This window comes from Pirellulales bacterium, assembly GCA_035939775.1.
Taxonomy (GTDB): Bacteria; Planctomycetota; Planctomycetia; order Pirellulales; family DATAWG01; genus DASZFO01.
The window spans coordinates 1-57,671 of sequence record DASZFO010000083.1; the positions used below are offsets into that span (position 1 = coordinate 1).

Genomic DNA, 57,671 nt, shown 5'->3' on the forward strand with positions numbered 1-57,671 from the left:
GGCTTGGCCATGAACGGTGGGGTGCCTGGAGTGAACTTGGTTACGACGAACGCCACGAACAATCTCTACACCAATAATGGCGCATCGAATAACACGGCCGCCCAGCAGCTATTCGTTCCGGTCGCGTTCCTCGGGGCCAACACTGACCCGATGAACGTGACCCTCACTTACGCGCCGCCGAGCGCCGGCAATCTGAGCGGCACTCTGTCAGAAAAGATTGTCGACGCGAATAATGCGGCCAACACTTATACGACAGCCTATAACATCAATTTGGCGAACGTGCTGGGAAACGGCGCCGCGTATCTCGGATTCACCGGCTCGACCGGAGCTTCGAATGCGACCCAGACGATCGGCAATTTCTCGTACGCGGCCGGCGGCGGCTACGCGAACAACGTGAATCTCGCTGGAGGCGTCGCCACGACAATCGACATCGCCGGCGTTACCTCGAACAATCCAACAGTCGCAATGGGCCAACTGACCGTCGGCAGCGGGTCTTCGCAGCTTAATGTTACCGCCACCACGGTCAATGCCGCCGGTCTGGCCTACGGCCTGGCCTTTGGAAATACAACACTTTCGGGCGCGGTGACCTTTAACCTCGCTAATAGCGCGGGGGGCGGGAAGGCCACGCTGACGCTGGCCAACACCTCCGATGGCACGAGCCCCGGAAGCATTAACCTTTCGGGAACTGGCTCGCTCTTTTTAAGCGGCTACAACAGTTATAGCGGTGGGACCATGGCCGGCTCTGGGACCACGATTTCCGTCGCGAACAACGCCGCTCTCGGAACCGGCAGCGTTACGCTCTCGGGAGGCAGACTTCAGGCAGTGGGCGTGTCACCCGGCTCCGTTCCGATTGCCGGGACCGGCTGGAACCAAGATGTGATTTGGGCCCTTGGACAAACCGCGCCGACCGCCGCCAATGGGGCCGCGGCTCCGGCTTGGGGTCAACAGACTGCGGGCGGGCTGGACGGCAACAATTTCTTCTTCTATGCGGCCGCCACGCCCGGTTCCGTTGCCGGTAGTGGATTGGCCGCCGGCGGAACGATCGTGAGCGTCGCCAGCCAAATCAACCAGACGGGGTCTCCCAGCACCGTCTTTCCGAGCCTGAACACGACATTTCAGCTCCAACCCTTTGGGTCGACTACAGCCGGGGCACTCAATGTCTTGCAACTAGGCAACGGCACTTTCAATAACTTTATCGGCGCTTCGATCAATGAGACCAGCGGCGCGCTCGCGTTAACGAACCCGGCCGCGTTTAAGACGATCAGCGTGCTTTCAACGGTAGGAAGCGGGGCCGCCGGCATCGGCACCTACACGATGACGCTGAACTTCAACAACGGAACGAGCCTGGTTGTCAATAGCTCGATGGCCCAACCCGGAACCACCGTGAACGCATCCAATCAGATCACCACATACGATTGGTTTGCTAACGCCGGAAGCGCTGGCTTTCCCACGACGGGCACCGGCTGGGCAATCGCCGGACTGGGACGGTACAACGGCGCGTTCAGTGGCACGAACTCCAATCCAAAGATGTTCGAACAAGACTTCGCCGTACCGGTCGCCGACCAGAACGTGCCGATCAGCTCCATTACATTCGGCTACGGAGGTTCGGGGGCCAGAGTCAATATTTTTGGCGTGAGCGGTGCAATCTCCTCGCCCGCGTACAACAACAACCTCAGCGTCACGGCCAGTTCTGGAATCGACGTGACGGGGCCGTCGGCCACGACGCTCTCCGGCGCGGTAAGCATCGGCAACACCGGCAGCACGGCACCGGTCACGCTCTCGATCACCGGCGGCAGCACGGGCGCCAATGCCGCATACAATCTATATTTGGGCACCTATCCCGGCGCGCCGCCGAGCGGCGCCGGCGTTGTCCTATCCAGCGGCGTCGCGTTGACCGGCGGCGGAACGGGCACCAACCAATACACTTTCGACGTGGCCAACAACGGCAGCGGCGTTGGCGCCCTCTACCTTGGTCCGCTCAACGATAACGGCAATGCCAGCACAGTCACGTTTCGAAATGCCGGAACCGTCGTGCTGAGTTATGCCGGCTCGATGGTCGCCGGTTCGGCGATCAACGTGGGTCCGGCGTCGGGCGGCCCGAATGGCGGCACGCTCCGCGTCGGCAATTCCAGCGGCTCGGCCACGGGCAACGCTGCGGTGAATGTCAATAGCGGCGGCACTCTCGCCGAGAGCGCGGGCGCTTCGCAGGGCATTGTCGCCGGTGCGGCCACGATCAAAAGCGGCGGCACGATTCTCGGCGCAAGCGGCACGCAACTCTTCACCGGCGGCGGGCTGACACTTCAGGGCGGATCCATTTCCAACTTCACGCTCGGCGCTTCGCCGAACGGAACAAACAGCGCCATGATTGCCACGAGCAGCGTGAGCGGAACCAGCCTTAGCATCACCGGCGCTCATACGATCAATCTCAGCGGCGCAAGCGTCCTGCCCACAATCGGAGGGACCTACGATCTATTCAGCTACACCGGCGCCGCGTTGACGACGACCGCCCCATCCGGGACGATGCTGAACTTCACTAACGGCGGTGGCGGCAGTATGACGCTCGGGGCGAGCCTGCCCCAGCCGGGGACGTACGTGTATTCACTTGCCAATAATTCGGCGCAAAAGCAGATTGATCTCATCGTGTCGATCTTGCAATTGACCTGGACCGGCCGGCTCAATGGCAACGGAGCGCCGGCCAACACTTGGGACACCGCGACGAACAACTGGTCCAACCAAGTTCCCGCGGCGGTCAACTTCACGACCGCTAGTGCGGTGAGGTTCCAGGACAAGAATCCGATCACCAACGCGCTTGTACCCAACACGAGCGGCAATGCCACCGTCAATGTTCAATCCGGCGGCATTCAACCCGCGAGCATCGAGTTCGATAATACGGGCGCGGCCAACGGCGGCGTGGATTATTTGATCACGGGCGGACCAATTGCCGACAGTTCCAGCCCGACCCCGCTGCTACTGGCCGGCAACGGAAGCGTCGGGGGCTCTGTGTTCTTGACCAGTTCTAACACCTTTAGCGGACCAATCAGCGTCACGCTCGGAACTTTGGCTTTGGAAAACGCCACGGCGTTGGGGAACAGCTCCGGCGCGACGGTCCTCGGGACCGGCGGCGCCATCCTGTTGCAACAAGCCGCCAGCGGCAGCCCTCTCACTTTCGGCGGCAAGCAGAACGGCGGCGGCACGATCGGCTTGACGCTCAGCGGCGCGGGGACGGCCGCCTATCCCGGCGCGCTCGCGAGCGGCACTGGAAACAACACGTATAGCGGCCCGATTTCTCTCGGCGCCGCCGCGACGATTGCCGCGATTTCGACTGCCGCCGGCGACGGCTTGACGCTCATCGGCGGAATCAACCTCGGCAGCGCTACATTGACCTTTGCCGGGGCCGGCAACACGACCGTGAGCACTAATCCAATCGCGGACGCCGGCAGCTCGGGGTCGATCGTCAAGGCGGGTGGCGGCACGTTGACTTTTACCACCGCGAATTCATTTTTCGGGGCAACGTCGATCAATTCTGGTAGCCTCGTTCTGCAAAACGTCAACGGCTTGGGCAACTCTTCGGGTGCGACCGTCGCATCCGGCGCGGCCTTGGTGTTGCCCACTGTCAGCGGCGTCGCGGCAACGTATGGCAACTTCACCAACGGGCTGGGCACAGTTCCCCTGACCCTCAACGGCTCCGGGGTGGCAAGTAACCCCATTGGCGCCTTGAGCAGCCTCGCCGGTATGAACACATATTCCGGCGCGATCGGCGTCGGCGCCAGCGGCGCCGCCACGATCTTCTCCGGCTCGACCGCCAATGGCGACCAGTTGACGCTCAATGGCGGCATCAATATCCCAGGCGGCGCGACGCTGACGGTTGCGGGCCCCGGCAATTCGAATATCGCTCCAAATCCTTCCAGCGGCACAGGCGCTATCGGCGGCAACGGCACACTGGCGATGAGCGGCACGGGAACCTTGAACATCTCCACGCTCAACAGCTCGTTCGGCGGCAATGCCGTGTTCAATAATGGAACGACTGTGTTCAGTTCGCTGAGCGCGCTCGGAACCGGGACCGTCATCATGAATTCGGGACGCCTGCGGCTCACTCCGTCGGCGTATGCAGTGGTGGGCTTTGGCGGCAACGGCGCCGGCTGGACGGTTAACAGCGCCGGAATCGCCAGCGCGCCGTTCCCCTCGGCCGATGTCCTTCAGTTGACCGACAACGGCGGCGGTGAAGCGCGGTCGGTTTTTTTTAATACGCCTCAGCCGATGGCGATCGGATCGACGGGTTTCACCGCCAGTTTCACCTACACCCCCTCGGGAACCATTGGGGCCGACGGTGTGGCTTTCATTCTTCAGAACGATTCGCGCGGCCCCTCGGCACTCGGCGGAGCCGGCGGATCGCTCGGATATAACGGGATCACGCCCGCGGCGGCGCAGGAAATAAATATCTACAATGGCCATGTCATCGGCACCAACTTCGTCACGGACGGAACGACCGGCACCTATAACTCGACCGCCCCGGTGAACGTCGGGAGCGGCGATCCCATCCATGTCGTTCTGTCCTATAATCCGACGACCAACGTGATCGCAGAAACCGACACCGACGTCGCGACAAATGCCACTTTCAGCACCACCTATCCCGGCGTCAATCTGGCGACCGTCCTTGGCGGCAACTCGGCCTATATCGGGTTCAGCGGGGCGACCGGAGGCGCTGTCTCCATCCAACAGATCAGCAACTTTGTCTATTCGATTCCCACTGGTGCGACCGCGTCGTACGGCAACAACGTCGTGCTTTCGGCCGGCTCAAATTCGACAATCGACCTCGCTGCCACCGCTACGACTTCCAACTTCAGCATGGGAACGTTGACGGTCAATGGAGGCGCCGCTTCCACGCTCAACGTCACCGCCGCTACCGCGCCCGCCGGACAAGCCTTTGGATTGACGCTCGGCGCGACCACGCTCAATTCAAACGTCACTTTCAACGTCGCAAACAACGGCGCCGGCCTTGGCAGTTTGACGTTAGGGGCCGTCAGCGGCGGCTTCGGCATCACGAACTCCGGCGCGGGAACGGTTGTCTTGGCCGCCGCCAACAGCTACACCGGCAACACAACCGTCAGCGGCGGCACGTTGAGGCTGGCCGATGGCAGCACCAATAATATCCCCAGCTCGCCGCTCATTGCCGTGGGCAGCAGCGGGCGTCTGGATGTCACCGGATTGGCCAATGGGAGTCTGGTTCTCGGCGCGGGCGCGATCGCTCAAACGCTCACCGGCGCCGGAACGGTTGCGGGCGACCTAACTGTTAGCGCCGGCAGCGCCATCGCCGGCGGAAGCGGTACGACCTTGACCGTTACCAACGGCATGACGCTGCAGGGCGGTTCGCTCGCGAACTTCGCTCTTGGTGCGCCGAACGGCTCGGGCAGCGCGGCAGCCGCCTTCGTCAACATCATCGGGGGCGGACTGACCGTCAACGGTGCCCACACCGTCGATCTTTCCGGCACGGCCCAAGTGGGCACCTACGACCTGTATGCGTTCACCAGCGGCGCGCCCACCGCCAACCAGTTCGGCATCGGCACGAACACGGCCGGCAATTTCAAATACACGATTAACGTCATCGCTAATCAGGAGGTCGATCTCGTCGTCGCCCGGATCGTCAGCTCCGCCGTCTGGAACTTCAACGGCAATGGCAACTACAACGACAACACGAAGTGGAGCCCTGCCTTATTGCCCAACGGCGTCGCCCTGACCGCCACGTTTGGAAACGGCATGTCGAACGTCGTCAACGCCCCGAACGTCACCGTGACGGCAGATGGAGCGGATGTCGCGGGGGCGCTTGTGTTTGCTAATACCAATGGAACCGGCTACATCCTGGGCAATGACGGTATCGCAGGACACGGCATCACGCTCAACAACAGCGGCGCCGGCGCCACCGTGAGCGTGGCCGCGGGCGTGACGGCGCCGCAGACGATCTTTGCAAACCTCACACTCGCGGAGAATACATCGTTCAATACGGCGACGAACACGTCGCTGTTGGTGAGCGTTGGCAGCATTGGCGAGAGCGGCGGCAGCCATAGCCTGACCAAGACCGGCGCTGGCCTGCTGACGATTGACACGCCCAGCAGCTACTCCGGCGGCACGATCGTCTCCCAGGGCACGCTGACGGTCACCGGCACCGGAAGCATTGGAACCGGATTGCTCGAAGTGGATGGTCTGGCTGGCAATGTTTCGGTCGTCAACCTTCAGAATAGTCAGACGGTGACCGCACTTTCTGGGAGCGTCTCCGGCGCCGGCGGGGCCGCGACTGTAAACGTCATTGCCGGCCAGACGCTCACTGCAAATCAGGCTTCCGGCAGCGCGACCTTCGCCGGCAGCGTGGCGCTGGCGGCTGGCGGCTCGCCTGCATCCGGCGCGGCGCTGGTGAAGTCGGGCGGCGGAACGGAGATCCTTACCGCCGCCCCTCAGCTCGGCAATAACACCGCCCTGAACGTCAGCGGTGGTACGCTCAGAATCAATGTTGCCTCCGGCTCGGCAAGCGTCGGCAGCGGAGTCACTTCGGCAGTCTCGGGCGCTGGCGTCTTGGAACTTGCCGGCGCCGTCTCGGCGCTCGGCACGGCGATCGTTGGCCATCGCGTCGATATCACAAACACCAGCACAGCGGCGGCAGGCGTGCTGGTCTCGGGCGGCAATCAGCAAGTTGGCGGCATAGACGGCTCGGGCAAAGTGCAAGTCAACGCCGGCGCGAGCCTCACGGCCAATCACATTACGGCCGGCGCCCTGGTGATCGGCGGAACGGCGGGCTCTCCAGCCACCGTCGTGATCGACGCCTCGGACGCGAGCGGCAATCCAACGGCCGAGACGAGCAGCTTGGCGTTGGCAGGCTCGCTTGCGCCGACGGCCCCCTTTGCCACTGGCACGCCGAACTCATCGAGTTTGTTTGTGTCCGCCGGCTCACCGGCACGCGGATCGAGCCTCGCCGGACTGGCACGGGACGCCGTTAACCCAGTCACCAGTCTGTCTTCCGTGCCCGAACCTTCCACGTGGCTGCTGCTGGCGATTGGGATGATAGCCTTTCTGTTGCCAACCTTGCTTCGGCATCTATGCCGACTGTGAGTCAGCGTACTTCTCACGCTGCTGAGCTTGTTTGCCGAATGGCAAAGTCGCTTCCCTCCACGCCAAGTTTCGTGGCATCCTGCGTAGGATTCGCGCGAACCTAGTCCCGCGGAAATGAAACCGTTATGATGGGCCGTTTCACGTTGCGACGTTTCCTCAGCTTGCTACTCGACTTATGAAAACCGACGAATTGCGCGAAAAGTACCTCTCGTTCTTCGAGAGCAAAGGGAGCCGCCGCCGGCCGAGCGACGTGCTCGTGCCCCGCTGGGACCCCTCGGTGCTCTTCACCCCGGCCGGGATGAACCAGTTCAAGGACCATTTTCTCGGCAAAGTCAAGCTGGAATTCACTCGCGCCACCACCTGCCAGAAATGCTTGCGGACCGGCGATATCGACAACGTCGGCAGGACGGCATACCACCACACGTTCTTCGAAATGCTGGGCAATTTCAGCTTCGGCGACTATTTCAAGCGCGAGGCGATCCATTGGGCCTGGGAATTCGTCACCGATCGCAAATGGCTCGGCATCCCAGCCGATCGGCTCACGGTGTCGGTCTATCTCGACGACGACGAGGCCTACAACATCTGGTACAAGGAAATCAAGCTCACGCCCGATTGCATCCAGCGGTTCGGCGAGAACGATAACTTCTGGCCGGCCAATTCTCCGAGCCAGGGCCCCGACGGTGTCTGCGGGCCGTGCAGCGAAATCTTCTACCATCCGCCGACGGGGGGCGAAGTCGAAATCTGGAACCTCGTGTTCACGCAGTTCAATCGTGTCGGCGATCCGCCCGATAACCTTCGCCCGCTGCCAAGCAAGAATATCGACACGGGCATGGGCCTGGAGCGCACGGCGTCGATGCTGCAAGGAGTCGATACCAACTACCACATCGATATTCTGCGGCCAATCGTCGAGGCGGCCGGCGAAGTCTGCGGAATGAAATACGACCCGCAGAGCGAAAACGGCCGCCGCTTGCGGCGGATCACGGACCACGTGCGGGCTTGCACCTTCGCCGTGCATGAAGAGGTTTATCCCGGCAGCGAGAAGCAGAAATACGTCGTCCGCCGGCTATTGCGGCGAGCCGTGCTCGATGGGCATCAGATGGGCGTTCACAAGCCGTTCCTGCATCAGCTCGTGCCGGTCGTCGCTCGGATGATGAAGCAGCCGTATCCAGAGTTGACCGACACAGTCGATCGCGTCGCGAGGGTCATCAAGACTGAAGAGCAGAATTTCCTCTCGACGATCGACGGCGGACTGGACAGGATCAAACGGCTTTTTGACGCCACGCGGCAGAGTGGCCGGGCGATGGTCTCCGGCCACGAGGCAGCCGAGCTATATACGACGCACGGCTTCCCGCCCGAGCTGCTCGAGACGCTCGCGGCAGAGCACAACTTCACCTTCGATTGGACGGGGTTTCAGAGCGAGATGGATGAGCACGGCAAGAAATCCGGCGGCGGCGCTCGCAAAGAGCTATTCAAGACCGGGCCGCTCGATCCGCTCAAGAAAGCGATGAGCGGCACGCAGTTCCTGGGCTATGAAACGGTCGAGGCCGAGGGAAAGGTCGTCGGCATCCTGGCGCAAGACCATCTCGTGGAAACGATCGGCGAAGATGGCCACGAGCGGCCGATCAAAATCGTGCTTGACCGCACGCCGTTTTATGGCGAAAGCGGCGGCCAAGTCGGCGACACGGGCGAGTTGGACGGTCCCGGAGTTCGCTTCGAGGTGCTCGACACGCAAAAGGAGGACGGCTTCATCTTGCACGTCGGCCATCTCCGCAAGGGGCGCTTGCAACTCGGCGCCGCCGTGACCGCGCGCGTGAATGTCGCCCGGCGGACTGGCATTCGCCGCGCGCATTCCGCCACGCACGTCCTGCACTACGCGCTGCAAAAATACCTCGGCGGCCATGCCCAGCAACAAGGATCGAAAGTGGATAACGATTGGCTGCGGTTCGATTTCGCCAATCCGTCGTCGGTGGCGACGGAGACGCTCGCGCGCATCGAGGCGGAAGTGAACGAACGCGTCGTCGCGGCCGATCCGGTGGGTTGGACGAACTTGCCGATTGCCGAAGCCCGCAAGGCCGGTGCCATGATGCTCTTCGGCGAAAAATATCCGGACGTCGTGCGAATGGTCTCGATGGGCGGGTTCAGCAAGGAACTCTGCGGCGGCACGCACGTGGACAACACCGGGCAGATCGGCCTGTTTCATATCGTCGGCGAGGAAAGCGTTTCTGCCGGCACGCGACGGATCACGGCCGTAACGGGCCAGGGAGCGCTCGAGCGGCTCCGGCAGGCGGAAGAGGCGCTCGCGGAAACGGCCGCGGCCCTGCGCGTGCCGGTCGGCGAGGTGCCCGCCCGCGCGGCCGCGCTGGTGAAAGAAGTGCGCGAGTTGAAGAAGCAGCTTTCCGCCGGCCCGCGAGCCGCGGAATTCTCCGCCGAAAAGCTATTGGCCGACGCGGGCCGAATCGGCGACGTGCCGATCGTCGTCGCCGAAACTCCCGGCGCCGATGCTCAAGGTATGCGGCAGTTGATCGATCAATTGCGAAAAAAGACCAGCCCGATCGCTGTCATGCTGGCCAGCCACGATGACGAAAAAGTGACGATCGTTGCCGGAATCACCCACGACCTGGAAGAGCGCGGCTTGAACTCGGGGCAATGGATCCGTTCGGCCGCCGAGGTCGTCGGCGGCAAAGGTGGCGGCCGCGCCGACATGGCCCAAGCCGGCGGCCGTCATCCCGAAAAGCTCGCCGAAGCGCTGGCCGCCGCGCGAGTCGAGATCGGAAAGCTCCTTCAACCGGCGTGACGCCGCAATCCCATACCAGAGTTTAGTCCACCGTCACAACAGCTTCTTCAGCGCCGCTAGTGCCGCATCATAGTTCGGCTCAGTGGTCACTTCTTTGACCAATTCCGAATACGCCACCTTGCCGTCCTTGTCGAGGACGAACACGCCGCGAGCCAAGAGCTTCAATTCGTCGATGAGCATCCCCCAATTCTTGCCGAAGTTGCGGTCCTGATAATCGCTGCCGACGCGCATCGACTTGATCGCTTCCGCCCCGCAGAACCGATTCTGGGCGAACGGTAGGTCGAGGCTCACGGTCAAGGCATTCACGCGGTCGCCCAGCGCCGTCAATTCTTGGTTGAATTTCTTCGTCTGAGTTGCGCACACGCCCGTGTCGAGCGACGGGACGACGCTGATGAACGACGGCTTCCCCTTGAGGTCGCTCAGCTTGATCGGTTTCAGGCCCCCTTCGAAATAGAAGACGGTGAAATCGGGGGCGGGTTGGCCGACCTTGACGGCCTCTCCCACCAGCGTCATCGGCGCTCCCTTAAATGTAACGGCACCCGAGCGTGACATAATTGGACCTCGTATGGTTACAGGGTTTCCGCAATGGAATGACATGACGACGAAGTGACAAGATGACATTTTGACCTCGCGTTGTCACCCCCTCGTCTTGTCACCATGTCATTTTGACCGGTCTGAAGGCGTTCAGCCGGGAAAACGGGGGTTGTCCCGGAACAAAAAAACCTCACAGTTTGCAGTATTCCGGGTCTTGGCAATGGTTTAAACTCGACGAGTCGTAACGCTTGTATCAAAAAGCGTTGCATTGCCATCTGAATTGCTTATGATAACGGGTTAAGGGGAGCACCTCTCACGGCCAGAGGGAAAAGGAGCGATCGGCCATGTTGGATACCTCATCGGGTCTGAAATTGGACGTCGAACGGGGTCCGGACTGGATATTTATTCGGGTGAATCCGCCGGACGGAATGTGGGACGATGCCCCGCCGTTGGCCGAGGCCATCTGGGCCATCTTGGAGCAGAGCTTTGTCTATCGAGTCGTGCTGGAACTCGATCAGATTCGGCTGCTCCGCAGTTGCGTCATCGGGCAATTGGTGATGTTGGCCAAACGGGTCCACGCCCACGACGGATTGCTTCGCGTTTGCGGTCTTTCGCCGCACAACCACGAAGTGCTGTTGGCCAGCCGCTTGAACGCGGTCTTGCCGAACTATCGCGACCGCGAAGAAGCGGTCATGGCCTCGCGACCGCATCCGCGGTGATTCGCGGAGCGGCGCGTGGTGAGCGGCAAGAAAGTCGGGGCGTTTGGATCGAAACGCCGGCGTATGGGCTACGCCCAGCTCACTTCAAGACGGTTTTCGATCTCTTCGACTCCCGCCAGGTTGCGCAGTGACTCCTGCGCCATCTGTTTGTGATAATACGACCGCACCGTGCCGCGCAATGTCACGCGCCCCTGGCTCGTTTCGAATCGCAGTTTGTGGGCGGAGAAAAAGGAGTTCTGCTCAAGTGCGTTTTGGATTTGAAAATCGATCGGAGACATGCGCCTTTCCCTGTCTAGCGGAACCGTTACGGCTAAGACGTGAGATCGGCGGTGAAAGAGGCGTGCGTTGAGATTAACTCTTACAAAGAATGGGCAATTCTATAAAATGCGAACGAATGTGACGGTCGTGCCATCGATTCGGCCGCGGGGCGTCCGCGATGTGCTAAGTGCCTATCCGAATACCGCCTGCGGAGAGGGGGACAGTCCCCGGCGGAATTCGGATAGGCTCTAAGCCCGATCGCCCGCGACGGACGCCCCTCGGTTAGTGCCGTCAACTCGCCAATTGCCACTTGTCCCTTCGCCACCTGCCCGATGCGTTCTCTTGGTCGCGTCCTACAAATGTTCGGGCTGGTCATCCTGCCTCTGGCGAGCCTGATGCAGCTAAGCGGCTCAATCTCGGTGGGAAGAATGCTTCAAATGCTCGCCGCCGGCGTTTGTGCCTTTGGAATTGGCTGGATTCTGACTACCTACCGTTGACCGTTTTGTTTTGACTTTGCTTCGGCGGTTGAAATCTCAGATCATTCATAGAACAATGCTTCCAGAGTTGCCCCAGTTCAAAACAGCCTCCGCGCCGAGTCCCCTCCGCATGAATCTAATCGAGCAAGAAGACCCTCAAGTCTGGGTCGCCATCGAAGATGAGATCGATCGTCAGCAGGACGGCCTCGAGATGATCGCCAGCGAGAATTACACCAGCCCCGCTATCATGCAGGCCGCCGGCAGCGTGCTGACCAATAAATATGCCGAGGGCTATCCGGGGCGGAGGTATTACGGGGGCTGCGAGCATGTCGATGTCGTCGAGAATCTGGCCCGCGATCGCGCGAAGCAGCTCTTCGGCGCCGAGCACGTCAACGTGCAGCCCCATTCCGGCAGCCAGGCCAACATGGCCGTTTACATGACGGCCGTACAGCCGGGCGATACGGTGCTGGGCCTCGACTTGGCCCACGGTGGCCATCTCACGCACGGGATGAAGCTCAATGTTTCCGGCATCCTTTACCATTTTGTCAGCTATGGTGTGACCCGCGACACCCACCGGATCGATTTCGATCAGGTCGCCCGACTAGCGCGCGAGCACAAGCCGAAGCTGATCGTCGCCGGGGCGAGCGCTTATCCGCGCGAGATTCCGCACGGCCGGTTCGCCGAGATTGCCCGCGAGATTGGTGCGAAACTGTTCGTCGATATGGCCCATTACGCCGGACTCGTGGCGGCCGGGCTGCACGACAATCCCGTGCCGGTCGCCGACTTCGTGACCACCACGACTCATAAGACGCTCCGCGGCCCGCGGGGCGGGATGGCGATGTGCAAGACCGATTCCGCGAAGGACCTCGATCGCAGCGTTTTCCCCGGCATTCAAGGCGGGCCGCTAATGCACATCGTGGCCGCCAAGGCGATCTGTTTCGGCGAGGCGCTCAAGCCGGAGTTTCGCGAATACGCTCGCCGCGTAATCGACAATGCGCGCGTGCTGGCTGAGACGCTTGCGTCGGGCGGGCTGCGCCTGATGAGCGGCGGGACCGACAACCATCTGATGCTCGTCGATGTGACCCCGCTGGGGATTGCCGGCAAACTGGCCGAGGAAACGCTTGGCCATTGCGGGATCACCGTCAACAAGAACATGATCCCCTATGACGAGCGCAAGCCGCTCGACCCTTCCGGCATCCGTATCGGCACCCCAGCCCTGACGACACGCGGCATGGGCGCCGGTGAAATGCGCACGATCGGCGGTTGGATCCTCAAAGCCCTGAAGTCGCCGAGCGACAAGCATCTGCATGAGCAACTCCGCAGCGACGTTTTCGACCTTTGCGAGCAATTCCCCGTTCCGGCGGCGCGGCTCGCCGACGCGTAAAGAGCAGTTTGGGCCGCGGCGCTCGCCAAGCGGCGCGGCAGGCGGTATAAGGAAAGTGGGGGCAAAACGTCGCCGGGAAAAGAGGCTCTTATGTCGCGCAACTGTCTCGCGGTGTCAGCGCTGATCGTGTCGCTCTTTGCCAACGCCGCTGCCGCAAGGGACATCAAGGGCAAAGTCACCGCCATCGATCCCGACAAGCGAACCATTTCCATCAAAACTGACGACGCCGAGCAAATCTTCGACATCAGCAAGGACGCCAAGGTCTACCGGCACGTCGGCAGCGGGAGGAAGGCCGGGTTCGACGAAGCCCCTGGCGGACTCAAAGCGATCGCGATCGGCGATGATGTAACCGCGACCACCGACTTTATCGACGGCGAGGAGCGCGCGATACGCATCAAGATCGAATCGCCGGCGAAGAAAAGGAAGCAACTCGGCCGCGTCGTCTTGGGCAAGGTCGCCGCGCTCGACGTCGAAAAGCTAACCATCGCGCTCACGATCGATGACAAACAGCAGAAATTCGATTTGGCAAAAGATTGCAATGTCTTCAAGCTCTTCGGCAATGGACCACGGGCGCACTTCGACCTGGCCCCCGGCGGCTTGAGCGACGTGGCCGTCGGCATGGAGGTAACACTCAACCTCGACACCCGCGACGGCAAAGAGCAGGTGGCGTACATTCAAGTCGGGTCGCGGTCGAAGAAGAAATAGCAAGCGAGACCGTCGAGCGGTCGTCGAAGCCCGACGATGGGGGAACGCTTTAATCTCAGGCGGAAGAGCGTCCCGCGCGCAGCTTCGCTCGAATCGTTTCCAATCGCTTCGCTAATTCCTGCTCGAATCCGCGCGCCACCGGCCGGTAGTATTCGCGTTCGACGCCGAGATAATCTTGCGCGGCGACGGCGTCTTCGGCGTTGTGGGCGTATTCGTAGCCGGTGCCGTGTCCTAGGCGCTTTGCCCCCGAATAGCTCTTGTCACGGAGGTGAACGGGCACCGGCAAGAGCCGCCCCTCGCGAACGTCGGTCAGGGCCTCGCCGATACCGATCGTGGCCGCATTGCTCTTGGGCGCGCAAGCGAGATAAGTGACCGCCTGGGCGAGCGTTAACTGGCATTCCGGCAAACCGACGAACTCGCAGGCCTGCATCGCCGCTACCGCCAACGGAAGCGCCTGCGGATCGGCGTTTCCCACGTCTTCGCTCGCCAGGATCACGATCCGCCGGGCGAGAAACCGCACGTCCTCGCCGCCTTCGAGCATTCGCGCAAGCCAATACAGGGCGGCGTCCGGATCGCTGCCGCGGATGCTCTTGATCAGGGCGCTGGCCGAGTCGTAATGGGCGTCGCCCAGCTTGTCGTACTCGACCGCCTTGCGCTGCACCGATTCCTCGGCCAGCGCCCGCGTGAAATCGAGCGGCCGCTCGGAACTTGACAGGACGCCAACCTCCAGCGCGCTGAGCGCTCGACGCGCGTCGCCATCGCTCACTTGAGCGAGAAATTCGAGCGCGTCGTCGTGCAAACGCACGTCCTCTTTTCCCAAGCCTCGCTCCCGATCGGCAAGCACTCGGCGAATCACCGTCTTGATCTCGTCGATCGAGAGCCGCTTGAACTCGAACACGCGGCTGCGGCTGACCAGTGCGCTATTGATGGCGAAGAATGGGTTCTGCGTTGTCGCGCCTGCCAGAATCACGATCCCTTCCTCCACGTCAGGGAGCAGCACATCTTGCTGCGCCCGATTGAAGCGGTGGATTTCGTCGATGAACAGGAGCGTTTTCTGCCCGCTCGCCGCGAGCCGGTCTCGGGCTTCGTCCAAGATCTGGCGGATTTCCTTCACCCCACTGGTTACCGCGCTCACCTGGCGGAACTGACTGCGGCTCGCCGCGGCCAACAGGTTGGCGAGCGTCGTCTTTCCCGTCCCCGGCGGGCCGTAGAAGATCACCGACCCGAGACGATCGGCCGCCAGCAGCCGCCGGAGCAGCTTCCCCTCGCCAAGAAAATGCTGCTGGCCGACAAACTCTTCGAGCGTCGCCGGCCGCATCCGCGCCGCGAGCGGCTGGGCCTGACGAAGATTCTCAGTTTCTGCAGCTTCAAAGAGAGACATGGGGGCTACCAATCGGTTGCGCGCCTCAAAACAATTGCATTTGTCCATTGGCCGTCTGCGGCGGGCGGAAGGCCGTGCGGTTGTATTCGGGCAGATCGTTGGCGAGCTTGTAGCGCGCCGCGAACACATGGAAGACGCGCCGGATCTGCTCGGCGATCTCGCCTTTGCCGCGCATCCGCTGACCGAATTCTGAGTTACTCAGCTTCCCATCGTGCGTCGCCCGGATCAAGTGCTCGATCCGCTCGCGGCTCGTGGGGAGCGCGCGATCCAGCCATTCGAGAAACACCGGCTTCACGGTCAGCGGCAGGCGGACGAGCGTATATGCGGAGGCCGTGGCGCCAGCCTCGGCGCCGGCTTTCAACAGAGCCGGGATCTCGCGGTCGTTCAGCCCCGGGATGATCGGGGCCGTCATCACGCGCACCGGCACGCCCGCCGCGGCAAGCGCCGAAATCGCTCGAAGCCGCGCCGCGGGGGTGCTCGTGCGCGGTTCCATCGTGCGGGCCAACTCGGCGTCGAGCGTCGTAACGCTCATCGCGACGTGAACCGTCCCGAGCGCCGCCATTTGGCGCAGGATATCGAGGTCGCGCGTGATGAGTGCGTTCTTCGTGACGATCCCGACCGGCTGGCGGGCTTCCAGCAGCACTTCCAGGCAACCGCGCGTGATTCGAAATTCACGCTCGGCCGGTTGGTAAGCGTCGGTCACGCCGGACATGACAATCGTTTCGGCCTGCCACGCCGGGCGGCAAAGGAATTCGCGGAGTAGCGCCGGCGCATTGTGCTTGACGAACACCTTCGTCTCGAAATCCAAGCCGGCGCTCAAGCCGAGGTATTCGTGCGTCGGCCGAGCATAGCAATAAGAGCAGCCATGAGCGCAGCCGCGATACGGATTCAGGCTAAAGCGGAACGAAATGTCCGGGCTGTCGTTCTCCGAAATGACCGACTTGGACTGATCCGGAATATACTCCGTCGGCGGCCGATCGAGTTCCGCAAGCAGCTCATCATCATGCTCGCATTGCTCCAAGTCCGGCTCGGAATGCACCTTATCGAACCTATTCGGCGGATTGATGTGCGACCCGCGACCCGCCGGCGCCGCTCGAAAGGAATGGTTCATGGCGCACCGTCAATTTCGTAACGCCCGGCCCTCGTTTACTGTACATATATATCGCATAATGGGCAACGCCCGGCAATCCATTCATTGAAAAACGCACCAGGAGTAAACGGAGGTAATGGAGCAAGTCAGTTTCCAGGTTCGGCTCTCTGGTCCCGCTTGTCTAAGAAGATCGTCGCCGGGTGCCACTGCTTGACGGCTGCCAAGTATTGGCGGGAATTCCGCACCGAATGGGGGCAGCCGTCAAGCAGTGCCACGTTTTGTAGGGGCTTCTTGAAGTCCGATTGGCCCGTTGGCCGGTAGCAGGTCGGCCAGCGGGCAGTGATCGCAGTCGGGCGTTTTGCGGCAGTGTTGGTTGCCGACGCGGACGAGCAAGGCGTGAAATTCGTTAAAGAGCGCGGCCTCGGCAGGAAGCTCCGACTCGAAACGTCGCTTGACCGCTTTGTAGTCCGCCTCAGAGTTTACGCCGCTTCGACGCGCAAGTGACGATTCGGGCTTCGCCGGCAACAAACCGTCTGCAACGGCTCGGCCAGCAATTATAGGCGTTTCACGGGCTGGCCGCCAACCATTCACCAGGATGTGGCGCCAAGCAGCGCGCCGGCCCGCCGCGGCGGGTGCTCAGCGTGAGGGATGACAACGCAAAGATCGACGCACAGTACGGCTTTCAGCGGTCGTGCCAGAGACAACGCGCGACTCGCACCGTCTCAAGACGATCGCCCAGAGGTTCCGAAGATGAGCATGGCCGGCGCGACTCCCGATCGCGACTTCACCACGAAGTTTGCCACCGAGAGCCTTCCTTCCTCGCCCCTCACCCTTCGTCACTCTCCGCCCTTCGTGCTCGAGACGCTCTTCGGCAACACGTGCTCCTGGCCTCAGGCAAGCGGATACTATTGGCAACAGTCCCGGCGGCCGTTGACCTGCCTGGCGTTCGTCGCGCCGCTGCTGCTCCTTTACGAAGGGGGAGTGCTCTTTCTCGGCTCTCAGGCGGTGCGCAACGGGGCCGACGTCTGGCTCCGCCAATTGCTCGATCTGATGGGCTTCGGGCAGTATTTCCTGTTGCCGGTTTTGACCGTGGGCATCTTGCTCGGATGGCACCACGCTGCCCGGCAGCCATGGCGGACCGTGCCAGGGGTGCTCTATGCCATGTTCGCGGAATGCCTGCTGCTGGCGCTGGCGCTGCTGGTTATCGCCCGGCTGCAAGGCGCGTTTCTATCGATGTTTCTGCCGGCCCAGACCGATTGGCCGGTCGCGGCCTCGGTCATCTCGGACACGCTCGCTACGGCCGGAAGGCTGGTCAGCTTTTTCGGCGCCGGAATCTATGAGGAAGTGCTCTTCCGCCTGATGCTCTTGCCGTTGGCGGCTTGGGTGCTGAGATGGGCCGGATGCAATTCGCGGCAAGCGCTCGTGGGAGCGGTCGTGCTGACGAGCCTGCTCTTCTCGGCGGCCCACTACATCGGCCCACACGGCCAGCCGCTCGACCTCTCGACGTTTATGTTCCGCTTCGTGGCGGGCGCGTTTTTCGCCGCACTATTTGTCTACCGTGGCTTCGGTATCGCGGCTGGAAGCCATGCCTTCTACGACATCCTTGTCGGGCTATGCCTGGCGGCGTAGCGGATGGGACGTCATTGCGGCCGACTGAAGCGTTGGATTGCCTTGCGCGCCGCCAGCGGTAGGATCGCCAGCACGACGAAGGCGCCAATCACCTGCGGCGTGGCGATGCTGCAAACGCCCTGCTCTTTGATCTGGGCGAGCGACTTCAGGTGGGCCCCGGCGTAAACGTAGAACGCGGTCGAGGGGAGCATGCCCAGTTGCGTCGTCCACCAGAATATCGCGGCGCGGACTCTTGTGCAGCCCACGACCAGATTGATGAGCCAGGAGGGGATCACATGGACCAGCCGCAGCGACAGGAGATAAAATGCCCCGTCGCGCTCGACCATCTCGTCGGCCCGAGCGACGATCTCCGGCCATTGCCTGGCGATCGCGTCGCGGAGCAAATAGCGGCTGATGAGGAAAGCCACGGTCGCTCCAGCGGTCGAGGCGAAGCTCGTGATCAAAAGCCCTTCCCAGGTGCCGAGGAGCCAGCCGCTCAATACCGAGAGCGTAATAACCGCTGGGATCGACAATCCGGTGCTGACGATGAAGGTCGCGGCAAGCAACAGCGGCAGCGCAATCGGATGCGCCTCCTGCCATCCGTGCAGTCGTTCTACGTCGCCGGCCAGCGCAGCAGGGGTTAGATACTGGTGGTATCGAATGGAGAGGAGGAGGATGACGACGGCCGCACCGAGGAACGCGATCGGCTTTCCCCAGCCACGCCAACGGAAATCGATACGACTCGACGACTGCTCAATCAAGCTAGCACCGGCGTGAAGGACCTGCAACTCCATGATGAACATGCACGGCGAAGATTTGCGCGGCTGCCAGCCCCGATGGCGATCGCCGCTCGGGAGAAGACCGGCATTGTCTTCTCATACTCGGCAGCCTATTGGGAATGACCACAGAAAAGCCCTCCCTTGCGGTATTATTTCCGCAAACATGGCATCCTTCCCATCCCGCCCAAGATTTATTGTATAGGTTCGTTGTGACGCGAATTACAGACAATCTGGCGGAAATCCGGCAGCGCATCGCCGCAGCCGCGGCGCGGAGCGGGCGTCCAGCCGAGGCCGTCAAGCTGGTGGCCGTGACTAAACACGTCGAGCCGTCAATAGTGCGCGAATTAGTCGCCGCCGGCTGTCGTGAACTGGGGGAAAGCCGGCCGCAAGAGCTGTGGAACAAGGCACGCGAGTTGGCCGATCTGCCGATCCACTGGCACATGATTGGTCACTTGCAGCGAAACAAAGTCGAGCGGACGCTGCCGATCGTGTCGCTCATCCATTCCGTCGATAGCCGGCGCGTGGTCGCGGCTATCGATGAAACGGCGCAATCGCTCGGCCGGACGGTCCCGATCTTGATTGAGGTGAATATCTCCGGCGACCGCTCCAAGCATGGCTTCCAGGCTGATGAAATGGCCGCAGCGCTGCCGGATATTATCGCGCCGGGCCACGTGCGGATTTGCGGGCTGATGGCGATGGCCGGCCGCGAAGGAGATGCAGGCGCCGCCCGCCGCGATTTCGCCCATTTGCGGGAACTGCGCGATCGGATGCGGCGATCGCTGCCCGACGGAGCGTCGCTCGACGAACTATCGATGGGAATGAGCGGCGATTTCGAGGCGGCGATCGAGGAAGGAGCGACGATTGTGCGCATCGGTTCGGCGCTTTTCGAGGGAGTGGCTCCATGATCGCCGTCGAACACCGCCCGAGAGATCGAGTATGGCAGCAAAATTATGTGGAATTTGCTTGGTTCTGTCTTCCCTTTGGGCAATCCGTTGTATAATTTAGGCAGTTTGAGTTGCGAAAAATCTTCTCCCATTTTTGGAGCAGAAACGACTATGGCAGTGACGCTGACTGAACGGGCCGCCAAGGAAGTCAAGAAAATCATGGACGACCAGAAGATGGCCCCTGAATTGATGCTGCGGATCGGAGTTGCCGGTGGCGGTTGCAGCGGTTTTCAATACGCGCTGGGTTTCGACGACAAGTTCGATGCAAAGGCCGATGCAAAGCGCGAATACCACGGCGTGACCATCATCGTGGATAAGAAGAGCGATCTCTACCTCGACGGCACGACTGTTGACTTCTATGAAGACATCAGCCGCCGCGGGTTCACGTTCGACAATCCGAACGCCGTGAAGAGTTGCGGTTGCGGCAGCTCATTCCAGGCGTGAAAGTCGCCAATCTCGGGTGCAAGAAAGGGCGCCTGAGACGGTTCGACCAAGGCCTGAGGCGCATCAGCGGCGATTGCGGTTTTCCACCCCGAAAAGCACCGAGTTTCGTTAGAGCCCAGGAGTCCTCCTGGGCTTTTTCGTTGGGATCACAAGCGGCGCAGGACGCAGTTCGCCGGGGCAGTGGCTGTTCACTTGCAAACGTTTGATTTACAATCGCCTTCACGCGGCCGGCGCGGTGGCAATTATTCCAGTATCAGCCGCTCCGTCGAAGAACGGCTTGAACGATTGAACGAAGTGCATTCGAGCGAAGCGCAATTGAACGAAGTGCATAAGATCCAGATCGTCGGCATCGGCGACGACGGGCTCGATGGGCTAACCGCTCAGGCCCGCCGATTGATCGAGCGGGCTGACTTGCTGATCGGCGACGAACCGACGCTAGCGCTGGCTCCCGGCATGGGTCGTGCGCGCCTTGCGCTCGGGAGCAATCTGGAAGCGGTTGTCGAGCGAATCTCAGGAGTCAAGGACGGGCAGATCGTGGTGCTGGCCTCGGGCGATCCTCTCTTCTATGGCGTGGCCCGGTATCTGTGCGATCGGTTAGGCAAAGAACGCTTTGAAGTGCTTCCGCACGTGAGCAGCATGCAGTTGGCCTTCGCCCGAGTGAAGGAGAGTTGGGAAGAAGCGTTTCTAACCAACTTGGCGAACCATTCCGTCGAGGACGTGATCGAAAAGATTCGCGTGGCCGACAAGGTGGGGATTTTCACGAGCGAATCGTGCCCGCCGTCGGCCGTCGCTCGGGGCTTGCTCGACTCGCGGATCGACTACTTTTGGGCCTATGTGTGCGAGAACCTCGGCTCGCCGGACGAGCGGGTCACGCAGGGCGAGCTGCGCGAAATCGCCGGCGATGAATTCTCACCGCTCAACGTCATGATCCTCGTCCGCAAGCCGGCGGCCCCCGACCGCCCGACCGAAGCGATGGGGCTGCGGCTGTTCGGCAATCCGGACCAGTTGTTCCTCCAATCGCGACCAAAACATGGTTTGCTCACTCCCGCCGAGGTCCGAGCGATTGCACTGGCGCAAATGGATTTGGGTCCGGCGAGCGTCGTTTGGGATATCGGCGCCGGCAGCGGATCGGTCTCGGTCGAGGCGGCCCAAATCGCGGCGAGTGGCACTATCTATGCCATTGAAATGGACGCCGATGATCATCAGTTAATCCGGGCCAACGCCGAGCGGTTCGGCGTGAAGAACCTAGTCGCCGTGCTGGGCCGGGCGCCGGACGCTTGGGCCGATTTGCCGGACCCGGATAGCATTTTCGTCGGCGGCAGCGGCCGCGAGATTACCCGGCTCGTCGAATTGGCGTTTGGCCGCCTGCGGGCCGGTGGGCGGTTGGTCGCGAACGTCGGCAGCATCGAGAACCTTTCCGGCGTCCACGCGGTCTTGAGCAATTATGTCGGCGACGTCGGAGTTTGGATGATCAACGTCGCCCGCGGCGTTTATCAACTCGAGCGCGTGCGATTCGACGCGCTGAGTCCCACGTTTCTTTTGGCGGTGGTGAAGCCGAAGTAAGTATTTCGACGCCGGCAGCGTAGGCGACGCTGCCGGCGTCGCGTTGCCCAATTCTGTGATCCGACACGAGCAGAATCAAGATTAACGCATGTCGGAAGATGTCGCACAACTCGATGTGATTGCAGTCGGAGCGCATCCTGACGATGTCGAGATCGCTTGTGGCGGCACGCTGGCGCGGCTCGTGCGCCAAGGTTATCGCGTGGGCATCGTCGATCTTACCGACGGTGAGCCGACTCCGGCTTCGCCGGGCCCTGAGGTGCGGCTGGCTGAGGCAAAACAAGCGGCCGAGACGCTCGGAATTCATGCCAGGATCCAGCTCGACCTGCCCAATCGCCGGTTGTTCGATTGCTTCGAGGCGCGGGTGGCTCTGGGCAAGGTTTTTCGCCGCTATCGGCCGCGGCTGGTGCTTGGATTCGGTGAGAAAACGCCGCTCGCCTCGCCCGACCATTTTCAGGCGATGCAGATTACTGATGCGGGCGTGTTTTACTCGCGGCTAACGAAGTGGGACCAATACTTCGACGGGTTGCCGGTGCACACGATCTCCGGATACCTCTACTACACTTTGGCTTTTAGTACGCTAAGCCAACTGCCGGGCTACGGGCATCTGGTGGTCGATATTGGCGAGACATTGGACGAAAAGCTGGCCGCGATTCGCTGCTACCAGACGCAGTTCCCCCCCGCGAAGGCCCATGTGATTGAGCGGGTCAAAGCCGTGGCGCTCGCGCAAGGAATGGCGGCCGGCTATACGGCCGGTGAAACATTTGCCAGCCCGCGGGCGCTTGGTACCAAGAACCTGATGCACTTTCTGTTTGGCGAAGCCCCAGGCGACGAGCCGCGGAAAGAAGACGTTCGCTAACCAATGAAAGCACTTGTCAAGAAACGGTCCGAGCCGGGACTGTGGCTCGACGACATTCCGGTTCCGTCGATCGGCATCAATGACGTGCTGATCGAGGTGCTGCGGACGGGCATCTGTGGCACCGACGTGCATATCTACAAGTGGGACGCCTGGGCGCAGAAAACGATCCCCGTGCCGATGGCGGTCGGGCATGAATTTGTCGGTCGGATCGTCGAGGTCGGCGCGAATGTGAAGGATTTTCACGTCGGCGAGATCGTCAGCGGCGAGGGGCACGTCGTCTGCGGCCGCTGCCGAAATTGCCTGGCCGGTCGCCGCCATCTTTGCAAAGACACCAAGGGGATCGGCGTCAATCGGCCGGGGGCGTTCGCCGAGTATCTCGCGCTGCCGATGACCAACGTTTGGGTCCACGATCCGGCGATCTCGCGCGACGTGCAGGCGCTGTTCGATCCGTTCGGGAATGCCGTGCATACGGCGCTGTCGTTCGATCTATTGGGCGAGGATGTGCTGATCACGGGCGCCGGACCGATCGGCATCATGGCCGCCGCTGTGGCGCGTCACGCGGCGGCGCGGTATGTCGTCGTCACCGATGTGAACCCGTATCGCTTGGAGCTGGCCCGGCGGATGGGAGCGACGCTGGCGGTCGATGTCCGCGAGCAGCGGATCGCCGACGCCCAGCGGCAGCTCGGAATGAGAGAGGGCTTCGACGTCGGGCTGGAAATGTCGGGCAATTCGGCCGCGTTTCGCGACATGCTCGCCAACATGTGCCACGGCGGCAAGATCGCCATGCTCGGCATCCCCGAGCGAGAGATGGCCATCGATTGGAACACGGTCGTGTTCAACATGCTCACGATCAAGGGCATCTACGGCCGCGAGATGTACGAAACCTGGTACAAAATGACTGTCATGCTCCAATCGGGACTCGACATCAGCCCCGTAATTACCCACCGCTTCCCGTATCAAGAATTCGAGAAGGGATTCGAAGCGATGATCTCGGGGCAATCGGGAAAGGTGATCCTGACGTGGAAAGAGGGATAGACCGTGCGGCACTGGCCGCAATGGGTGGCACTGGCCAGCGAAGCGAAGCGCAGTCGGCCAGTGCGCGCCGCACGGTGGTCTAAGCGCCACCTTGAATCGTTGCAACGGCCCACCAATTCCATCAAACTCGACATCATGCCCAGCATTCAACAGAAGTACAAAACGATCCGTCATTATCAGAATCCGGGCGATTGCCACGAACTTACGTTCTCCTGCTTCCACCGAATTGCGCTATTGACCAACGATCCGTGGCGAGAGCTGCTGGCCGACAGCATTGACAAATCGCTCGACGATCACGCGCTGCGCCTGTCTGCATTTGTCTTTACGCCGGAACACGTCCACTTGCTGGTGTGGCCGATCGATCCGACGGAGGCGACGATCGGTCAGTTTCTCAAGACGGCCAAGCTGTCTTGTTCAACCAAGATCAAGCACCGCTTAATCCTCGCCCGAAGCCCGCTCGTCAAACGGCTAACCATCATCGAACGCCCCGGCAAGCCCGTGTTCCGTTTTTGGCAGGAGGGGCCGGGATACGACCGCAACCTGAACAAGCCCGAGACGGTTCAGGCCTCGATCAATTACATCCACGAGAACCCCGTGAAGCGCAAGCTCTGCCGTCGCGCCGTCGATTGGCGCTGGTCGAGCGCACGGCATTATTTTCCGACCCCAGGATTGCCGCCTGTCGCCAGCCCACGCCTGACGCCGTTACCAGCGGAGTTCTTGATGACGTAAAGAAGCCGGCGACAAGTGGCGCGCGGCAACGGCCGACTTCCTGGCCAGTGTCACCCGGAATATGGCCGGACTGGGGGTGTGGACAATGGAGATTCCGATGTCGTTGATGTTCAATTCGATTCTGCGGGACGCCGACATAGGTCTTGAGCACGTTCGCCTCATACGTCACAAGGACAATCGTGCCGCCCGGGGTCACACGCCGTACGATTTGTGGCGCGATAATCGCCCACAATTCGAGCTCTATCAATCAACAAAAAACATCAAGAACCGCGCAAAACTCAACTCGAAATAGTGGGCCGTGTTCTTGGGGACGCCCACCGATGAAGCGCTGTTTGTCGGGCTCTACAGCGTGATGTATCGCGGGCTCTTGGAAGAAGATCAGTTAATGCCCCACATGCCAGCACAAATGTACAAAGCGGCTAGTTGGGATCGCTACGATCTAACCCTGCGGCAGTCACTCTCCGATCTTATCGGCAGACTCGTGGTCGACTGGGGAGCGCGACAGTGGGTTCAATACCCTCACAAGAACAACAAGCCAGTCGTCGAATTGCGTGCGGAATTCAAGGAGCCCGATTTTCCAGGCTTCTTGAACTTCATAAAACCGCTATCCGAGATCGACAGCCTTCCAAGCAATTGGATAACTGCGCTCAAATCCTGCAGGGGTATCTATTGCCTTTCATGCCCCAGAACAAAGGAGCAATACGTGGGATCCGCAACTGGCGAGGAAGGCTTTTGGCAACGTTGGCAGGATTACGTCCGGACCCGCCACGGCGGCAATGTTACGCTCAAGAGCCGAGATCCAAGTGATTATCAAGTGTCGATTCTCGAAGTGGCGGGGAGCGCTTTGACAGATGATGAAATCTCAAAGTTGGAACAGCGGTGGATGAAAAAAATTGCAGAGCAAGGAGATGGGCTTAAATCGCTAACCGACGCTGCCGTAGGGCTGGCACGGGCCAGCGACGTCGCGCAATTGGGACCCCGGCCATTGCAGGACTCTCGGGCCGAATGATGCGCCAAGAGAGAAGACAACCGTTCGCTCGTGACGCGACGACCAACGGCGCGCCGCACTGGCCGACTTCGCTGCGCTTCGCTGGCCAGTGCCACCCATCCGTGTCACAGGGACGTCATCAACTATGTACGCAGCCTTCAAACAGCACCTGAAAGATCAGCTCGCCGCGATCCATTCCGCCGGGCTCTTCAAGCCGGAGCGAGCTCTTACAACGGCGCAGCAAGCGCACGTCGGCGTGCCAGGGCGCTCCGATGTGCTCAACATGTGCGCGAACAATTACCTCGGCTTGGCGAATCATCCCGAGGTGGTCGCCGCCGCTCGCGAAGCATTGGATCGGTGGGGCAACGGCCTCGCCTCGGTCCGATTCATCTGTGGCACGCAACGACCGCATCGAGAACTTGAGCGAAAAATCGCCGACTTCGTCGGTTGCGAGGACGCAATCCTCTATTCCTCCTGCTTCGACGCGAACGGCGGGTTGTTTGAGACACTTCTCGGCGCCGACGACGCCGTGATCTCCGACGAGCTGAACCACGCCTCGATCATCGACGGCGTCCGGCTTTGCAAGGCCCAACGGTTTCGTTATCGCAACAACGACATGGCTGATCTCGAAGCCAAGTTGATCGAAGCCAAAGGCGCGCGATTCCGCTTGATCGCCACCGACGGCGTCTTCTCAATGGATGGAGTGATCGCAAATCTGCCGGGAATCTGCGATCTGGCCGAGCGATATGACGCGCTCGTAATGGTCGATGATTCCCATGCGACCGGCGTGCTGGGGAAGCATGGCCGGGGAACGCACGAGCAACACGGCGTCATGGGACGGATCGACATCCTCACCGGCACGCTCGGCAAAGCGCTCGGCGGCGCGACGGGAGGCTACACAGCCGCTCGGGCCGAGATCGTCGAATTCCTTCGCCAGCGCTCGCGCCCGTATCTCTTCTCCAACTCGGTCGCCCCGCCGGTCGTCGGATCGGCTCTGAAAGCGATCGACTTGCTCACGGCCTCGACGGAGCTGCGCGACCGGCTAGGGGAAAACACCCGCTACTTCCGTGGGCAGATGACGGAGCACGGGTTCAACATCGTGCCGGGGGAGCATCCAATCGTGCCGATCATGCTCGGCGACGCCGCGCTCGCAAGCCGGATGGCCGAGCGGATGCTGGAGCGAGGAGTCTACGTCGTCGGCTTCTCCTATCCCGTCGTGCCGCAAGGCAAAGCCCGCATCCGCGTGCAAGTTTCCGCAGCCCATTCGCGTGACGATCTCGATTTTGCTGTCGAAGCGTTCAGGGCCGTCCGCGACGAAATGAAGTTGCGCTAAATCCACCGCCTGCGGACCAGCCAGGTCTTCACGATCTGCGTGAGCACGATATAGCAAAACAGGATCGCGATCACGATCGGCCAATAGAGTCCGGGCACCGGCACGAAGCCGAGGAATTCGGCGATCGGGGAGAACGGCAGCCAGACGCCGATGCCCATGATCACCGCCGTGGTGACGATCACCGGCCAGCTTGCTCGGCTTTGGATGAAGGGAATCTTGTTGGTGCGAATGACGTGGATAATCAGCGTCTGGGTCAGCAACGATTCGATGAACCAACCGGTTTGAAAGAGCTTTGTTCCATGGGCGGTCGCGTCGGTATGGGGCAGCCAAGCCTTGAAAACATACATCATGACGAAGAACGTCACGTAATCGAAGATCGAGCTGCACGGCCCAATCAACAGAATGAATCGAGTAATATCTTTCATCGACCATGGGTGCGGCTTAGCCACAAGCTCGGGATCGACGTCGTCGGTCGGGATCGGAACCTGTGAAAAGTCGTAGAGCAGATTGTTAGTGAGAATCTGGATCGGGGCCATCGGCTCGAACGGCAGAAATGCGCTGGCCCCGAGCACACTGAACATATTGCCGAACGACGAACTGGCCCCCATCCGAATGTATTTAAGGATATTGGCGAACACGTTGCGCCCTTCGAGAATCCCCTCTTCGAGCACGAGCAGGCTTTTTTCGAGCAGAATCACGTCGGCCGATTCCTTGGCGATATCGACGGCCGTATCGACGGAGATTCCCACGTCCGCGGCCCGCAGCGCCGGCGCGTCGTTGATTCCGTCTCCCATGAAGCCGACGACGTGCCCCTTGCTCTGCAACGCCTTGATGATCCGCTGTTTGTGGGCGGGCGAAAGCCGAGCGAAGAGAGTCGTCTTGCCTGCCGCTTCGGCCAATTCCGTGTCGTTCATTTTTTCGACTTGGACCCCGAGGAGCGTCGATTCGGTGGGAATGCCCACTTCGGAGCAGATTTTCCGGCTCACCAGGTCGTTGTCCCCCGTGAGCACCTTCACATCGACGCCATGCTGCCGCAGGGCCACGATGGCGGGCGACGCCGTCTCCTTGGGCGGATCGAGAAACGCGATGTAGCCGCGGAGCACGAGATTGGATTCGTCGTCCTTGGAAAAGACGGTCTTGCTGCGATCAAAGTCGCGGTAGGCGATCCCCAGCACGCGGAATCCGTCGCTCGAGAGCCGTTCATATTCCTCGCGCAAGTCCTCGATCAGAATCTGTTCGATCGGATAAAGCTTTCCTTCCAGCTCGAATGTCATGCAGCGTTTGAACAACTCCTCCGGCGCCCCCTTGCAAACCAAGCGGTGCTTTGCTTCCGGCGTTTCGACGACGACCGACATCAACCGCCGCTGAAAATCGAACGGGATTTCGTCGATCTTCTTGTAATCTTGCAAAGCAGAAATGCCCTGGACTTTTTCGTGCTGGAGCACCGCCCGGTCGAGCACGTTTTTTAGTCCGGTCTGAAAATGACTGTTGAGATACGCCAAGATGAGCACGTTGTCGTCTTCCTCTCGCACCACGTCGCAATGGTGCTGAAGAATAACGCGGTCGAGCGTGAGCGTTCCCGTTTTATCGGTGCAGAGCACGTCCATCGCCCCGAAGTTCTGGATCGAATTCAACCGCTTGACGATCACCTTTTTCCGCGACATGGCCAGCGCCCCTTTGGAGAGGCAAACGGTCACGATCATCGGCAACATTTCGGGCGTCATCCCGACCGCGACGGCCACGGAAAATAAGAAGGCCTCCTTGAGCGTCGTGAGATTCTCACCCCGAAACAGTCCCGCGCTCCAATCGAGCTTTGTGGCGGCGTTGATGATGAATACCGTGGGAGCCATAACCAAGATGAATTTGATCATCAGCCAAGTGAACTTGCTGACCCCTTTATCGAAGCTGGTTTGCACGTCTTGAGAGACGATCGCCTTGGCCATCCCGCCCAAATATGTGTTCGAGCCGGTTGCGCTCACTACCGCCAGCGCCGTGCCGCTCTCGACGCTCGTACCGAGAAAGCACGTGTTTTTCAGTTCTAAGGCGGGGCAACTGTCGACCGGCTCGGCAGCGTCGAATTTCTCGACCGGGAACGATTCGCCCGTAAGGCTGGCCTGGATCAAGAACAAATCCTTACACGATAGCAGCCGCAAATCGGCCGGGATCATGTCGCCGGCTGCCAGCTTGACCACGTCTCCGGGAGCCACTTGCGCCAGCGGGACTTCCCGCGCTGCGCCGCCACGGACCACGGTCGCCGTGACGCTGATCATCGCCTTGAGCGCCGCTGCGGCGCTGTCGGCCTTAGACTCCTGCCAGAACCGCAATCCGACTCCCAAGACAATCATGACGAGCATGACGACGGCCGAACCGAGATCGTCCGTGAGCACCGAAATGATCGCCAACGCAGCTAGGAGGATCACCAGCGGATTGAGGATCGCCCGGATTAAGAGCTTGAGGCGACTATGATGTTCCGCCTCGGTGACGACGTTGTAGCCGTATTGTTCGAGCCGCCGTTCGGCCTCTTCCTCACTGAGACCGTCCGGCGAACTGACGAGCTTTTGCAAGACCTCGGGGGTCGCCGTCGCTGCCAACTCCGTTAGCAGCGGAGAGACTTTGATCGCCGGCGCCTGCCGACGTAATGAAGGGATTAGTCGCTTTGGCAGTACAGAGGTGGGACGGATCGGCATGACGCGACCGGCACGTGACAAGTGGCAAGTTACGAGTTGACCGCGGGCCGACGACGAGTCCGCGCCGATGCCGACGGCGCGCGGTTTTGCCGCCGCAGGATTCGGTATTGTTGGTCGCGTGGTGGGCGTTTGCAAGGGCTGAGGACGCCGCTTGCCGCAATTCTTTTCGTCACAACGACCGGGATTATTAGCGGCGCGTGAAAGCGATGCCGCGGCGCATTCCGCTGGTCGATGCTGCCAGCGTCGGAACTGACGGCGGCGTCAGGGGCGAACACAAAGACCGACGATCTCGGGGCGGGCGTCGTGCGAGAAAACGGGAGCCGCGGCCTACGGGCTGCCGAGCGCCCGAATCATCGCCACCAGCACAGCCACGGCAGCCGCCATCGCAAGCGGCATCAGAATGATCAGCACCCACATCAGAAGCGGAGTTTCGCGGAGTCTCTCCCACATCAAGCTGAGAAACCGTTTCGGTGCCGCCGCCAGCCGCCGCGGCAGTCCGTTGGGAAGCGTCTCCTCATCGCCCGACGCCACTGGATCGGTCCCTTGCGAAACCTGGCTGTGGCCGGGATCGGCGGAGAGCAGGTGAACAAACTCGGCAAATTCGCCGCCGACCTCGCCGGATTGGTCAGGCGGAAGAGTCGGGGGCTTGTTGGATTGCGGAGGAACACCCGCCGTCTGGTCCCATTCCAATGGTCCCGGCACATTATCTCCGGCCCAAGGCGCCAAACGGCGCATCACTTCGGCGGCCGTTTGAATCCGCTCTTTCGGGTCTTTCTTCATCATGTCGTTGATGACCGCGACGAACTCTTCGCTGAGCGACGTGTTGAGTCGGCGCGCGGGCACGGGCGTATCGTTGCAATGCCGATGGGCCTTTTCGGAAGTGGTTCCACCGCCGTAGGGCACTTTGCCCGTAACCGCGTAATAGAGTGTGCAGCCCAGCGAATAAACGTCACCGGCCGGCGTCACCATTCGAGGATCGAGAATCAGCTCCGGAGGCAAATAATCGGCGGTCCCGACGATCTTGCCAGAGAGAAATGCGGGGTCGTCCTCGTTCAGCCAGCCGGCCAATCCGAGATCGGAAACCTTCGTATGCCCTTCGGGGGTCACGAGCAGATTGCCTGGCTTCACGTCGCGATGGACGAGCCCGAGTTCGTGGGCATGTTTCAGACCATCGGCGGCCTGCGAAATGATGGTAGCTGCCTCGTGCATGCTCAGGGGGCCGCGGTTGCGAACGTAACGCCGCAGATCGGTCCCCGGAATGTATTCTGTTACCAGGAAATAGACATTTCGAGCGTGGCCCGCATCGAATGCCCGCACCAGGTGCTCGTGATCCAGCTTGGCCTGGGCGCGAATTTCACGGGTAAAGCTGGCAATGGCTGCAGCGGTCGATTTCTCCGCCGGAAGGACTTTGACGGCTACCACGCGGCCCATCATCACGTGTTCGGCCTTGTAGACTCGGCCCATCCCCCCGTGACCGATTTCATCCAGGATCCAATAGGGACCAAGGTTCAGGCTCGAATTGCCGGCCAGAAGCTGATTGGCCTGATAAGAGTTCAGCCGACCCATCACGATCAGCTTGTCGGCCAAATCGCGGTCGACGATGGTCGCTTTCGTCGCGGTTGTGCCCTCTTTGGAGCGCAATTCGGCGAGCGCGCATTCCATATCGGCCTGCGTAACCAGACCGCTGGCCAAAGCACATTGATAAAACTTTGATTGCATTCGAGACGCTGCTCGCAGCTACCGTAATTGCCGTCGCTCCGCATTTCCTTATGCCACCTTCCAAACCGCGGCCGTTAATCCCTCAACAGTAGGGTATACTCCAGCCAACGTGCAGACCCCTTCAACATCAAGCCTACTTTATGCACTTATGCCGCGCCAAGCATTTCGAGAAAGATACTTGCGTTGACGCGGCGAGGCAAAGACACTATTGTTCCGCCTCGTCTTTTCTGGCGGAGAGACCGGTGTCTTCCAGCCCGGTTCCGGGCCCATTGCGTCTCGATCAACCCGTCGACATCTCGCACTTATGGCCACAGCGGGCATTTCCGACAACGTCGGCTGGTGGTCGAGGATCCAGCCCTGGCTGTGTTTGTTGCCATCGGCGCTTACGCTTGGGCTGGCCCTGGTTTCCAGCCCCAGGATCCCAGTCGGCTCCTGGACTCAATTCTACGTCGATACGCTCGGCTGGCTAAGTTTTGTCCTTGGCGCCGCGCTTCGCTGGTGGAGTGCGTTGTATCTGGCCAGCACGCCGCGAACCGCGTTGATGACCTCGGGACCTTTTTCAATCTGTCGCAATCCGATGCAAATTGGGAACCTGCTGCTCGGGTTTTCGTTGGTGCTGTTTGTGGCCAGTGCGACATTCGCGCTAGGATTTGCGATCGGAGCGGCGGCCTGTCTCTCGATGATTTTGGCGGCCGAGGAGAAACGACTGACGAGAAGTCATGGGACCGAATACCGGCAATATTGCCACCGCGTCGGGCGGTTCTTGATTCGCCCGACTCTCTTTCAATCGCCGGAAACCCTCTTCATCGACGCGGCGCAATTGGCCGGGGAACTGCGCCTCACCGCCATCTGGATGTGGCTGCCGGTAGTCGGTAAAACGATGGCGCAAATGCGGGTCGAGACCTGGTGGCCGCACCTGCTGCACCTGCCATAAACCGGAATGTTGGAGTTCAGGCTTTAGCCTGCAAGCGGCAGCCTAAAGGCTGAACTCCAACGATCAGACCCCGGTGTTTGGCCCTCGATACCTATTGCCTAACTCGTTTTGAATCGGTAGCTTACCCGTTCGCTAAGGACGAATACATAAACTGTATCGCTCACGGTATCCAGGGATTTCGGGGAGAATGGAATTATGAAAAGGCTGCCGACGCCGGTTCTGGCCGTAATTTGTGCGGGTTTCTTGCTTGCGGCGGGTTGGCAAGGCACGGGAGCCACCGACGCTACCTCGCCCGCGGAAGGCGCTTCGGCGAAGACCTCCGAGAAGGTCGAACTCTTTAAGCCGCTCACCAGCGCTGAGTACGCTCCGGCGGAAAAGATCGCGCTGGTGTCTAACGTCGTGGTAGCGCTCGCCGGTTTGGCGTACGCCCTGATGTTGGTGGGCTATGTGCGGCGGGCCGATCAGGGCACGCCGCGAATGCAAGAGATCGCCCACGCCGTTCGCGAAGGGGCAGATGCCTATTTGTTTCGTCAGTTTCGCGTTGTCGGCGTACTGATCGTCATCATCACGGGCGTGCTATATTGGGCGGCCAAAACCGCTAACGCGCCCCAGGAGATCGCCGTCGGCCGGGCCGTGGCGTTTCTCGTCGGCTCGGTCTTTTCGGCCACGGTCGGCTTCATCGGCATGCGGTTGGCAACGGTCGGAAATCTTCGGGTTGCCGCCGCCGCGCGAACCAGCTTCGGCCAAGCTCTGCAACTTGGCTACCGCACCGGCACAATCACGGGCATGCTCACCGACGGCCTCGGTCTGTTGGGCGGCTCGATCATCTTCTTGATCTACGGCGAGCGAGCGTATGAGGCCCTGTTGGGCTTTGGGTTCGGCGGCACGCTGCTGGCTCTGTTCATGCGCGTCGGCGGAGGCATCTACACCAAGGCTGCCGACGTCGGGGCCGATCTGGTCGGGAAGGTCGAGAAGGACATTCCTGAAGACGATCCGCGCAACGCCGCCACGATCGCCGACAACGTGGGGGACAACGTCGGCGACTGCGCCGGCATGGCCGCCGACATCTTCGAAAGCTACGAAGTCACGATCGTCGCCGCAATGATCCTCGGCATCGCCAGCTTCGGCCATAAGGGAGTTATCTTCCCGCTCTTGGTCCGTGCCATCGGCGTCATTGCCAGCATCATCAGCACGTATAGCGTCAAGGCCGGCGACAAGGGGACTGCCGCCGAGGCGATGAAGAGCGTCAACCGCGGCTTCGTCATCGGCTCGTGCATCAGCGTGGTCGGCTTCATCGTGCTCGGCTGGTTCTACCTGCGATACGACAACAACTATCTCACCAATTATCCCCAGGCACAGGCGGCCTTTGCTCATCGAGTCCCCGAGAAAGTCACTGAGGGTCTGCCCACATGGGTTACGCTTGGCCAGTCCGACCTCGACATGCGCCCGGCCTGGGCCTGCTTGATCGGGATCATCCTGGCCGTCGCACTCAACAAATGCACCGAATACTACACCGGCACCGAGTATTCGCCGGTCAAGAGCCTCGCCAAAAGTTGCGAAACGGGGCATGCCACCAATATCATCCAAGGCTTCGCCGTCGGCTACGAGAGCAGTGTGGCGGCGGTGTTGATCATTGCCGCCGCCATCCTTGCCAGCGCTCTAGTATTTGTCGGCACTACCGCGACGTTCGTGGCCTTCGGCGTCGCCATGGCGGGCATCGGAATGCTCACGCTCACGGGCAACACGATCTCGATGGACGTGTTCGGTCCGGTGGCCGACAACGCCAACGGCATCGGCGAGATGGGCTACAACAAGGACAGCAACAACCGCGAACTCCAGCCAGGTGATCCCGGTTATATGCCGCCCGCGGATTACAAGCGATCGCGGCAGATTCTGGCCGATCTCGATGCGGTGGGGAACACGACCAAGGCGATCACCAAAGGGATTGCCATCGGCTCGGCGGTGATCGCCGCCGTTTCGCTGTTCAACAGCTTCATCGTTTCGGTCGGCTCCGGCGGCAAGGGAGAGAACGTACGGATCACCGAGGACATTTACAACCTCGTCGCTTCGCAATTGACGCTCTCCAATCCCAAGCTGTTCATCGGCATGTTGATCGGAGGCGCCGTGCCGTTCTTGTTCAGCTCGATGACGATTCGGGCGGTGGGCCGGGCGGCGTTTCTAATCGTCAAGGAATGCCGAATTCAATTCCGCGACAAGGAGATTTGGGCCGGCACAAAAAAACCCGACTACGGCCGCGTCGTCGATATCTGCACCGGCGCGGCCCAAAAGGAATTGGTTGGGCCCGCGCTATTGGCCTTGTTCGTGCCGCTGTTGGTTGGCTTCGGGCTGGGGACGGTCGCGCTCGCCGGGTTTTTGGGCGGCATGATCGTCACCGGCCAATTGCTGGCCGTGTTCATGGCCAATGCCGGCGGCGCCTGGGACAATGCCAAGAAGACGATCGAGGACGAGCCCCGCGACATGGAGCGCAACACCGGCAAGGGAAGCGAGAAGCACAAGGCGAGCGTCACTGGCGATACGGTGGGCGATCCGCTCAAGGACACTGCCGGCCCGGCCATCAATCCGCTGATCAAGGTGATGAACATGGTCAGCCTGTTGATCATCCCGCTCGTGCTCCCGTTCGACACCGAATTGCTCGGCAAGTTGCCGACTGTCAAAGCAGCCATAACCGAACCGCCGTCGATGGGCATGTTCTGGGGCGTGATTGTCGTTTGCGTGCTCGGTTTGGTATGGGCCGTTTGGCAATCGAAACGCGAAACGCTCGAAATGGGCGATACACAATAGGGCATCATGCCGAGCGAAACCTCCGAGAGTCTGCTGAAATCGCGGAGTTATATCGGGCTGCTCTTGGCCCAGTTTCTGGCCGCCTTCAACGATCAGGCGATCCACTTCGTCGCAATTTTTTACGCCGGCGACATGCTGGTGCGCTATGTCGGCACGAAGCACATCGACGAAAAGGCGGTTGTGACGATCGTCACGGCCTGCTTCATCTCACCGTTCTTCTTCTTCTCTCCTCTGGCCGGCGTGCTGGCCGACAAGTTCAGCAAGCGGGCGATCATCGTTTTCTGGAAATACGCCGAGATCGCGATTACAGGCGTGGCGCTGGTAGGTTTTCTCCTGCCGCATGCCGCCGGCTGGGGCTGGGCCAGCCCGCAAACGCTGGCCGTGCTCGGGGCTGCGCTCGTGGTGGCGGCGGTGTTCATGATGGGAACCCATAGCGCGTTTTTCATTCCCGCCAAATACGGGATTATGCCGGAGATTCTTAGCACCTCGGTCCTCTCGCGCGGCAACGGGCTATTGGAGGGGACGAGCTTCACGGCGAATATTCTCGGCACGGCGTTCGGCGGTTTTTGCTACGCGGCGCTCAAATCCAGAATTCTCGATAGCGGCGAGCTTGAGCCTGGCAAGGAATGGCTCATCGGAGTCGTCTTGCTGGGGTTGGCGATGGTCGGGACTCTTGCGGCGCGCTTCATCGCGCGCATTCCGGCCGCCGCGCCCGACCAACCTCTGATCTGGCAGCCCTGGATTCCCTTGAAGTCGAGCTTCGCGGTGCTGCGCTGCTCGCGGCCGCTCGTGCTGGCCACCGTTGGAATCGCCTTTTTCACCTTCATGACGCTGTTCTTGCGGCAAACGTTGATCTTTCAGGGCGAGTCCGCGAAGGATTACCACGAGTATTTTCAACGTCGCAAGACCGAACGAGTGATTCGAGACAAGGTGGCTGAACGCGCCCGCGAACGCGCGGCGGAGGAGGCGGCACTCAGCGACGATGCGAATTCGGCAGGACCTAGCCCGTCGGGAACCGCCACGGATGATTTCATCAATCCCGCGGACGTCATCCCTGAGGCCAGTCCGGCTCAGCGCGCCGAGCTTCGAATCGCAATGTTGGCGGCGCTTGTCGGACTCGGCGTGGGCATCGGCTGCGCCGCTGCTGGAATGCTCTCCGGTGATCGGATCGAGTTGGGACTAGTTCCGATCGGCGCGGTCCTCATGTTCTTGCTAACCTTGGCGTTGGCCGGCGCGATTCCCGTCGGCCGCGGCGAATCGGAATGGCCAACCCGGCTCTTTTTGATCCTGGTCGGCATTGCGGCGGGACTCTACATCGTGCCGCTGTACACGGTTCTCCAACATCGGGCTCCAAAGGAGAGTAAGGGAAGCCTGGTGGCGATGAGCAATTTCCTCAACGTCAGCGGCGGACTGGTGGCGATCGGCGTGTTTTATTTCTTGACATACGCCTTTCAGTCGTTATTTAGGCTGAATTTGAGTCGGGAGGATGCGAAGATCTCCTTCGAAAAGTTGTCGCAGTATGTCAATCAGCTTCAATTGCAACTGCGAATACCGCCCCTGCTGTTTCTCGCGGCAAGCCTGATCACGTTGGTGATGATGCTACTGCTCTGCTTCGCTCGGCCCGATTTCGTATTGCGGACGTTTTCTTGGTTTCGCGTGCCGGGCCGGCGACGGCTGCACGCCGTCGGGCTTTCCAATGTGCCGGCCGACGGCCACATCATTCTCGCGACCAATTGCCACGGCCTGGATCAGTGGCTTCAAGTGCTCTCGGCCATCGACCGCGGCATGCGATTCGTCATACGCGACGGTGCATCGCGAAACGGCGAGGGCAACGATCGATTCCTCGAATCGGTCGCGCGAGGGCTGCGTGTGCTCATTCCCGAGCCGACGTCGACCAATGGGCGCGATTGGGAAAAGTTGGTCGACAACGGTGCGACGACGCTCGAGGCGGGGAGCCTGATCGGACTGGCCCTTGACTGTCCGGAGACCAAGAACGAAGCCGATTTGCTTTTGCAGGAACTTCAATCGCGAGTGCCCTCGGAGGTCCTGCCGGTTTACTGCGGCGCCGGTCCGACCGGGCACGCGGCGCTGCACCACACCGCCTGGCGACCGATCGTCGCCGTCGGCAAGCCGCTCCCCTTCGGCGCCACGCCGGATCAGATTCGCGCGGCGATTCACGGGCTGGGGGAAGGAGTCGTGCCGCTCACTCCCACTCGATCGTCGCGGGGGGCTTCGAGCTGATGTCGTAGACGACGCGGTTGACGCCTTTCACTTCGTTGATGATCCGCGTCGAGATGCGGGCCAGTAGCTCGTAGGGGAGATGGCTCCAGTCGGCCGTCATGAAGTCTTCGGTTTCCACGGCGCGAACGGCGATCACGTCTTCGTAGGTCCGTGCGTCCCCCATCACGCCGACGCTTTGCACCGGAAGCAGCACGGCAAACACTTGGGCGGTCTGCCGATAGAGCCGGGCGGCCTTGATCTCGTCCACGACGATCGCGTCGGCGTCGCGGAGCGTGTCGAGCCGCTCGCGCGTCACCTCGCCTATGCAGCGGACGGCCAGCCCTGGCCCAGGGAACGGATGCCGCCAAACGATCTCTTCCGGCAGGCCAAGCTGCAACCCGAGCTTTCGCACCTCGTCCTTGAACAGGTCGCGGAGCGGTTCGATCAGCTCGAAGCCCAGTTTATCGGGCAGACCGCCGACGTTGTGATGGAGCTTGATCGTGGCGGCGGGGCCGTCCTGGGCGGCGCCGCTTTCGATCACGTCAGGATACAGTGTCCCTTGGGCAAGAAAATGCGCGCCTTTGATCCGCGCCGCCTCGGCGGTGAAGCATTCGATGAAGGCATGGCCGATCCGCCGGCGCTTCTCCTGCGGGTTGGTTTCGCCGGCGAGTGCCGTGAGGAACTTTTCCTCGGCCTGCACGACGTGCAGATCGGTGCGAAAATGAGTGGTGAACTCACGAATCACTGATTCGGCCTCGTCCTTGCGCAGCAAGCCGTTATCGACCAGGATGCACGACAACTGCGGCCCGATCGCCCGATAGAGAAGCGCCGCCACGACCGACGAATCGACGCCCCCGGACAGCCCGCAGATCACGCGTCGGTCACCGACTTGCTCTCGGACCCGCGCGATCGTTTCCTCGGCGAATTCGCCGAGCCGCCAGGTGCCGGCGCAGCCGCAAACGGTCGTAAGAAAGTTCGCCAAGATTTTCGTGCCGCGCGGAGTGTGCGTCACCTCCGGATGGAATTGCAGGCCGAAGATCGGCAGCCGCCGATGCTTGACCGCGGCGATCGGGCAGGTGCCGGTGCGGGCGAGCGGAACGAAATCGCTCGATACCCGCGACACCTGATCCCCGTGGCTCATCCAGACTTCCGACTGATCGGCCACCCCGGCGAACAGATCGCCGTGCGAGAGCACCTCGACGTGGGCGCGGCCGTATTCTCGCGCCGGAAAACTTTCGACTCGCCCGCCGAGCGCCTCGCAAATCAACTGCATCCCGTAACAGATTCCCAACACGGGAATGCCAAGCTGGAAAATCGTCGGATCGCAGTGCGGCGCTCCCGGTTCGTAGACGCTCGCCGGACCGCCGGAGAGGATGATCCCTTTGGGCGCCAGCGCTTTGACCCGCTCAGCGGAGACGTCGTGCCGGACGATCTCGCAGTAAACGCTTTGCTCGCGGACGCGCCGAGCGATCAACTGGGCATATTGCGAGCCAAAGTCGAAGACGAGGACCTTTTCGTCGGAAATCCGCGCCGGCTCGATTGCCGGCCCGCTCAGTTCGCGGGTCATGACGATCATCCTTCGGCGCCGCTCGCAAGTCGACGCGGCCCGGAAACGAAAAACGCCCGTGGCGACGGGCTTAAAGATGAGATTATAAGGAGCCCGCCGATCGTGGCAAGTGGCGGAAGGGGAAGTACAAAGTATGAAGTACAAAGTACAAAAGAGAGCGGGGTAAAGCGCTGCGGGGCTCGTCGGCCTTCTTCCTCGGTTCATACTTCGCACTTAGTCCCTTTGCACTTCTTCCGGGCCGTTCGCAGACTTCCCGACTCTGTTCTCTTGGCGTCCCCGGCGTCTTGGCGGTAAGATGGGAGTTGCGCAAACTTGCCACTGGCCCTCGTTAGTCCCGTTAGCAATGAGCCTGGCTATCTCTCCCCGAGCCAATCCGCAACAGGTCGATCTGTTCGCGGGGTATCAGCCGCTGCCGGGCGTTTATGACGAAATGTTCGCGGCGCCTGGCGAACTTCGGCCGCAATGGCGGCAATTTGTCACGTTATTGAATGCGATGGGGCGGGTCGAGTTGGGCCGGAGGTGGGAGCAGGCCCAGCGGTTGATCCGGGAGAATGGCGTCACGTACAACGTGCACGGCGACGCGGAGGGAAAGGATCGCCCGTGGGAACTCGACGCGATTCCCCTCTTGCTACCCGGCGATGAATGGAGCGCGCTCTCGACAGGTCTGGCGCAGCGAGCGCGGTTGCTGAACCTGATCCTCGCCGATATTTATGGCCCGCAGACGCTTGTGGCCGGTGGGCATCTGCCGCCAGAATTGATATTCGCTCATGCGGGATTTCTCCGCCCCTGCCATCGAATCCATGTTCCGGATCAGACGTTCTTGAGCCTCTACGCCGCCCATTTGGCTCGTTCGGCCGAAACCGGAAATTGGGTGGTTCTCTCCGATCGCACACAATCTCCGTTGGGAGCCGGTTACGCTGTCGAAAACCGGATCGTGATTTCGCGGATGCTGCCGAATAAGTATCGCGATTGCCGGGTGGAGCGGCTGGCGTCGTTCTTCATTTCGGTTCGCGAAGCGCTGCACGGTCTGGCGGCGCATCATCGAGAGAACCCGTGGATCGTTTTGCTCAGCCCCGGCCCGGCCAGCCCGACCTACTTCGAAGACGCCTATCTGGCCCGTTATCTGGGCTACACGCTCGTGGAAGGGGGCGACCTCACGGTTCGCGATCAGCGCGTTTATCTTAAGACGCTGGGGGGGCTGATTCAGGTCGACGTCATCCTGCGCCGCGTGCCCGACGACCATTGCGATCCACTCGAGTTGCGCGGCGGTTCGCGGGCCGGAGTGCCGGGATTGTTGCAGGCGGTCCGCGGCGGCAATGTCGTGGTGGCCAATGCCCTGGGGAGCGGCCTGCTCGAAGCGCCAGCGCTGTTGGCATTCTTTCCGCGGCTTGCGCGACATCTCATCGGCGAGGAGTTGCGGATTCCGTCGGTGGCCACCTGGTGGTGCGGCCAGCCCGCCGAACTGACTCACGTGCTCGAGAACATCGAGCAACTCGTGATCAAGCCGGCGTTCTCGCTCGCGCGAACACGGCCGATCGTCGGCGGGCAACTCTCGCGCGGCGAGTTGACGGAACTGATCGAACGGATCAAGGCCCGGCCGCGGAATTACGTGGGTCAACAGTGGGTCACGCGCTCGACAGCTCCCGTGATGGCCAACGGCGGAGTGCAGCCCTGGCACGTGGCCTTGCGGGCGTTCCTCGTCGCGGCCGACGGGTCTTACCAAGTCATGCCCGGCGGGTTGACTCGCGTTTCGGCGGCCGGCGATCGCTTGGGAGATTCGATGCTGGCGGGCGAAGGGAGCAAGGACGTGTGGGTGCTCTCCGAGGGACCGGTGGCGCCGGTCAGTTTGCTGCAATCTCCCGAAACGCCCGTTCCGCTGCGACGCAGCGGCAACGATCTGCCGAGCCGCGTGGCAGACAATCTCTATTGGCTGGGGCGGCACGTGGAGCGGGCCGAAGGGGCCGTCCGACTGCTGCGGAGCATCGTGCTGCGTTTGGCGGGCGAATCCGATCCGGCAAACTTGCCGGAACTGACCTCGCTCTTACACGCTTTGGCCGAGCAGGGACAAATCCGCCCCGAATTCATCGTCTACGCGGGGGGGAAGGAGACGCCGATCGTCGATCGCGAAATCCTGGCGTTCATTTTCGATCCACAGCGCGCCGGCAGCCTCCGTTCGACGGTTGACTCGGTGCGGCACGTCGCCTCCATTGTCCGCGACCGAATTTCGCTCGATAGCTGGCGCATCTTGAACCGCGTCGAGCAGGACTTCCTTTCGATCCAAACCACCGCCGCGGTCCAGTTGAGCGACGTGCTTTCGATGCTCAACCAGATGATCGTCGACCTCTCGGCCTTTAGCGGCGTGGGGACGGAAAGCATGACTCGCGGCCCCGGCTGGCGGTTCCTCGATATGGGCCGGCGCATCGAGCGCGCGCAGCACACGATCAGCTTGCTGCGCAGCACGCTTGTCGCCGACGGCCACGACGAGAACCCGGTGCTCGAAGCACTTCTGGAAATTGCCGACAGCTCGATGACCTATCGCAACCGTTATCTCACGACGCTGCGACTTGCGCCGGTGCTCGATCTATTGATGACCGACGAGACGAACCCGCGTTCGGTCGGGTTCCAACTTGTCGCGCTCTCCGGGCATGTGGAAAACCTGCCGCGAGATCAAGCCGAGCCGTTGTTTACCGCCGAGCAGAGAACGATGCTGGGCGCCCTGGCAAGCTTGCGACTGGCCGACGTCGCTCAACTCAGCCAGTTGGATCGCGAAGGATCGCGCCGCCATCTCGATCGTTTGCTAAGTCGGCTTGCGCAACAGTTGCGTGCGCTTTCCGATGGCATTTCGCACAAATACCTTGTTCACGCCGGCCCGTCGCGGCAGCTCGCGGAGATCCGACCAAGCGCAGGCGCGAAGTACGAAGTAGGAAGAACGAAGGACGAAGTATGAAACCAGGAATCCCGTGATGAGTGACCCTCGCTTCCGTATTTCGTCCTTCGTCCTTAGTACTTTGTACTTCGTCGTTCATCGTTGAATCGCATGGACTATAAAATCACGCATACCACCGTCTACTCCTACAGCGAAAAGGTGCCGATCTGTCACAATGAGGTGCATCTGACGCCTCGAGAGCATCCGCGGCAGAAGCGCTTGACCAGCCGTTTGGCCGTTCGCCCGCAGCCGGCGGCGATTGAGAACGTGCTCGATTACTTCGGAAACCACGTCAGCTACTTCACGGTCGAGGTGGGGCACGAACGGCTGACAGTGACGGCTTCGAGCCGAGTGCGGCTCAGCGAACTATCGGCGCCGCTGGCGAACGGAACGCCCTGGGAGGCGATCCGCGACCAGATGGCGTCCGACCGCAGCCCGCCCTTTCTTGAAGCCTGTCAATTCGCATTCGACTCGCCGCATGTGGCAACGTCGCCGGAATTATCCTCGTTTGCCGCGGAGACGTTTACACCCGGCCGGCCATGGCTCGAAGCGCTGTTGCATTTAACGCGCCGAATTCATACGGAGTTCCGCTACGACAAAACGGCGACCACCATCAGCACTCCGCTGGACGAAGTGCTCCGGCACCGTCGTGGCGTCTGCCAGGATTTCGCTCATCTGGAGATCGGCTGTTTGCGGTCGCTCGGCCTGCCCGCCCGCTATGTGAGCGGCTATCTGGTCACGGCCCCGCCGCCTGGGCAGCCGCGGCTCGTCGGAGCCGACGCGTCGCACGCCTGGGTGTCGGCCTTTTCGCCCGACTACGGCTGGATCGACGTGGACCCCACGAACGATCAAATCCCCTCGACTCGGCACATCACGCTCGCCTGGGGACGCGACTATAGCGACGTCGCTCCGATCAAAGGGGTATTCATCGGCGGCGGGCGGCATGGAATGAGCGTTTCGGTCGACGTCGCGCCGGTCTCCGGCGACGGCGAGGCTTGACATGCCGCTGCGACCGAGTGATTCCCTCGTTTAACCCGGAGCCAACAGCGACGGTGCCGGACAATCGCTACGCCGTCGCCGTTGGCTCCGGGTTAAACAAAGTAGCGCGCAAAACGAAATCCCGAAGGACTGCGCCCTCGGGCTTTCGCGTTCGCACGAAATTCCAGCATGTGCTCATGGGCAAGGAGCCCGCGTCGGAACTCACCGTCGTCGTCCACTGTCGGCCGCGCCACCGACTGCCGCCCCGACTCGGCCCACACCCTCGCCCGCACGGCCGGCGCCGACTTCTACACGGCCCGTGACGCCCGAACGGCCGTCGTCGTATCCGCGATAGGCCCAATTGCGATACGGATAGCCGCCATAGTAACCGTAGGGATAGCCGCGGCGGTAGTAATCCGAATTGTCGTAATCGGAATACGAATATCCGCTGCTCGGAGTGAGCCACTGGCCGTCTTGGTAGATCAGCCAACCGTTGTTAGTCCAATACCACCAGTATCCGTTGTACCAGCGGTAATTACTATCGGCGCCGCCATAAGCCGGCGCGTAGTCGGTCCAGTTGCCGTTATCGTAGTAGGTCCAACGATTGCCCGGCAACCAGTACCACCATCGTCCGCCGTCCCAGCGGTATCGCCAGCGATTACCGTCGGCAAAGTCGCGGCCGTCCGTCGTGCCGCGGTTAATCCGAACATCCGTTCCGGCGCGCGGTTGAACCGTGACATTTCCACCGCGCGGGCCCTGGACGTTGACGCCAGTTCCGCCGGCCGGCCCCCCGGGCTGCACCTGCACGTTTCCACCTCGCGGCCCTTGAACGCCGACTCCGGCTCGTCCGCCGATGTTGCTTCCCGCGGCCGCTCCCGTCCCGCCGAGATTGGCACGGCCCTCAGCCGCAGCATTTCCCCCGACGCCGACCCGCTGAGCCATCGCGGCTGAGCAACCGAGCACTACCACCGTGGCAAAGCTCATTTTTAGAAGTCTTTGACGCATGATCACACCTCCACTTCGAGGAACCCTCGGGTGTTTTCCTGCAACCAAGCTCGCTATTCCTCATATGAACAACTCACCAACGGCGCCCGACACAGGCGCCGTTCGAATCCGTTGACTTTCACTGTGCTTGCACACCCCATGCCGGAGGCCAATTCTCATGGCTCAGTCCCCGCAGACGACCGATTTGCCGGGCGAAATGGTCGATTTCCGAGCGCTGCGGGCGATATTCGACCGCCGCGGGAGTCGGTACAATGGGCCAATGCCGACCAACGCTCCCCAAGCCGACGCCCTGCGATGGAAAAAGTTTCCGGTGCTCGACGACGGTTTCGCCTGTCTGGTCGACGTGATGGGGGACGATCAGTCAGTCGTACAAGCGGCGCGCGTGAGCTATGGGGAGGGAACGCGCAAGGTGTCGGATGATCGCGGGCTGATCCGTTATTTGATGCGGCATCGGCATTCGACGCCGTTCGAGATGGCCGAGTTGAAGCTGTTGGTGCGCGTGCCGATGGATTGCTGGCGGCAGTGGATTCGCCATCGAACGGCCAACGTGAACGAATACAGCACCCGCTATTCGCTGGCCATCGACGCCGCCCAGGCGACTCCTCCCGGCGAATGGCGCGGCCAGGCGGCTACCAACCGCCAAGGCAGCGGCGCGCCGTTGGACCCGGCAGTCGGCGAGCGGCTGTCGGCGGCGGAACGCGATTTTCAGGGTCGCGCGAGAGCGTTGTACGAGGAGCGAATCGAGGCCGGCGTCGCCCGCGAGCAAGCCCGCAAGGACCTCCCGCTTTCCACATATACCGAAGCCTATTGGAAAATCGATTTGCACAATCTGTTGCACTTCCTGGCACTGCGGATGGATAGCCACGCGCAGTTCGAGATCCGCAGCTACGCCACGGCCATTGGCCAGGAGATTCTCCGTCCGCTGTTTCCGCTGGTCTGGGAAGCGTTCGTCGATTACCGCCTTGAAGCGATGTTTTTGAGCCGGCTCGATCGGGAGTTGATTGCTCGCCTCGCTCGGCGTTTGGCGGCGAATGGACGGCCGTCCGCCACTGAAGAGGATTTTCTGGCGGTGCAGGATCCGACGTGGCGCGACCTCACCCGCTGCCGAGAACGAGACGAATGCCGCGAGAAGGTGGTGCAGCTTGGGCTGCTAACGGAGTAGGCGCACGCCGTGTGCCGTAACAAGAAAGGCGGTCGGCACAACGCGTGTGCCTGCATCCATGTCCAGTTACATCCTGGCTCTCGACCAAGGGACAAGCTCCAGCCGCGCGATCCTGTTTGGGCACGATGGGCGGGAAGTCGCTCGGGCCCAGCAGGAGTTCCCGCAGATTCTTCCCGCGCCCGGAGTCGTCGAGCACGATCCGGAAGCAATCTGGTCTTCGCAGCTCAGTGTTGCCCGCGAAGCGCTCAAGCAGGCCGGCGCAGTGGCGACCGATATCGCGGCCATTGGCGTGACGAACCAGCGCGAGACGACCATTCTTTGGGAGCGCGACAGTGGTCGGCCAGTGGCGAACGCCGTCGTTTGGCAGAGTCGCGTCACCGCGCCCGAGTGCGATCGACTGAAAGCTCAGGGGCTGGAGCCCCTTTTCCGCGAAAAGACCGGCCTCGTCCTCGACGCTTATTTTTCGGGAACGAAGATCAAGCACTTGCTCGACGCCGACGCCAGCCTGCGTCGCCGAGCCGAGGCGGGCGAGATCCTGTTCGGAACGGTCGATACGTTTTTGATCTGGTGCCTCACCGAAGGTCGGCGGCACGTCACCGACGTGAGCAATGCCAGCCGCACTCTGATCTTCAATATCCACACGCTGGATTGGGACGACGAGCTGCTGTCCTTGCTCAACATCCCGCGCGCGATGCTGCCGGAAGTTCGCCCGTCTAGCGAGGTTTATGGTTCTGCGGCCGGCGAATGGCTCGGCGCCGAAGTGCCAATCGGGGGTTGCGCCGGCGACCAGCAGGCAGCCACGTTCGGCCAGGCCTGCTTTGATATCGGCGACGCTAAGAACACTTACGGCACCGGCTGCTTCCTATTGCTCAACACCGGCTCGCGGCCGGTCGCATCGACCAGCGGCCTGCTGACCACGATCGGATGGCAGCTTAATGGCCAGGTAACGTATTGCCTCGAAGGGTCGGTCTTCATCGCTGGCGCGGCCGTGCAATGGCTCCGCGACGGCATGGGAATCATCCGCAAATCAGAAGAGATTGGACCGCTTGCCGCTTCCGTGCCGGATGCTGGAGGCGTGGTGTTCGTTCCAGCGCTCGTCGGCTTGGGAGCGCCCTATTGGGACCCTTATGCCCGCGGCGCAATTCTCGGCTTGAATCGCGGCACGACGGCCGCGCATCTGGCACGGGCGGCCGTTGAGTCGATGGCGTTTCAAAGCCGCGATCTGATTGACGCCATGCGCCAGGACTCGGGGGTCAAGCTGTCGCGGCTGAAGGTGGATGGCGGGGCGAGCGTCAATAATGCCCTGATGCAGTTTCAAGCCGACCTGCTCGACGTTCCCGTGTTAAGGCCGGTCGTGGCCGAAACGACCGCTTTGGGCGCGGCGTATCTAGCAGGTCTCGCCGTCGGCTACTGGGAGAATCTACAAGACGTCTCTAACAACTGGCAGCTTGACCGCGAGTTCGTGCCTGCCATGTCGGCCGTCGAACGAGAGCGGCGCTATCGCCAATGGCAGCGAGCCGTCGAACGGGCCAAAAACTGGGAGAGCCCGGACTCGATGTGATAGCTCAGATCTCAGATTCGAAGAATTGAGATTATGGTTAGCGAACGGCCGAGTGCTGTGGGTTCTCGGCCTGCCGGACTTCGTCGGCAAAATGTCGCGGGTTTTGCTGAAACTTTTCCAGCGTCTCCATGTTGGCGAACAGGTAGATTCTGCTCTCGAAGAAGATTCCGAACTCGCGGTGCCCAGCAATCAACTGCCCTTTGCTGAATGCCAACACGGCGTCGTTCCCCGAGAGCGCCGGCGCAAAGCGATCCGGTTCTTGCAGAAACCGCTTTTGTTCCCCGGGGCCGAGAAATAGATAGGTGATACCCCGATGCACGGCGCCCCATTTCGGATCGCCGCGCATCCAGCAGCGCGGGTCTTGTGGCGCCGTCCGCGAGCGTTCGACGAGGGTCACGGGACAAAAGCCGTCCAAGCCCAAGGGAGGCATGTTGGCTGGAGTCGTTTGTTGCGCGGTCACGACCTGAGGGCCAGTAGCCGGCCCGCGCGGCGCGGTCGCCGTTGGATTTGACTGCACATTGGCCGCCGACGCCGCGACACCGTTCGGTTGTCGGTTGCCCGGACCATCGTTGTGGACGAAGGCAGCATAGTTGTTTTGCGAATAGACCGATAAACCGGCCGCGTCGACCGCTGGCTTCGCGGTCGGGCTCGATCCATTTGGCGCCAAGCCGCTAGCCGTTGCGCGATACGGATTGCCGCCGGCGCTGACGGGCAGCGCTGGCGCCTGCGCCGCGGCGAACTGGCCCGAATTCGGAGCGCCGGCCGCGATCGTATTTGCCGCGGCCGCCGCTTGATTCAGTTGCGCGACATATTGGGCGGGGTCTTGCGGACAGCCCAGCGTGTACAGCACCCGACCGCTTGGCGTCATGATCACGTCAGTTGGCAGCCGCTCGATTCCGTAGAGGTTTCGCGACGTCGCTGGAAAATCATCGGCATTGATTTTCACTGGAACAAAACGAGCATCCATCGCTTGGACGACGCCAGGTTGGTTGAAGACCGTGGTTTCCAATTTCCGGCATGGCCCGCACCAGGGCGCCCAAAAATGAACCAAAACCAGCCGGTTGCTTTGGGCGGCCAATTGTTTTGCCGTTTCCAGGTTCGCTACCCAATGCGGTCCTTCGTCAGCCGCCGCCGACACGATCGGCAAAGCGATGAGAATCGTCGGCAGAAACCAGCGGATTGCCCGCATGTCGACACCCCATTTCCCGCAGGTCGGGAGTTCGTCCGAAAAAACGCTCACCATTCCTTATCGGGCGGGTAAGCCGTTCCAATCGTGTCAAAAATGCCGATTGTCTGGCATCTGACGATTTTTCCTGCACAGAACGGTAGTTTTGGCAAAAGAGGGAGCACAGATCGGACGCACGACGCCGGAAGCGATTTTGGCATTCCGGATAGGCCGAAATTGCCCAGCCGAATGAAGAGACCTAAAATGTTGTATAAACCGGGTGCGGTGCAAAATTCATTAAACATGGGACGACCGGCAAGGCTGAGAGACCGAATGGAAATCTTTCGAGGTTTTGCCCCGAAGTGCTGGACGAACCGCTTGACATGGGCCGACAACTGGTTATGATTGGGCGCAGATTTGAGTTCTGACTAGCAGTTAAGCCTAGCAGTCAGGTGCAGTTGGCCGCCGCGGAATCCGGCGGTCGCTCCTCGCGGTTAAATGCGGGGGGAGTTAAACGCTTCTAATCTGATTCCTGCTCCCTGCCGACCGGTCTTCGCCTTGGGGCGAGCCACGGGTTGGCGAGGTTGCGTCGGCGATGGTTGCTTTTGCAGTGATGCTTTAGCAGCGCAATCATGTCGGGGCAGCCGGGTGCAGGTATCCCACGCTGTTGGCCCTGGCCAAACGCATAGCCGTTGGTCGGGTTGCCCCGGCGCTGGGCACGAAGTGTTCTGCGAAACGCTCGCTCTAGGCATCTTTGCCGGTTTGCGTATACATGTTTTCCGTCTGAGAAGGCCAAGCAGGGCCGATAGCCGTTAAGAATCGGTCGATTGCCGTCAAGTGACGGACTTGATTGCCGTCAAGTGGTGGTGCGGCCTGCTGCCGAGAGACGGAGATTTGTTTGAGGCTCGTCCGACGACGGGTTAATGATCTCATTTTTTTCGCCACTTTGGCGATCTCGCTGTTTTCGACCGGATTTCCATCGGTCTTCAATGCCAACCAAGGCAGATCAAGTTCGGCAGTGTTGTCGCGTAGACCGGGTTCTGTTCCCGGCGCTTGACGCGGGTTCTTAATTCTTGTCGCGCTCTTGATGCGCCATTTTCAGGATTGGGTTTTCAGGTGAGTTCAATGGGTAAGAGGAAGAAGGGCCGCGGACGCGGCCGAGGGCCCGGGCCGCACGGGGGTGGGGGTCCAGGGGGCAGCATCGGCGGTCGAATGCACGACAACCCGCGGATGCGGCATCGCGGCCGACGGTTCAGCAATGGCGAGCCGCAAGGAATGCCCTATTCTGACGTCGAGCCCACCGCTGAAAACGGCGAGCCGCTGCCGGTCGAACCTGGGAGTGGCGTTTTGGAACTCCACCCGAACGGCTACGGCTTCCTTCGCAATCCGGACAATAATCTTTCCCGGGAACGGACCGATCCATTTGTGCCGGGCACGATGATCGACAAGTTTCGCCTCCGAGAAGGGGTGCTCATCAACGGCATGGTGCAGCAGGGACGGCGGCAGCAAGGCCCGCGGCTCAAGGAGATTCTGGACGTCGACGGTCTGAAGCCCGAAGACTACCCGAACGTCAAGACTTTCGACTCACTAACTCCGATCAACCCGGAGAGTTGGCTCAAGCTGGAGACCGGCCAGCAGCCGCTTACGACGCGCGTGATGGATCTGCTCACACCGCTGGGCAAAGGCCAGCGGGCCTTGATCGTCGCTCCGCCGCGCACCGGAAAAACGATATTGTTGCAACAGGTGAGCCACGCGATCGCGGAGAATTTTCCCAGGGTCAAGCTCATCATGCTCCTGGTGGACGAGCGGCCCGAGGAAGTCACCGATATGAAGCGATGCGTTCGCGGCGATGTGATCGCCAGCAGCCTCGATCGCGACGTGGAAAGCCACGTTCGGCTCTCGCAGCTCGTCGTGGAGCGCTGCAAGCGCCTGGCCGAGATGGGCAAGGACGTGTTCCTGCTGATGGACTCGATCACCCGTATGGCCCGGGCCTTCAACAAGTGGGTCGGCAACACCGGCCGCACGATGAGCGGCGGCGTGGACGTCAAGGCGCTCGACATTCCGAAGAAGCTGTTCGCTACCGCCCGCCTGTTTGAAGAAGGGGGCTCGTTGACGATCGTCGCCACGGCGCTGATCGACACCGGCAGCCGAATGGACGAGCTGATCTTCCAAGAGTTCAAGGGAACCGGCAACATGGAATTGGTGCTCGACCGCAAGCTGGCCGATCGCCGCGTCTGGCCGTCGATCGACATTTCGCAATCCGGCACCCGCCGCGAGGAGAAATTGCTCGATCCCGATACGCTGCACGCTGTGACCATGCTCCGCCGCACGCTCTCGACGATGCATCACGTCGATGCAATGGAGCAGCTCACCAAGCAATTGGGCAAGTTCAAAACGAACAAAGAGTTCATCAACCTGATCGCCGCCTCGCGCGGGATGGATTGACGTCAGGCGGCGCTGGACCGTGTTGCGGCGGCGACGCCGGCATTGTCTCGATGGGTGCTTGTCTCGGCGAATTCCATCGATTCAGCCGAGCGCGCGGCGTGCCAAGCCAGCCATCCTGTGAACATCAGCACGCCGATCGGCTCGAGCGCGACCGCGGCTGGGACGACGCCGGACAAAAGGCGCTCCATTCCGCCTAGGCCGAGAATGTAGGTCGTGACATACGTCGCGGCAATCCAAATTCGGCCGCGGCGCGAGTCGAATGCCGTCAGAACTCCCCAGGCGAGCGCCGGGGCGATCAAGTTGTAGGTCAGCCTCTCCGTGCCGGGGCCGAAAAGAAGTTGCCACGCGCTCCAGGCCGCGATCGTGAATATCGCCAGGCGCTTCGCGGAACTCGTGCGCCGCCGCTGCCAGAGGCACCAGCCGAGCGTCGCCGCGCCGGCCGCGATCTGCAAAATCAGATACGCTCGTTTATCGACCGGCGACTCGAATTGCTCCCAGATCGTCCAGGCATCGCGATAGCCGGGAAAGCGGAACTGAGTGGCCTGCCGGTTTACCAGACAGTGATACCAGTCGGCATACGCGCCGAGCACCGCGACGGCGGGCTTCGTCAAGAACGGAACGAGACCCAAAGCGGCGGCGCAAATGGCGACGCGCGCGGTCAATCGTTTCGGCCATTGAACGCAGAACAAGCCGACGGCCACCAGCGGCCAAATCTTGATGTACACCGGCGCGGCAAGCAAGAACGAACCGCGCCACCAGCGCCCGCGCACAATCGCCGCCCCGGCAAACAACACGAGCGCCACCAGAATGGCATTGCTCTGACCCGACCAAACGCTGCGAGCGGTGCCAAGTAGAACGAGCAGATGGAATAGGCCTTCCGAGCGCGCCGGCAGAAGTCCTAGTGTCGGCTTCCATAGCGCACTCGCCGTCCCCTCTCCCTTTGGGAGAGTGTTAGGGTGAGGGGAAGCGCCTGTAGATCCGACGCCCTCACCCCGGCCCTCTCCCAAAGGAGGAGGGAGAGGAACGGCCAACACGTCGCGGAAGAAAACTCGCAGGCTCCACGCTAATAGTCCGACGCTCGCTAGGTTCCAGAAAACGCCACCGAGCCAATCGGGAAAAATGGCGAACGGCGTCATCGCGATGGCGAAGGTCGGGCTGTAATAGTAGGCCCGATCGACGTACAGCGAATTGCCGTCCCACCAATCGCGCGATCCGTGCGAGAAGGCCGTGTAGACCGTATGAAGTTGCGGCTCGATAATCGTCTTGACGCTTGCCGCCACCGCCAGCGCGATCCAGGCGCCGAACGCGATCCGCAGCCAGGTTGCTCCGCTCCAAGTTCGCATTGGAATTTAAGATGGATGGTTCTAGCGGCGAAGCTCGTCGCGCTTCAAATCACCCGCCGCGATGTTGTAAAGTCGCTGGCCGACGATCACGCGTTTGGTCGGATGGTCGTGACGCAAGCGGTCGCAGGGGATCTCGCCGATCTCGTGCCAGGCGAAAGGAAACGGCGGCATGTAATCGCGGTCCCAGGTGAAGCAGAAGTAATCCGCTCCGCCTTTGAGGTCTTCCTCAGTCGGAGGCCAGTGCCGCGGCTCGATTGGATCGCCGTAGTAATAGGTGAATAATGTCTCGATGAGGCCGAAGCTCACCAGCCGGATGTGCGGGGGCAGCTTTCGTTTCAGCTCCGCCATCGCGGGAGCCGCATCCGCGCTGGCCTTGGCCATGCTTCCGATCACGACGCCGACGTGCGACATCGCTACAAACGCGGCCAGCGCGACGACGAAAAGATACCCCCGGCCGCGCGATCCGAGCGAGCCACGCCACAGCAGCGCGGCAAACGTCGCCAGCGCAAGGCCCAGGTAAATCGCCGCGAACCAGATTGGTTGCGACAATTCGCTCATCTGAAAACCGTCAATCCAACTCGCCCCTGCGACCGCCAGGCCGCTGAATAGGATCGCCCCCGACACGCCAGCCAAGTAGAGCGTCCAGCCCAGTCGCATCGCACGAGGCGCATCGGCGGCCAAGGCCCGCTGAATCACCAGGCCGATGAGCAGCGCAAGGCAAGGGAACAGTGGCATGAAATAGCGTTCCTTCGCCCCCGGCACAAGCCAACAACTCGGGAATGCCACGGCCAGGCCGATCGCGAGAAACATCACCCAGGGACGCGCTTCCCCAATCCGTTTGCGGAAGCAGGCGAACAGATACGCCGGCAACAGCGGCGACCAGGGAAGCATGCTAATCAGCACCCCGATGGGGTAAATCAGCAAGTGCATCGCGGCCCGCGTCCAACCCGCGTCTTCGAACCGCAGACCGACGTCCGACATCCAAATCTCGCGCACCGATCGCCAATCGGTTGCGAGGTAGAACGGTATTTGCCACGCGCCGACGACCGCGGCGAACAGTCCGATACCGGCCAAATGCGACCAACTGAAAAGTTGCCGCCAATCGCGCCGCCAGGCCAGATAAACGACAGCCGCTCCCAAGAAATAGATCGGCGCTTGCGGTCCCTTCGCAAGCGCACCCAGCGCGGCGAATAGATAGCCGGCGAGCCACGGCCACGGCTGGCGCCAATGACACGAGTATCCCCAATGCCAAAGCAACAGCGATCCGCTCACCAGCAGCGTGAAGATCGCGTCTGTTTCTGCGAGGCGGCCCATTTGCAATACCATTCCCATCGTGGCGAAGACAAACCCGGCGGACAACGCCCCGAATCGCGAAAGAAACTGCCGCCCATAGCCGTAAATGAGCAAGGTCGTCAACCAGGTGGCCAAGACACTCGGCAGCCGCACGGCCCATAGCGAGCCTTCGCCGAACAGCAACTCGAACAGTGCGATCGGATAGCTCCCTAGCGGCGGCCTGCTCAGAAATGGCTGGCCTTGCTGCCGCGGCACGATCCAATCGCCCGTTTGCAAAATCTCGGTGGCGACTTCCGCTCGGCGCGTCTCTTCCCCGCGAATGGGCAGCGCTGTCAGTCGCGCGCCGTAGGTTGCGGCCGTGACGAGCGCGAGAACCAGAAGCTCCCACTCGATGAGACGCGTCCAGCGACGCGGGGCTCGGGACTCGGGATTCGGGGACCGAGACGCGCACGCGGATTCTGAGAATCCAAAATCGGCAAACTCTTTCGACGCATGGATCGCCACGGGGTTCTCCGTTCGGCGCGGTTTCGTGGACGGGTTCGGCCGGCACGCTAACTGCGGCCGAATCGCAAGAAAAACGCGGCGAACTATCGCAGATACCGCGGCTTGGGGCAAGAGAAACCTCGCCAAAAACCGGGCGCGGGACCGAAATCAGCGCGATTCCCCGACGCGATACGCGGCCGACATCTCCCGCCGGGCTTGGCGGAAATAGTCGGGGGTGAGAACGGTCGTGTGGTCGGCGCCGGGCACAATCGTGATTTGGGCATCGCTGCCGAGTTGCTTGAGCGATTCGGCCAGCCGCAGCACGGCCCCATCGAGATAGAACGTGTCGAGGCTCCCCGTCGTGATATGCAGCTTGCCGCGGAGCTTTGGCGCCAGCACCTGCCAATTCCGCTCGAGCTTGAGGCGAATGTCGAAAGCCTGCCATGCCTTGGCCACTTCCGGATCGATCTGCCCGCTTGCTCGGTCCCAGAGCCGCCGCGGCAGGCCGTCGGCATCGAGCGGGCTGAACACGGCCTCGAACGACCGCAATTGTCCGCCGCGGCCGAGCACGTCGTCCATTTTGCAAAAGGAATCGAACCAGAGGACGGGTGTATCACCGTGACGAGCGATCGGCCGGCGATTGCCCTGCGGATCGCGAACCATGTTTTGAGGCGGATCGGCGTAAAGATCGATCCGCTGAAAATCGCGAAAATCGACCGGATCAGGCGAAGTGCTCCAGACTCCGCCGAAGGTATCCGGATAGCTCACCTGCAACCACAGGCTCGACCAGCCGCCGGAACTGTGCCCCGCTACGAAGCGGGCCGAAGCCTTCGGGACCGTGCGAAAACGCCGGTCGATTTCGGGAATCAACTCGGTGGTGAGCGATTGGCCACGCGGGCCGTTCGTCGCGCTGTCGGCATAGACGTGGTGCCCCCATTCGCACTGCCCGTCGAGCATCACGCGGATAAACTCTTGCTCGCCGTCCGCGGCGCTCGGCGGCTGCCGCGCGAATTGGAGCGCCTCGCGATAACTCCCGCCGAAGGAAGGGACAACGTAGATCACCGGGTAGCGCCGCTCGGGTTGATTGAAGTAACTTGCCGGCAGCACGACCGCCGCGCGATCGAGCACCTCGCGATGATGGAACGTACCTAGCAATTCGCTCTTGATCACGATCTCTTTGACCCACTGGATGTCGGGAAATTTCTCGGCTTCCACCGCGCGATCCAGCATCAACGGGACTCTGCCGGTCCGCCCACCGGCGATTTGAATCTCGACGACGCGACTATAGAAATTGCCGACGCCTTTGCCCGGCTCGGGGGAATAAAAGTCGTTTGCCAACACGGACTGCGCTCGATACTTGCCCGCCGGCAGCCGCGACAGCATGTCGGGAAATCCGGCCGCGGAATCTCCAATGATCTGGCTCGTGCCGGGTCGAAAGTTTCTCACATCGAGCCGGAAAAACGGTTCCGGATTGAACCAATCCGGTCCAAACCGCGGTTCGCCGCCGCGACTCGAGAGAAATACATAGAGCCGGCCGCTGACTGGCTGCGATGCGACTTGCGGATCGACTGTCACCTCAAACTCAACTGCCGCCGCGGGCCCGGCGTGCGCTTCTAGACATGCCGCCAGCGCGACGACCAAAAGAATGCGATGGCAAGATCGGCGAACTTTCATTACGTAACCTTGGCTGCTTCCGGGGAGGGAACGGTTGCAATGCCCGCCTGTCGGAGTTGGCGGAAGAGTTCGTCGATGTGACTGCGGTCGGCCGTTTCGACCGTGCAGAGCACATTGACGGCCGTCACGTCCGGGCCGCAGAACGCCCGGTCGTGAGTGATCTCCTGGATGCTTGCGCCGGCAGCGGCGATTCGCTCGGCCAATTTGGCCAGGCCGCCGGGGCGGTCGCTGATGGTGGCCGTGAATCGGCATAGCCGGCCATCGGCAACCAGCCCGTGCTCGATCACTCGGCCGAGCACGCCGAGGTCGATGTTCCCGCCGGTGAGCACGATCGCGACGTGCCTGCCGGCCAGTTCCGCGAGCGCGCCGTTCATGCAAGCCGCCAGCGCGGCTGCCGCAGCTCCTTCGACGACGCTCTTTTCGAGTTCGGCCAGCCGTAGAATTGCTAGCGAAATCTGTTCTTCGCTCACCGTGACGACTCGTTCGACCAGCGGCTGGGTCATTGCAAACGGCAAATCGCCGACCCGCCCGACCGCCAGCCCATCCGCAAGCGTCGGCTTGAGCGGGATATCGACCGGATGTCCCGCTGCCAATGCCGCGGTGAATGTCGGCACCTGCTCGGCCTCGACGCCGAAGATCCGCACCTCCGGCTTGACGCTCTTAACGGCCGTCGCAACGCCGGCGATCAATCCGGCGCCCCCGATCGGCACGATAATCGCCTCGACATTGGGAGCTTGCTCGACGAGTTCCAGACCGAGCGTTCCCTGGCCGGCGATAATGGCCGGGTCGTTGAAGCCGTGGATGTACGTGAAGCCGTCGCGGTTGGCTATCTCGTGGGCGAATCGGATTGCCTCGGGATACGTTTCGCCGTGCAGGACAATCCGCGCGCCGAGACGGCGACAGGTCGATACTTTGATCAGCGGCGCGAACCGCGGCATGACGACCGTCACGCCGACGCCCAGCAGATTTCCGTGGTATGCCAATCCGAGCGCATGGTTGCCGGCCGAAGCGGCGACGACACCGCGCTTGCGCTGAATTTCGTTCAGTTGCAAGAGCGCGTTGCGCGCGCCGCGCTCCTTGAAACTGCCGGTTCGCTGGAGGTATTCCAGCTTGCAATAGATCCGCGCGCCGCAGAGTTCCGAGAGCTGAATCGACTCGGGGCACGGAGTGACGGCGATTCCGCCGGCGATGCGGCTTCGAGCGGCGACGATATCGGCGGGAAGGACGGACAAGATGTGCAACTCACGCTTTCGCCAATCCGGCCTCGGCGACGGTGCGGAGGACGATTCCGGCGCGCTCGACGTCCACTCGGCTGACATCCAGATGCGTTACGGCACGGATCAGTTGCGGACCGACCGGCAGCGTGTGTAGCCCTTGGGATTTGAGCTGCGCCGCGAACTCGGCGGCAGTCCCCAGCCGCGGATCGACTCGGAAGATCACGATGTTGGTGTCGATTTCCTCGGGGTAAAGCTCGAGACCTTCGACCTCGCGAACCGCGTCAGCAAAGAGCCGGGCATTTTCGTGATCTTTGGCCAAACGCTCGATATGATGGCCAAGCGCATAGAGTGCCCCGGCGGCGATCACGCCCGCCTGGCGCATCCCGCCGCCAAACAGCTTGCGATGCCGGCGGGCTTGGGCAATCAGCTCCCGAGGCCCGGCGAGCGCCGAACCAACCGGCGCGCCGAGTCCCTTGCTGAAGCAAACGCTAACGGTATCAAAATGCTGCGCCCAGTCTGCCGCCGGGATGCCGGTCGCGACGACGGCATTGAATAGCCGTGCGCCGTCGAGATGGGTCACTAAGCCGTGAGCATGGGCCCAGGTGCAAATATCGACGACAGTGTCATACGGCTGAATCCGGCCGGCCCCACGGTTGTGCGTGTTTTCCAAACAGATGAGCCGCGTGCGGACCTGATGCTCATTTTGGGGTCTAATCAGGTCGGTCAATTGGTCCAGCCGCAACAAGCCGAACTCTCCTTCGACCGTCCGCGCCGCCAAGCCGCTAAGCTGTGCGTAGGCCGCCTGTTCGAAGTTGTAGATGTGGCAACCGGCCTCGCAGATGAACTCATCCCCCGGCGAGCAATGCACTCGCACGCCGATCTGGTTCGACATCGTGCCCGAGGGAACGAACAGCGCCGCCTCCTTGCCGAGCTTTTCGGCCACGCAGCGCTGGAGTTCCAAGACGGTGGGGTCTTCGTTGAACACGTCGTCGCCCACCGCGGCGGCCGCCATCGCGGAACGCATCTCGGGGGTTGGTTTGGTGAGCGTGTCGCTGCGAAAATCGAGAGATTTCGTGGGCATGGATCGGGCGGGATGGTGTTTTCGTGAACTTTGGCGGGCTTTTCGTTCACCGCGGCAGCCGTCACAATGAATGGCTTATCGACTCCATTGAACCGTGCCGAGCGGCGCCTGTCTATGGTATGGGCCCTTATGATCTCAGCCGAATTGAAAATCGAGCGGATCGACACCCGGCAGGACGACGTCCGCCGAGCGCTGACGGCGCTGCGCGAGCGGCTCAGCCCGCGGGGTAATATCGTCAGCACGGCAGGACGCCGCCGGACGATCGAGGTGTTCGGTGAACCTCTCAGCCCGCAGCAGGTCGTCGAGCGGATTTGCATCGACGTTCGCCACAAAGGCCTGCCGGCCGTCCTGGACTACTCGGCCCGGATCGACAAGGCGCGGTTGACCCGGGAGACAATTCGCGTGCCGGCCGCGGACTTGGCGGCCGCCCATGCCCAGGCTGCACCGGAGTTTCTGTCTGCGATCCGCCGCATTCGTGAAAATATTCACGGGTTCCAACGGGCGCTGTTGCCCGCCGACGTGATAATCGAAGGCCCGGCGGGAAGCTATCTCCGGCAGCGCTATTTGCCGCTTCGGCGGGTCGGCATCTGTGTGCCGGGAGGCGCCGCGGCGTATCCTTCGACCGTGCTCATGACAGTGGTGCCGGCGCAAGCGGCCGGAGTAGCGGAACTGGCAGTGATCGCACCGCCGA

General features: G+C 61.5%; 38 protein-coding genes (1 of these 38 running past the window's edge). 23 read left to right on the plus strand and 15 right to left on the minus strand.

Going from position 1 to position 57,671, the window contains the following annotated elements; genetic code table 11:
- Positions 1 to 30 precede the first annotated feature (30 nt).
- Both VGY55_04715 and alaS read left to right on the plus strand, forming a co-directional pair.
- Positions 31 to 7,098 carry an autotransporter-associated beta strand repeat-containing protein gene (locus VGY55_04715; protein ID HEV2969271.1) on the plus strand — a complete coding sequence of 2,356 codons (7,068 nt, stop codon included), beginning with the start codon at positions 31 to 33 and terminating at the stop codon, positions 7,096 to 7,098.
- A gap of 175 nt (positions 7,099 to 7,273) precedes the next feature.
- Positions 7,274 to 9,892, plus strand: a complete 2,619-nt coding sequence (alaS, locus tag VGY55_04720; protein HEV2969272.1) for an alanine--tRNA ligase — start codon at positions 7,274 to 7,276, stop codon at positions 9,890 to 9,892.
- A gap of 33 nt (positions 9,893 to 9,925) precedes the next feature.
- On the opposite strand, the gene tpx is transcribed toward alaS, so the two are convergent.
- On the minus strand, positions 9,926 to 10,444 hold the full coding sequence (gene tpx / locus VGY55_04725; GenBank protein ID HEV2969273.1) for a thiol peroxidase: 519 nt from the start codon (positions 10,442 to 10,444) through the stop codon (positions 9,926 to 9,928).
- Between the two features lie 326 nt (positions 10,445 to 10,770).
- Here tpx and VGY55_04730 point away from each other — a divergent pair, with 326 nt between their 5' ends.
- Positions 10,771 to 11,145 carry an STAS domain-containing protein gene (locus VGY55_04730; protein HEV2969274.1) on the plus strand — a complete coding sequence of 125 codons (375 nt, stop codon included), beginning with the start codon at positions 10,771 to 10,773 and terminating at the stop codon, positions 11,143 to 11,145.
- Positions 11,146 to 11,213: 68 nt separating this feature from the next.
- On the opposite strand, the gene VGY55_04735 is transcribed toward VGY55_04730, so the two are convergent.
- On the minus strand, positions 11,214 to 11,423 hold the full coding sequence (locus VGY55_04735) for a BON domain-containing protein (protein HEV2969275.1): 210 nt from the start codon (positions 11,421 to 11,423) through the stop codon (positions 11,214 to 11,216).
- Between the two features lie 586 nt (positions 11,424 to 12,009).
- On the opposite strand from VGY55_04735, the gene glyA reads away from it, so the two are divergent.
- Together glyA and VGY55_04745 are read left to right on the plus strand one after the other, a co-directional pair.
- Positions 12,010 to 13,263 carry a serine hydroxymethyltransferase gene (gene glyA / locus VGY55_04740; GenBank protein ID HEV2969276.1) on the plus strand — a complete coding sequence of 418 codons (1,254 nt, stop codon included), beginning with the start codon at positions 12,010 to 12,012 and terminating at the stop codon, positions 13,261 to 13,263.
- A 90-nt stretch (positions 13,264 to 13,353) separates the two neighbouring features.
- Positions 13,354 to 13,968 (plus strand): hypothetical protein, encoded by a 615-nt coding sequence (locus tag VGY55_04745; protein ID HEV2969277.1) that lies wholly within the window; start codon positions 13,354 to 13,356, stop codon positions 13,966 to 13,968.
- 55 nt (positions 13,969 to 14,023) lie between these two features.
- On the opposite strand, the gene VGY55_04750 is transcribed toward VGY55_04745, so the two are convergent.
- Positions 14,024 to 15,349 carry a replication-associated recombination protein A gene (locus VGY55_04750; protein ID HEV2969278.1) on the minus strand — a complete coding sequence of 442 codons (1,326 nt, stop codon included), beginning with the start codon at positions 15,347 to 15,349 and terminating at the stop codon, positions 14,024 to 14,026.
- Between the two features lie 25 nt (positions 15,350 to 15,374).
- Positions 15,375 to 16,460 (minus strand): PA0069 family radical SAM protein, encoded by a 1,086-nt coding sequence (locus VGY55_04755; GenBank protein HEV2969279.1) that lies wholly within the window; start codon positions 16,458 to 16,460, stop codon positions 15,375 to 15,377.
- 729 nt (positions 16,461 to 17,189) lie between these two features.
- Between VGY55_04755 and VGY55_04760 the strand changes: the two genes are divergently transcribed.
- The gene (locus VGY55_04760) at positions 17,190 to 18,068 is read left to right on the plus strand and encodes a CPBP family intramembrane glutamic endopeptidase (protein ID HEV2969280.1); all 879 of its coding nucleotides are present in this window, start codon (positions 17,190 to 17,192) and stop codon (positions 18,066 to 18,068) included.
- Between the two features lie 11 nt (positions 18,069 to 18,079).
- On the opposite strand, the gene VGY55_04765 is transcribed toward VGY55_04760, so the two are convergent.
- Entirely contained in the window at positions 18,080 to 18,841 is a 762-nt protein-coding gene (locus VGY55_04765) for a TVP38/TMEM64 family protein (GenBank protein ID HEV2969281.1), read from the minus strand.
- A 194-nt stretch (positions 18,842 to 19,035) separates the two neighbouring features.
- Between VGY55_04765 and VGY55_04770 the strand changes: the two genes are divergently transcribed.
- The 8 genes from VGY55_04770 to VGY55_04805 all read left to right on the plus strand — a co-directional run bounded on the left by VGY55_04770 (position 19,036) and on the right by VGY55_04805 (position 26,718).
- Positions 19,036 to 19,731: a YggS family pyridoxal phosphate-dependent enzyme gene (locus tag VGY55_04770; GenBank protein ID HEV2969282.1), complete on the plus strand. Its 696-nt coding sequence runs from the start codon at positions 19,036 to 19,038 to the stop codon at positions 19,729 to 19,731.
- Between the two features lie 150 nt (positions 19,732 to 19,881).
- Positions 19,882 to 20,214, plus strand: coding sequence for an iron-sulfur cluster assembly accessory protein (locus tag VGY55_04775; protein HEV2969283.1), 333 nt, complete (start codon positions 19,882 to 19,884; stop codon positions 20,212 to 20,214).
- 294 nt (positions 20,215 to 20,508) lie between these two features.
- Positions 20,509 to 21,777 (plus strand): precorrin-6y C5,15-methyltransferase (decarboxylating) subunit CbiE, encoded by a 1,269-nt coding sequence (cbiE, locus tag VGY55_04780; protein HEV2969284.1) that lies wholly within the window; start codon positions 20,509 to 20,511, stop codon positions 21,775 to 21,777.
- Positions 21,778 to 21,865: 88 nt separating this feature from the next.
- A complete protein-coding gene (locus VGY55_04785; GenBank protein ID HEV2969285.1) occupies positions 21,866 to 22,633 on the plus strand; it encodes a PIG-L family deacetylase in 768 nt (255 codons plus the stop codon).
- A gap of 3 nt (positions 22,634 to 22,636) precedes the next feature.
- Positions 22,637 to 23,668 (plus strand): L-threonine 3-dehydrogenase, encoded by a 1,032-nt coding sequence (tdh, locus tag VGY55_04790; GenBank protein HEV2969286.1) that lies wholly within the window; start codon positions 22,637 to 22,639, stop codon positions 23,666 to 23,668.
- A 135-nt stretch (positions 23,669 to 23,803) separates the two neighbouring features.
- A complete protein-coding gene (locus tag VGY55_04795; protein HEV2969287.1) occupies positions 23,804 to 24,397 on the plus strand; it encodes a hypothetical protein in 594 nt (197 codons plus the stop codon).
- Between the two features lie 298 nt (positions 24,398 to 24,695).
- Positions 24,696 to 25,406, plus strand: coding sequence for a GIY-YIG nuclease family protein (locus VGY55_04800; protein ID HEV2969288.1), 711 nt, complete (start codon positions 24,696 to 24,698; stop codon positions 25,404 to 25,406).
- A 124-nt stretch (positions 25,407 to 25,530) separates the two neighbouring features.
- Positions 25,531 to 26,718, plus strand: coding sequence for a glycine C-acetyltransferase (locus VGY55_04805; protein ID HEV2969289.1), 1,188 nt, complete (start codon positions 25,531 to 25,533; stop codon positions 26,716 to 26,718).
- On the opposite strand, the gene mgtA is transcribed toward VGY55_04805, so the two are convergent.
- Both mgtA and VGY55_04815 read right to left on the minus strand, forming a co-directional pair.
- On the minus strand, positions 26,715 to 29,405 hold the full coding sequence (gene mgtA, locus VGY55_04810) for a magnesium-translocating P-type ATPase (GenBank protein HEV2969290.1): 2,691 nt from the start codon (positions 29,403 to 29,405) through the stop codon (positions 26,715 to 26,717). The genes VGY55_04805 and mgtA overlap by 4 nt on opposite strands.
- A 327-nt stretch (positions 29,406 to 29,732) precedes the next feature.
- Positions 29,733 to 31,124, minus strand: a complete 1,392-nt coding sequence (locus VGY55_04815) for a serine/threonine-protein kinase (GenBank protein HEV2969291.1) — start codon at positions 31,122 to 31,124, stop codon at positions 29,733 to 29,735.
- 304 nt (positions 31,125 to 31,428) lie between these two features.
- On the opposite strand from VGY55_04815, the gene VGY55_04820 reads away from it, so the two are divergent.
- The 3 genes from VGY55_04820 to VGY55_04830 all read left to right on the plus strand — a co-directional run bounded on the left by VGY55_04820 (position 31,429) and on the right by VGY55_04830 (position 37,101).
- Positions 31,429 to 32,058, plus strand: coding sequence for an isoprenylcysteine carboxylmethyltransferase family protein (locus tag VGY55_04820; protein HEV2969292.1), 630 nt, complete (start codon positions 31,429 to 31,431; stop codon positions 32,056 to 32,058).
- Positions 32,059 to 32,253: 195 nt separating this feature from the next.
- A complete protein-coding gene (locus VGY55_04825) occupies positions 32,254 to 34,860 on the plus strand; it encodes a sodium-translocating pyrophosphatase (GenBank protein ID HEV2969293.1) in 2,607 nt (868 codons plus the stop codon).
- Positions 34,861 to 34,866: 6 nt separating this feature from the next.
- Positions 34,867 to 37,101: an MFS transporter gene (locus VGY55_04830; GenBank protein HEV2969294.1), complete on the plus strand. Its 2,235-nt coding sequence runs from the start codon at positions 34,867 to 34,869 to the stop codon at positions 37,099 to 37,101.
- On the opposite strand, the gene guaA is transcribed toward VGY55_04830, so the two are convergent.
- Entirely contained in the window at positions 37,064 to 38,647 is a 1,584-nt protein-coding gene (gene guaA / locus VGY55_04835) for a glutamine-hydrolyzing GMP synthase (GenBank protein ID HEV2969295.1), read from the minus strand. The genes VGY55_04830 and guaA overlap by 38 nt on opposite strands.
- 343 nt (positions 38,648 to 38,990) lie before the next feature.
- Here guaA and VGY55_04840 point away from each other — a divergent pair, with 343 nt between their 5' ends.
- The gene (locus VGY55_04840) at positions 38,991 to 41,594 is read left to right on the plus strand and encodes a circularly permuted type 2 ATP-grasp protein (GenBank protein HEV2969296.1); all 2,604 of its coding nucleotides are present in this window, start codon (positions 38,991 to 38,993) and stop codon (positions 41,592 to 41,594) included.
- Positions 41,595 to 41,684: 90 nt separating this feature from the next.
- On the plus strand, positions 41,685 to 42,572 hold the full coding sequence (locus VGY55_04845; GenBank protein ID HEV2969297.1) for a transglutaminase family protein: 888 nt from the start codon (positions 41,685 to 41,687) through the stop codon (positions 42,570 to 42,572).
- Positions 42,573 to 42,773: 201 nt separating this feature from the next.
- On the opposite strand, the gene VGY55_04850 is transcribed toward VGY55_04845, so the two are convergent.
- Positions 42,774 to 43,556 carry a hypothetical protein gene (locus VGY55_04850; GenBank protein HEV2969298.1) on the minus strand — a complete coding sequence of 261 codons (783 nt, stop codon included), beginning with the start codon at positions 43,554 to 43,556 and terminating at the stop codon, positions 42,774 to 42,776.
- Between the two features lie 157 nt (positions 43,557 to 43,713).
- Between VGY55_04850 and thyX the strand changes: the two genes are divergently transcribed.
- Positions 43,714 to 44,718 (plus strand): FAD-dependent thymidylate synthase, encoded by a 1,005-nt coding sequence (gene thyX / locus VGY55_04855; GenBank protein ID HEV2969299.1) that lies wholly within the window; start codon positions 43,714 to 43,716, stop codon positions 44,716 to 44,718.
- A 58-nt stretch (positions 44,719 to 44,776) separates the two neighbouring features.
- On the plus strand, positions 44,777 to 46,279 hold the full coding sequence (gene glpK / locus VGY55_04860; GenBank protein HEV2969300.1) for a glycerol kinase GlpK: 1,503 nt from the start codon (positions 44,777 to 44,779) through the stop codon (positions 46,277 to 46,279).
- Between the two features lie 37 nt (positions 46,280 to 46,316).
- Here the strand turns inward: glpK and VGY55_04865 are convergent, their stop codons facing one another.
- Positions 46,317 to 47,522, minus strand: coding sequence for a thioredoxin family protein (locus VGY55_04865; GenBank protein HEV2969301.1), 1,206 nt, complete (start codon positions 47,520 to 47,522; stop codon positions 46,317 to 46,319).
- Positions 47,523 to 48,569: 1,047 nt separating this feature from the next.
- On the opposite strand from VGY55_04865, the gene rho reads away from it, so the two are divergent.
- Positions 48,570 to 49,889, plus strand: a complete 1,320-nt coding sequence (rho, locus tag VGY55_04870) for a transcription termination factor Rho (protein HEV2969302.1) — start codon at positions 48,570 to 48,572, stop codon at positions 49,887 to 49,889.
- 2 nt (positions 49,890 to 49,891) lie between these two features.
- On the opposite strand, the gene VGY55_04875 is transcribed toward rho, so the two are convergent.
- From VGY55_04875 to VGY55_04895, 5 genes are all read right to left on the minus strand, one after another.
- Positions 49,892 to 51,232 carry a glycosyltransferase family 87 protein gene (locus VGY55_04875; GenBank protein HEV2969303.1) on the minus strand — a complete coding sequence of 447 codons (1,341 nt, stop codon included), beginning with the start codon at positions 51,230 to 51,232 and terminating at the stop codon, positions 49,892 to 49,894.
- A gap of 21 nt (positions 51,233 to 51,253) precedes the next feature.
- Complete coding sequence (locus VGY55_04880) at positions 51,254 to 53,029, minus strand: glycosyltransferase family 39 protein (protein ID HEV2969304.1); 1,776 nt, start codon at positions 53,027 to 53,029, stop codon at positions 51,254 to 51,256.
- Positions 53,030 to 53,176: 147 nt separating this feature from the next.
- Positions 53,177 to 54,682, minus strand: a complete 1,506-nt coding sequence (locus VGY55_04885) for an alpha/beta hydrolase-fold protein (protein HEV2969305.1) — start codon at positions 54,680 to 54,682, stop codon at positions 53,177 to 53,179.
- Positions 54,682 to 55,914, minus strand: coding sequence for a threonine ammonia-lyase (gene ilvA / locus VGY55_04890; GenBank protein HEV2969306.1), 1,233 nt, complete (start codon positions 55,912 to 55,914; stop codon positions 54,682 to 54,684). The genes VGY55_04885 and ilvA overlap by 1 nt, the downstream gene beginning before the upstream one ends.
- 10 nt (positions 55,915 to 55,924) lie before the next feature.
- Positions 55,925 to 56,980 carry a GntG family PLP-dependent aldolase gene (locus VGY55_04895; GenBank protein HEV2969307.1) on the minus strand — a complete coding sequence of 352 codons (1,056 nt, stop codon included), beginning with the start codon at positions 56,978 to 56,980 and terminating at the stop codon, positions 55,925 to 55,927.
- Between the two features lie 129 nt (positions 56,981 to 57,109).
- On the opposite strand from VGY55_04895, the gene hisD reads away from it, so the two are divergent.
- Positions 57,110 to 57,671, plus strand: partial view of a histidinol dehydrogenase gene (gene hisD, locus VGY55_04900; protein HEV2969308.1) — the start only. Its footprint extends 809 nt past the window's final position; only the first 562 of its 1,371 coding nucleotides appear in the window; the start codon lies at positions 57,110 to 57,112; the stop codon falls past the right edge of the window.

Excerpts from the sequence above, each read along its gene's own strand:
- glyA (HEV2969276.1), top strand. The coding sequence starts at position 12,010 with ATGAATCTAATCGAGCAAGAAGACCCTCAAGTCTGGGTCGCCATCGAA.
- VGY55_04775 (HEV2969283.1), top strand. The coding sequence starts at position 19,882 with ATGGCAGTGACGCTGACTGAACGGGCCGCCAAGGAAGTCAAGAAAATC.
- guaA (HEV2969295.1), bottom strand. The coding sequence starts at position 38,647 with ATGACCCGCGAACTGAGCGGGCCGGCAATCGAGCCGGCGCGGATTTCC.
- VGY55_04825 (HEV2969293.1), top strand. The coding sequence starts at position 32,254 with ATGAAAAGGCTGCCGACGCCGGTTCTGGCCGTAATTTGTGCGGGTTTC.
- VGY55_04730 (HEV2969274.1), top strand. The coding sequence starts at position 10,771 with ATGTTGGATACCTCATCGGGTCTGAAATTGGACGTCGAACGGGGTCCG.
- VGY55_04735 (HEV2969275.1), bottom strand. The coding sequence starts at position 11,423 with ATGTCTCCGATCGATTTTCAAATCCAAAACGCACTTGAGCAGAACTCC.
- thyX (HEV2969299.1), top strand. The coding sequence starts at position 43,714 with ATGGCTCAGTCCCCGCAGACGACCGATTTGCCGGGCGAAATGGTCGAT.
- VGY55_04755 (HEV2969279.1), bottom strand. The coding sequence starts at position 16,460 with ATGAACCATTCCTTTCGAGCGGCGCCGGCGGGTCGCGGGTCGCACATC.
- glpK (HEV2969300.1), top strand. The coding sequence starts at position 44,777 with ATGTCCAGTTACATCCTGGCTCTCGACCAAGGGACAAGCTCCAGCCGC.
- VGY55_04830 (HEV2969294.1), top strand. The coding sequence starts at position 34,867 with ATGCCGAGCGAAACCTCCGAGAGTCTGCTGAAATCGCGGAGTTATATC.
- VGY55_04820 (HEV2969292.1), top strand. The coding sequence starts at position 31,429 with ATGGCCACAGCGGGCATTTCCGACAACGTCGGCTGGTGGTCGAGGATC.
- VGY55_04805 (HEV2969289.1), top strand. The coding sequence starts at position 25,531 with ATGTACGCAGCCTTCAAACAGCACCTGAAAGATCAGCTCGCCGCGATC.
- VGY55_04845 (HEV2969297.1), top strand. The coding sequence starts at position 41,685 with ATGGACTATAAAATCACGCATACCACCGTCTACTCCTACAGCGAAAAG.
- mgtA (HEV2969290.1), bottom strand. The coding sequence starts at position 29,405 with ATGCCGATCCGTCCCACCTCTGTACTGCCAAAGCGACTAATCCCTTCA.
- tdh (HEV2969286.1), top strand. The coding sequence starts at position 22,637 with ATGAAAGCACTTGTCAAGAAACGGTCCGAGCCGGGACTGTGGCTCGAC.
- VGY55_04745 (HEV2969277.1), top strand. The coding sequence starts at position 13,354 with ATGTCGCGCAACTGTCTCGCGGTGTCAGCGCTGATCGTGTCGCTCTTT.
- VGY55_04885 (HEV2969305.1), bottom strand. The coding sequence starts at position 54,682 with ATGAAAGTTCGCCGATCTTGCCATCGCATTCTTTTGGTCGTCGCGCTG.
- VGY55_04760 (HEV2969280.1), top strand. The coding sequence starts at position 17,190 with ATGAGCATGGCCGGCGCGACTCCCGATCGCGACTTCACCACGAAGTTT.
- alaS (HEV2969272.1), top strand. The coding sequence starts at position 7,274 with ATGAAAACCGACGAATTGCGCGAAAAGTACCTCTCGTTCTTCGAGAGC.
- VGY55_04875 (HEV2969303.1), bottom strand. The coding sequence starts at position 51,232 with ATGCGAACTTGGAGCGGAGCAACCTGGCTGCGGATCGCGTTCGGCGCC.
- VGY55_04765 (HEV2969281.1), bottom strand. The coding sequence starts at position 18,841 with ATGGAGTTGCAGGTCCTTCACGCCGGTGCTAGCTTGATTGAGCAGTCG.
- VGY55_04895 (HEV2969307.1), bottom strand. The coding sequence starts at position 56,980 with ATGCCCACGAAATCTCTCGATTTTCGCAGCGACACGCTCACCAAACCA.
- tpx (HEV2969273.1), bottom strand. The coding sequence starts at position 10,444 with ATGTCACGCTCGGGTGCCGTTACATTTAAGGGAGCGCCGATGACGCTG.
- VGY55_04785 (HEV2969285.1), top strand. The coding sequence starts at position 21,866 with ATGTCGGAAGATGTCGCACAACTCGATGTGATTGCAGTCGGAGCGCAT.
- rho (HEV2969302.1), top strand. The coding sequence starts at position 48,570 with ATGGGTAAGAGGAAGAAGGGCCGCGGACGCGGCCGAGGGCCCGGGCCG.
- VGY55_04815 (HEV2969291.1), bottom strand. The coding sequence starts at position 31,124 with ATGCAATCAAAGTTTTATCAATGTGCTTTGGCCAGCGGTCTGGTTACG.
- VGY55_04750 (HEV2969278.1), bottom strand. The coding sequence starts at position 15,349 with ATGTCTCTCTTTGAAGCTGCAGAAACTGAGAATCTTCGTCAGGCCCAG.
- VGY55_04865 (HEV2969301.1), bottom strand. The coding sequence starts at position 47,522 with ATGGTGAGCGTTTTTTCGGACGAACTCCCGACCTGCGGGAAATGGGGT.
- VGY55_04850 (HEV2969298.1), bottom strand. The coding sequence starts at position 43,556 with ATGCGTCAAAGACTTCTAAAAATGAGCTTTGCCACGGTGGTAGTGCTC.
- VGY55_04840 (HEV2969296.1), top strand. The coding sequence starts at position 38,991 with ATGAGCCTGGCTATCTCTCCCCGAGCCAATCCGCAACAGGTCGATCTG.
- VGY55_04795 (HEV2969287.1), top strand. The coding sequence starts at position 23,804 with ATGCCCAGCATTCAACAGAAGTACAAAACGATCCGTCATTATCAGAAT.